This is a genomic window from Paraplanobispora siamensis (genome assembly GCF_016863175.1).
In the GTDB taxonomy this organism is placed as follows: domain Bacteria; phylum Actinomycetota; class Actinomycetes; order Streptosporangiales; family Streptosporangiaceae; genus Planobispora; species Planobispora siamensis.
The window spans coordinates 1-46708 of the sequence record NZ_BOOJ01000004.1 but is presented as its reverse complement, the minus strand read 5'-3'; the positions used below and the strand labels follow the sequence as shown (position 1 = coordinate 46708).

The window sequence follows — 46708 nt, the reverse complement described above, 5'->3', positions numbered from 1 at the left end:
TGCGGCATCGCATGAGCGCGCCATACGGCGGCACCGCGACTGCGGGAGGGACGGCCGCGTCCGGCACGGGTGCCTCCGCCCGGACCCTCGGCGATCACCCGTTACTCTCGCCCTACACGGACCCGCTCGGAGGAAGCCCGCCTTGACCTCTCTCGAACCGGCCTCTCTCGAACCGGCCTCTCTCGAACCGGCCTCTCTCGAAGCGGCCTCTTCCGCGCCGGCCTCGCCCGGGCCACGCCGCCGCGCCGTCGGGGTCGTCCTCGCCGGCGGGGTCGGCCAGCGCGTCGGCCGGGACACGCCCAAGCAGCTCATCGAGATCGGCGGCAGGACGATCATCGAGCACGCGATCGCCGCGTTCGACGGCGCGCCGGAGATCGACGAGGTCCTCGTACTGATGGCCCCCGGCTTCACCGGGGAGGTGGAGCGGCTCGTCGCCCGCAGCGGGTTCACGAAGGTCGGCCGGGTCCTGGAAGGCGGCGCCAGCCGTACCGAGACCACCTGGCGGGCGCTGCGGGCGCTGGACGGGCAGGACTGCGACGTGCTCCTGCACGACGCCGCGCGGCCCCTGCTGGAGCCGCGCATCATCACCGACTGCGTGGCGGCGCTGCGGGTCCACTCAGCGGTGGAGGTGGCGATCCCCAGTTCGGACACGGTCGTGGTGACCGCGCCGGGACCGCACGGGGATGGCGAGATCGTCAGCGAGGTGCCGGACCGCGCGCGGATCTGGCGCGCCCAGACACCGCAGTGCTTCCGGCTGCCGGTGATCCGCGAGGCCTACGAGCGCGCCTTCGCCGACCCCGCCTTCGCGGGCCGGCAGGCCACCGACGACTGCGGCGTCGTACTGCGCTATCTGCCCGACGTGCCGATCCACATCGTGCCGGGCAGCGAGCGCAACATGAAGGTCACCCACCCCGTGGACGTCCTGGTGGCCGAGACGCTCCTGGCGGCCGGCGCGAGCTGGACGGGCAAGTCCTGAAGCAGGGGCGGGTACGGCGGGGCGTGCCGGGTGGCGGGCCCATCCGGGGTGGGGCGGGTGCTGCCCACCCGTGAGGCGCGTCCACAGCAGGCCGGGTGTTGCCCACCCGGGCTGCGCCGCACAACAACCGCGCCCACCTACGACGCCCGATGGCATCGACCACCACACGCCCGCCACCTGACAAGGTCGGCCACCGCGATCTGCCTCCACCCCGCCACCGGCTGGTCCCTCACCCGCTCATCGAGCGCCAACGGCTGCGGACCGGACGCCGAAGGCATCGACCGGGCTGTCACCACGGCTACCTCCAGGCGCACGGCAAGTCCGACACCCACTGCCCGATGCATGCCGCGAGTCAGGTGATGTCCGCCGGGTCAGGTGATGTCCGCCGGGTCAGGCGATGTCCGCCGGGTCAGGCGATGTCCACAGCTCCGACCACGGCTACCTCCGGGGCACCACAGGCCCGGCAGCACCCCGCTGCCCGGGCACAGACTCGACCAGCGTGCGGCGCAGCCCCGGGTGGGCGACACCCGGCCCACCACGGACCCGCTCCACGGGCGGGCGACACCCGGCCCGCCACGCACCGCCGTACCCGCTCAACCTCAGGGCCTACTCGCCCACGACCCCCGAGGGCTGCCGAGAGCCGGTGCCCCACCCGCCGGGCGGACGGGGCATCCCCCTAGGAACCGGGCTTGCCCAGGCTCGCCGGGCTGGTCAGGAAGCCCCAGCCCCACGAGATGTGCATCGTGGCGTAGACGAACGGGAGCCGTACCAGCGCGGCGGGGGGCAGGCCGCTGCCGGTCACCGCCGAACCCGCGAGGATCGCCGCGACGTACCCGCCCGGCACCAGCAGGCCCGGCCAGAAGAACGGCGAGACGGCCAGCCCGGCCAGCATGGCCACCACCGCCGTGGGCGGCGCCAGGTAGCGCATGTTGATCGTGCCCTCGTGGGTGCGGGCGACCACGCGCCGCCAGCGGCCGTAGTGGAAGTACTGCTTGGCCAGGGCCTTGAGGTTGGGTCGCGGCCGGTAGGAGACGCGCATGCGGGGCTGGAACCAGACCAGGCCGCCCGTCCCGCGGATGCGGTGGTTCATCTCCCAGTCCTGGGCCCGCTGGAAGTGCTCGTCGTAGCCGCCGACCCGCTCCAGCGCCTCCCGGCGGAAGACTCCCAGATAGACGGTGTCGGCCGGGCCCGCGGTGCCGCCGGTGTGGAACCGCGCGCCGCCGACGCCTATCTTCGAGGTCATCGCGCGGGCCACGGCCTGCTCGAAGGGCGTGACGCCCTCGGCGGCCATGACGCCGCCCACGTTGTCGGCGCCGGTCTCCTCGAGCGTCTCCACCGCGACCCGGAGATAGTCCTCCGGGAGCATGGCGTGGCCGTCCACCCGCGCGATGATCCCGTTGCGGGAGGCGGCGATGGCGGCGTTGAGCGCGTTGGGCGTGCGGCCGGTGGGGTTGGGGACCACGGTCACCCGGGGGTCCTCGGCCGCGATCGCGTCGGCGACCTCCTGGGTGCGGTCCTTGGAGGGGCCGATCGCGAGGACGACCTCGATCGGTCCCGCGTATTTCTGCGACAGGACCTGGCTGACCGCCTCCCGCAGGTGGCGCTCCTCGTTCAGCACCGGGATGACGACCGAGATGGGGGGCCAGACGCGGGTCTCGGAAGACGGCGCCGGCGAGGGCGAGTCGGGGAACTGCTTCATGGCGTCGCTCACGCTACTGTACGAACGGGTACCTCATCGACCCAGATGGAGCCTAGGGGGGCTGATGCGCGACCGGGAAGACGAGGACTCGGGTGTGCATGTGGGCGGCGACGCCTACGGCAACGTCCGGGTGGCTCCCCGGCGCGCTCGCAGACCCCTGAGGAACCCCCGCGCCCGGCGACGCAACCTGATCATCGCGGGCGCGCTCTCCGCCGTGGTCCTGGCCGGCTCGGGCGCCGCCTGGTCGCTGCCCAACTACGCGGCGAGCAAGATCCGCTCCGTCGACGCGGGCGTGCCCGGGGCGCAGTCCACCGGCGCGATGAACATCCTGCTCGTCGGCGTGGACAAGCGTGACGACCTCACCCGCAAGCAGCAGAACCAGCTCAAGCTCGGCCGCGAGACCGGCGAGCGGACCGACACCATGATGGTGATCCACCTGTCGGAGGACCACCGCAAGGTCACCGTGGTCAGCCTGCCCCGCGACACCTGGACGACGATCCCCGGCAAGGGCGAACACAAGATCAACTCCGCGTACCAGCTCGGCGGCCCCAAACTCGCCACGCGCACGGTGCAGAGCGCCACGGGGCTGACGATCCACCACTACGTCGAGGTCAACGTCCTGGGCTTCATCAACGTGGTCGACGCGCTCGGCGGCGTCTCGGTCTGCACCCCGGTCGCGATCAACGACCCGAAGACCGCCCTGTCGCTGCAGCCGGGCACCTACTCGCTCAACGGCGTCAAGGCCCTGGCCTACGCCCGCACGCGCGCCACCGCCCGCTCCGACCTCGACCGCATCGACCGCCAGCAGCAGGTCATCTCCGCCCTGCTCAGCCAGGCGCTGAGCGGCGACACCCTGACCAATCCCGTCAAGCTCGCCCGGTTCGTCGACACCACCCTCGGCACGCTGCGGGTGGACGACGCGCTCCGCAAGAACCTGCTCGGCCTGGCCGACCAGCTCAAGGCGGTCTCCACCGACGACGTGGCCTTCGCCACCGTCCCGATCGCCGACGTCGACTACCGGACGCCCACCGGCGAGTCCGCCGTCCTGTGGGACAAGGCCGCCGCCCGGGAGCTGTTCCGCAGGATCGCCGCGGACGAGGCCCTGACCGAGCCCGCCAAGCCCAAGGCGACGGCCACTCCGAAGCCGACCCCCTCGGCCACCCCGCTGACCGTGCCGCCCTCGCGGATCGCCGTCAAGGTGCTCAACGGCACCCTGATCACCGGACTCGGCGCGCGCACCAGGAACGACCTGCTGAAGGCCGGCTTCCTCGTCCCCGAGGCCGCCGGGGACACCCAGCGCAGGGACCACAAGCGGACGGTCATCCGGTACGGCCCCGGCCGCGAGGACTCCGCCAGGACCCTGGCCGCCGCCCTGCCCGACGCCGACCTCCGCCTGATCGACGATCTCGGCGACAAGATCGAGGTCATCGCAGGCCAGGAGTACTCCGGGGTCAAGAAGGTCACGGTCGACGAGGCCGCGGGGCAGGCCACCCCGGCGCCCTCCCCGACCGCCTCGCCGACGGCCAGGACCGCCACCCAGAACATCTGCAAAAAATGATTCAGATTGCATAACCTGCGGCCCTCCGGGCAGATGGAAAAGTGCGGAGGTGATGATCGTGGTTCCGGCATTCGACATCCAGACATGGCAGGACGGCCCCTGTACGGTGGTACGAGCCGAGGGGGAGCTGGACATGATGGTCGCCCCCCGGCTCACCGCCGAGATCGACCGGATCCTGGAGGGTTCGGACCACCCCTGCCTTGTGCTGGACCTGACCCACGTGCCGTTCTGCGACTCGGTGGGCCTGGGCGCGCTGGTGGGCGCCCTCTCCGGGACGAGGGACGTCCAGGGTCGTCTCATCCTCGTGGTGAGCTCGGGAATGATCAGCCGCCTGCTGGCGATCACCAGCCTCGACCGCCACTTCGAGACCTGCAGCAGCCTTCACGAGGCCGTCGAGCACGTCGCCGCCTGAGCGGCCCGTCACGTACGGCCGGCGAGGCTGACATCCGTACAGCCCTGACATCCGTACGGCCGGCGGGGCTACAGCCGTACGGCCGGCGGAACTGACGGCCGCAGACCCGGCGGGGCCGGTCCGCTTCCCGCCTCCCTCCGCTTCCCGCAGAGACCGTTTCCTGCAACGCTTCGTGATGGAGCGTTCGCACGGCCGCTCCACGGGACCGACGGGAGCACGATGGAGCCTCTGCAGCCACGAGATCCGGACCGGGTGGGCGGCTACCGGTTACTGGGCCGTCTGGGCGAGGGTGGGCAGGGGACGGTCTACCTCGCCGAGGATCCCGCCGGTCTGCGGGTGGCGGTCAAGACCCTGAACGCCGCGTCGAGCTCCGATCCGGTACGGCGGCGCTACTTCGCCAGCGAGGCCTCGTTGATCCGCCAGGTGTCCTCGTTCTGCGTGGCGGAGGTCCTGGACACCGACCTCGAGAGCGATCGGCCCTACATCGTCAGCGAGTACGTCGAGGGACCCTCCCTGCGGTCCGCCGTCGCCACCGGCGGACCGCGGGCGGGAGGCACGCTGCGACGCCTGGCGATCGGCACCGTCACCGCGCTGGCCGCGATCCACCAGGCGGGGATCGTGCACCGGGACTTCAAGCCGCCCAACGTCCTGCTCGGCCCGGACGGGGCCCGGGTGATCGACTTCGGGATCGCCCGGCTGCTGGACACCGCCACCACCACGACCGGCAACATCATCGGCACGGTCGCGTACATGTCGCCCGAGCAGGTGTCCGGCTCCCGCGTCGGGTTCGCCTCCGACATGTTCAGCTGGGCCGCCACGATGGCCTACGCGGCGGGTGGCCGCCCGCCCTTCGGGCAGGACACCGTTCCGGCGATCATGTACCGGATCCTGCACGCCGAGCCCGATCTCCCGGCGCTGCCCGGCGACCTGGCCGAGGTGGTGGAGGCCTGCCTGGCCAAGGACCCCGACCGGCGCCCGTCCGCCCGGGAGGTGCTGCTGCGCCTGATCGGAGACGACGGCACGGGCGACGGGACCACTCTCGGGACCGGACGGGAGACGTCCCCCTCCGGGGCGGGAGGAACGCCCGGGCCTGGGCGCGAGACGTCCGGGGCGGGCCGGGAGGCGTCCGGGACAGGGCCCGGGACTTCGCCCGCCGTGACGGGGCGCGAGGCGCTGACCAGGCCCTCCGCGGCGTCGGCCCCGGCTCCCGCCGCGGGGGGCGCGCCGTTCCCGGCTCCCCGGGCGGAAGGGGCCCCGGCCGGGGCGGCCGCCGTACCGGCTTCGACTCTCCCGGTGGAAGGGGCGTCGGCCGTACCGGCTCCCACGCTCCCCGTGGAAGGGGCATCGGGCGCACCCGCTTCGACTCTCCCCGTGGAAGGGGCGTCGGCCGTACCGGCTCCCACGCTTCCGGTGGGCGGGCCACCGGCCGGGGCCACCGCCGTACCGCCCGCCACCATCCCGGGGACGGATGCCACCCGCCGGTTCGAGGCCGGGCGCGCAGAGCGGCCGGGCGGGGCGTCCCGGCGGAGGTGGCTCTGGGGAGCGCTCAGCGTTCTGGTGGCGCTGGCCGTCACGGCCGCGGTCATCCTGCTGCGGCCCGGCTCCGCCGATCCGGTCGCCGAGGCGGGAGGCGAGCTGCTGTTCTCCGACGACTTCAGCGAACGCAAGGGCTGGGACGGCTACACCTTCAACCCCGACGGCTCGGAGAGCGAGCGCACCTACCGGGGCCACGAGATCGAACGCGGCGTCTACTCACTGCGCGCCGATCAGTCCTATCCGGTCAGCCCGGCCCTGTCGCCGGTCCCGCCCAAGGATGCGGGCACGGCCTCGGCCGCCGCACCCGACGTGCTGATCGGCGTGACCGCCCAGATGAGGGCGGACTCCGTCGGGCCCGGCGAGTTCGGCCTGCTGTGCCGGTGGGACGAGGACATCGCCCAGGGATACATGTTCCTGCTCGGCCTCGACGGCACCGCCCGCGTCAGCAGGAACATCCAGGGGACCCACCAGGAGTTCGGGTCCGGACGGGCCACCGCCCCCTCCGCCGACCGGCCGGTACGGCTGCAGGCCGCCTGCCGTCCGAGCGGCACCGGCACCCGCCTCACCTTCTGGGTCGACGGCACCCAGGTGATCGACGCCACCGACTCCCAGGGGCTGCAGGCGTCCTCCACCGCCCAGTCCGGGCTGGTCGCGCAGGTGAAGCCGAGCGGAGGAGGGCCGCTCACGGTGTCCTTCGACGACTTCACGGTCCACCGGGCCCGGTGAATGAGAGTCCTCCGAAAGTTCTGAGAAAAAATTCCGTGACCCGTGTCGATCGGACGTCCCTCCGTTCGACGCGTCAGCAGAGGCCGGGAGAGACCCGGCAGGCGACGGAAGGAGACCCCGATGCGGTTCCTCATGATGACCACGGACGACGGCTCTGCGGGCAACCCCCCGGACGAGGCGATGATGGCCCAGATGGCCGAGTTCATCGAGGAGATGAGCAAGGCGGGGGTGCTGCTGGCCACCGGCGGGCTGGACCCGCGGGCCACCCGCATCACGTCCTCGGGCGGGAAGATCACTGTGACCGACGGCCCGTACACCGAGGCCAAGGAGGTCGTCGTCGGATTCGCGCTCATCGAGACGCGTACCAAGGAGGAGGCGATCGAGCTGTCCAAGCGCTTCTGGAAGATCGTCGGTGACGGCGAGGGTGTGATCCAGCAGGTGTTCGGCCCCGGGGACGCGTTCCCCGGCCAGTGACCGGCCATGGCGACCGTGTGCACGGTGAACCGTGACGGACCGCGCGCCCGATGAACGGCGACGGGCTCCCGACCAGGCGGATCATCCCGCCCGGGGGCCCGTCCGGCTTGCGCGGGAGGCGGTGCGGGTGCTCTGATCGTCCGCGTGACGGCCTCTGACACCCATCGGGCGATCGACGCGGTCTGGCGGATCGAGTCGGCCCGGATCATCGCCGGTCTCGCACGGATGGTGCACGACATCGGCCTCGCCGAGGAACTCGCGCAGGACGCGCTGGTCGCGGCGCTCGAACAGTGGCCTGAGTCGGGCGTGCCGGACAACCCGGGCGCCTGGCTCATGGCCATCGCCAAGCGCCGGGCCGTCGACCGGCTACGCCGTCAGCAGCGGCTGGAACAGAAGCTGGAGGAGATCGGGCACGGCCTGGAGACCGAGGACCCGGCGCCGGAGTTCGACGCCGTCCTCGACGCCGTCGACGACGAGCCCATCGAGGACGACATCCTCCGGCTGGTGTTCACCGCCTGCCACCCCATCCTGTCCCCGCAGGCGCGCGCCGCGCTCACCCTGCGGATGCTCGGCGGCCTGACGACCGAGGAGATCGCACGGGCGTTCCTGGTCTCGGAGGCGACCGTCGCGCAGCGGATCGTCCGCGCCAAGCGCACGCTCTCCGAGGCGGGCGTGCCGTTCGAGGTGCCCGAGGGGGCCGAGCGCGCCGGAAGGCTGGCCTCGGTCCTGGAGGTCGTCTATCTGATCTTCAACGAGGGGTACGCCGCGACCGCCGGCACCGAGTGGATGCGCCTGGACCTGTGCCAGGAGGCGCTGCGCCTGGGCCGCATCCTGGCCGAGCTGGCCCCGCAGGAGCCCGAGGTCCACGGGCTCGTCGCGCTCATGGAGGTCCAGGCCTCGCGCTCGCGGGCGCGCACCGGCCCGTCCGGCGAGCCCGTCCAGCTCCTCGACCAGAACCGCGCCCTGTGGGACCGGCTGCTGATCATGCGCGGCGTCGAGGCGCTGCTGCGCGCCGAGAAGCTCGGCGCCCCGCCCGGCCCGTACGTGCTGCAGGCCGCGATCGCCATCTGCCACGCGCAGGCCGCCACCGCCGAGGAGACCGACTGGGCGCGCATCTGCGCCCTGTACGAGGTGCTCGCGCGGGTGGCCCCGTCACCGATCGTGGAGCTCAACCGCGCGGTCGCGCTCGCCATGGCGTACGGCCCCGAACGCGGGCTGGAACTCGTCGACACGCTCGTCTCCGAACCGTCGCTCAAGGACTATCACCTCCTGCCCTCGGTCCGCGGCGACCTGCTGGCCAGACTCGGCCGCCTCGACGAGGCCCGCGACGAGTTCCGGCGCGCCGCCTCCCTCACCCGCAACGCCCCCGAACGCGACCTCCTCCTGGACCGCGCCGCCGCGTGCGGACCTGACTGACCCACAGCCCCGTCATCGACGGAATACGACACCACCACCGGCATCCCACGGAAGATCCGAATGCCGTCTTCGCATATTTCGGGATGATGCAACATTCCGGGGTCCCGATGCGTCTTAGCCGGGATGAGCGAGAGGACTCCGACCCGTGGATGACGCACCGGAATTCGCGGACTTCGCCGCCAATCGGGCTGACGCGTTGTTCTGCTACGCCTACATGCTCGCCGGCAATCCGCACGACGCCGCCGACCTGGTTCAGGAGGCGTTGGTACGGCTGCGCGGCTCGTGGCCGCGAGTGCGGCGCAAGCACGACCCGGAGAGCTACGTGAAGACCACGATCACCCGGCTGCACATCTCCGTCTGGAGGCGGCGCAAACGCGAACACCTGGCTCCGGAGGTGCCCGAACGGCCGCAGCCGGTGGCGGACTCGCCACTGGACCTCTGGGACGAGCTGGCCAGACTCCCCAAGCGTCAGCGTGCCGTACTCGTCCTGCGTTACTACGAGGACCGGTCGGATGCCGAGATCGCCCAGATGCTCGGCATCTCCCCCGGGACCGTGCGGAGTCAGGCGTCCCGCGCCCTGGACAAGCTGCGCGACACCGTCACCCCGCTGAGGAGCCTGCGATGAACGACGTCGAAGAGGTGCTGCGCCGTACGTTCGCCCGCGCGGAGGCCCGCGTCCCGGCCACGCCGCCGGATCTGCTGCACCAGGTGACCGTACGGCAGGCCCGGCGCAGGCGCCGTGGCCTGGTGCTGGCGGCCGCGGTGGCCACCTGTCTCGTGGCCGGGGTGACGTCGGCCGCGGTGTGGCGGGCCTCCGGACCGGAACCCGCCGCCACGCCGCAACCCGCCGTCACGACGGGGCGGACGCCGCCCGTTCACGAACCGCGGACCGTGGAGGAGATCGCGCCGCCGCTGCAACAGGTGATGCCCTCGGTGATGGCGGAGGTTCCCCGGAAGGTCCCGGACGGCAGGGCCTTCACGCCGAAGTCGTTCATCGACTCACGTACCGTGCTCGGATACGTGTCGAAGAAGGGCTACGATCCCGCGCCCGAATGGTGGGCCTACCGGCTGGACCCGCAGGCCTTCCGGCGCCTGGCCACCGTCGGCCGTCCCGTCGCGCCGATGGACTCACCGGCGGTGGGTGAAGGCGTGATCGCCTGGTACGAGCACGCGGACCGGGACATCCGCATCATGACGATCCCGGTGACCGGCGGCGCTCCCCGCGCGGTGACCTCGTTCCCGGCCGAGCGGGATGTGGACGAGGTGAACGGGGACAGCGTCTACGGCGTCAGCCTGGCCGTCGGGGACGGCAAGATCTTCTGGTCGTCGAACAAGTCGGGCGGTGTCGGTCAGGTCCCGCTGCAGGGCGGCGAGCCCTCGTCCGTCCCGGGCACGGAGGGGTCGCATATCTTCCGCTGGCCCTGGGCGGGGCGTCCCGCCGACGGTTCCATGAGGGGCGCGACGAGTCTGCTCAACCTGAGCACCGGGGAGCGGCTCAGCGCCCACCCGTGGGGGCAGTGCGACGTGACCTGGTGCATCGCCGGCAACCAGGCGACCCGCCGCGACGGCGGCCAGACCGTGGACCTGCCGGGCGACAACTCCTACTCACTCGTGGCCGACCGCCTCGTCACCATCACCCAGACCGACAGGCGGGGACGGAAGACCATGGCGGTCTTCGATCTCGCCACCTCCCAGGTCGGCAGGCTGTGGATCCGCGATGACCACAAGGCCTCCTCCACCCTCTACACCAGCACGGAGATGCTCTACTTCCGGCGCGGCGACAAGTGGATCGTCATCCACGGCCCCGACCGTTAGAGGGATCGGGGCCGCGGAGAGACGCCTCCCGGCGAGGACGGAGCCTCCCCTGCCCGGCGGCCTACTTCAGGAGCTGGCGGGCCATCACCATGCGCTGGATCTGGTTGGTGCCCTCGTAGATCTGGGTGATCTTGGCATCGCGCATCATGCGCTCGACCGGGAACTCGCTGGTGTAGCCGTAACCGCCCAGGAGCTGGACCGCGTCGGTGGTGATCTCCATGGCGGCGTCGGAGGCGGCGCACTTGGCGGCGCTGGAGAAGAAGGTCAGGTCCGCCTGGGGCTCGCCGTGGGCGGCCAGCTCGGACTTGGCGGCGGCGGCGTAGGTGAGCTGGCGGGCGGCCTCCAGCTTCATCGCCATGTCGGCGAGCATGAACTGCACGCCCTGGAACTCGGCGATGGCCTTGCCGAACTGCTTGCGCTCCTTGACGTAGCCGACGGCGTAGTCCAGCGCGCCCTGGGCGATGCCGAGCGCCTGGGCGGCGATCGTGATGCGGGTGTGGTCCAGGGTGGCCAGCGCGGTCTTGAAGCCGGTGCCGGGCTCGCCGATCATCCGGGACGCCGGGATGCGGACGTCCTCCATGATGACCTGGCGAGTCGGGGAGCCCTTGATGCCGAGCTTCTTCTCCTTGGGGCCGAAGCTGACGCCCTCGTCGGACTTCTCCACGACGAACGCGGAGATGCCCCGGGCGCCGGCGCCGGGCTCGGTCACGGCCATCACCGTGTAGTACTCCGACACCCCGGCGTTGGTGATCCACATCTTGGCGCCGTTGAGCACGTAGTGGTCGCCGTCGGCCACCGCGCGGGTCTTCATGGACGCGGCGTCGCTGCCCGCCTCGGCCTCGGACAGGGCGTAGGAGAACATCGCCTCACCGCGCGCGACCGGCGCGAGGTACTGCTGCTTGAGCTCCTCCGAGGCCGACAGCAGCAGGGGCACGGTGCCCAGCTTGTTGACCGCCGGGATCAGCGAGGACGACGCGCAGGCCCGTGCCACCTCCTCGATGACGATCACGGTCGCCAGCGCGTCGGCGCCCGCGCCGCCGTACTCCTCGGGGATGTGCACGGCGTGCAGGTCGGCGGCGGCCAGGGCCTTGTAGACGTCCCAGGGGAACTCCCCCGTCTCGTCGGCCTCGGCGGCCCGAGGGGCGATCTTCTCGTCGGCGAGGGCGCGGACGGTCTCCCGGAGCATCTGGTGCTCTTCAGGCAGGGCGTAGAGAGGGAAGCTCATGAGAAAATAGTAGGACGTCCAACAAAGTATGGACCGCTCCACGGGTGTGATATCCGCCGCTGTGTGTTTACGCAGGTGACAGGGTGGCATGGAACCCCTCGAGCCTGATCGGCCAGGCTCCTCATCCGCCCCGCCTGCGACCGCGATCCCTTCCCCGAGGACTCTTGAGTCGCAGTAGACGCTCCCATGACGCATATGCCGGATATCAGACCGGAAACCGGCTGGATGCCCTCCTGTCAAGAGGACATGCCCTGGGTACTAAAAGAAAGAGTCAAGGATGCCGGTACCCTGTCCGCGATGGATTGGGTAGAACCGAAAGGATCCGCAGTGGCCTACCGCCTTACTGTGCTGGGGACCGGATACCTGGGCGCCACGCATGCGGCATGCATGGCCGAGCTGGGCTTCGAAGTGCTCGGCCTGGACGTCGACCCCGCCAAGGTCGCCAGGCTGCAGGCCGGAGATCTGCCCATCCACGAACCCGGGCTGGAAGAGATCCTGCGCCGCAACCTCGCCAACGGCCGGTTGCGCTTCACGACCTCCTACGAGGAGGCCGCGGCCTTCGGTGACGTGCACTTCGTGTGCGTCGGCACCCCCCAGAAGAAGGGCGAGTACGCCGCCGACGTCTCCTACCTCGACGCCGTGATCGACTCGCTGGCCCCCCACCTGACCCGCGAGTGCCTGGTCGTCGGCAAGTCCACCGTGCCCGTCGGCACCGCCCAGCGGCTGGCCGACAAGCTGACGCGGCTGGCGCCCGTCGGCGAGGGGGCCGAGCTGGCCTGGAACCCCGAGTTCCTCCGCGAGGGGTTCGCGGTCGAGGACACCCTGCACCCGGACCGGATCGTGCTGGGCGTGCGCTCGGAGAAACCCGAGAAGATCATGCGCGAGATCTACACCTCCATGCTCGACTCCGGCACCCCGCTGGTCGTCACCGACTACCCGACCGCCGAGCTGGTCAAGGTCGCCGCCAACGCCTTCCTCGCCACCAAGATCTCCTTCATCAACGCGATGGCCGAGGTCTGCGAGGCCTCGCACGCCGACGTCAGGCAGCTGTCGCTGGCGCTGTCCTACGACGACCGGATCGGCGGCCGGTTCCTCAACCCCGGCCTGGGCTTCGGCGGCGGCTGCCTGCCCAAGGACATCCGCGCCTTCATGGCCCGCGCCGGAGAGCTGGGCGCCGACCAGGCGCTGACCTTCCTGCGCGAGGTGGACGCCATCAACATGCGCCGCCGCGCCCGCATGGTCGACCTGGCCCGCGAGCTGACCGGCGGCTCCTTCACCGGCTGCCGGCTCGCGGTGCTGGGCGCCGCGTTCAAGCCCAACTCCGACGACATCCGCGACTCCCCCGCGCTCGACGTCGCCGTCAACATCCGCCGCCAGGGCGGCCGGGTCACGGTCTACGACCCCGTCGCCCAGGAGAACGCCCGCCGCGCCCACCCCGAGCTCAACTACGGCGACTCCGCCCTCGACGCCGCCCGCGACGCCCACGTCGTGCTGCTGCTGACCGAGTGGCAGGAGTTCGTCGATCTCGACCCCGAGGAGCTGGGCGCCGTGGTCGCCTCCCGGAAGATCGTCGACGGCCGCAACGCCCTGGACGCCGAGACCTGGCGCGCCGCCGGCTGGCACTACCGCGCCCTCGGCCGCCCGTAACGGCCTCCCCCGGCTCCGGCCCTCCCAGCTGCCGGAGCCTCGCCCGCCTCCCGGTGGCGGCTTCATCCGGCTCTCGATGTACGGCCCCGCCCGCACGGCGCCACCCGCCGACCGTGGTCCTCTCCCGTCGGCCCGCTCCTGCGGCGCGCGGGGCCGCTCGCCGCGACGCCCCTCACCTGTCCGGGCGCCCACTCGGGTCAGCGGACCGGGTGAGCCCTCAGGTCGCCGGGCCGGTCGACCCCTCAGATCGTCACCTGTCCGGGTGACCCTTCAGGTCGTGGAATCCGGACGACCCCTCAGGTCAGCGGGATGTGTGGGAGCTTCCGGTGTGCGTGGAGGGATGGTGGTCCTCGCCCGCGCCCACGCTTCCGAGCACGGCCAGGACCGCTGTCAGTCCACCGAGGACGGCGCGTATCGCATATCTCATGATCCTCACCTCTGCTGCCAGTGGAGATCACCCTCTTCCCCGGCAGGCGCCGTCCATCCCTCCGTTCTCCCGATCCCGGCCCGTCCTCCGGCTGTCGAACCCGACATATCCCCTGGTCAGACCGTTCTTCGGACCGACCCGTTTTCCCCGGGCGGATGAGCGGTCAGGCTCCGAGGTCGGCGGCTTCGGCGCGCAGGCGGGCGCCCTTGGCGTGGGCCTGCTCCTTCAGGGAGACCTGGAACTCCTCCATCCTGGCGCGCAGGCCGGAGTCCGAGGCGGCGAGGATCCGCACGGCCAGCAGCCCGGCGTTGCGGGCGCCGCCGATGGCGACGGTGGCGACCGGGACGCCGGCGGGCATCTGGACGATGGACAGCAGGGAGTCCATGCCGTCGAGGTACTTCAGCGGGACGGGCACGCCGATCACCGGCAGCGGGGTCACCGAGGCGAGCATCCCGGGCAGGTGGGCGGCTCCTCCGGCGCCGGCGACGATGACCTTCAGGCCGCGCTCGGCCGCCCGCGTGCCGTACTCGATCATCTCCTGGGGCATGCGGTGCGCGGAGACCACGTCGGCCTCGAACTCCACGCCGAACTCGGCGAGCGCCTCGGCGGCCAGCCGCATCACCGGCCAGTCCGAGTCACTACCCATCACGATGCCGACGGTGGCCATTCGATCTCCTTCGCCGGGCGCCCGCCCGATCGTGCGGTGTCCGGGTGTGTCGTGCGCGGTCGCGCGGGTCGGGTGCAGACGGTCAAGGTGCAGACGGTCAGGTGCAGACGGTCAGGTGTAGACGCCGTCGGCCAGGTAGGCGGCGGCGTGGCGGGCTCGGGCGCGGACCTCGTCGAGGTCGGTGCCGAGGGCGGTGACGTGCCCGATCTTGCGGCCGGGCCGTACCTCCTTGCCGTAGAAGTGGACCTTCACGCCCGGGTCGTGGGCCATCACGTGCTCGTAGCGGGAGAAGATGTCCGGGTCGTCGCCGCCGAGCAGGTTGGCCATCACGACCACGGGGGCGGCCAGCGCGGGCGAGCCGAGCGGGAGGTCGAGGACGGCGCGCAGGTGCTGCTCGAACTGGGAGGTCCGGGCGCCGTCGATGGTCCAGTGGCCGCTGTTGTGGGGGCGCATCGCCAGCTCGTTCACCACGAGGCCGGAGGAGGTCTCGAACATCTCCACGGCCAGCAGGCCGGTCACGCCCAGCTCGGTGGCGATCTTCAGGGCGATCCCCTGGGCGACCGCGGCCCGCTCGGGGTCGAGGCCGGGCGCGGGGGCGAGCACCTCGACGCAGATGCCGTCCTGCTGCACGGTCTCCACGACCGGGTAGCTGACGCCCTGGCCGTGCGGGGAGCGGGCGACGAGCACGGCCAGCTCCCGCTCGAAGGACACGAACGCCTCGGCCATCAGCGGCACCCCGCTCGCCAGGACCTCCGCGGCGTCCTGCGCGGACCGGCAGACCCACACGCCGCGGCCGTCATAGCCGCCGCGCACGGCCTTGAGCACGAACGGCCAGCCGTTCTCCTCGCCGAAGGCCTCCACGTCGGCGGCCGTGGCGATCCGCCGCCAGGCGGGGCAGGGGACGCCGATCGCGGTCAGCCGCTCGCGCATCACGGCCTTGTCCTGGGCGTGCACGAGCGCCCCGGCGCCGGGGTGGACGGCGACGCCGTCGGCGGCGAGCGCGGCGACGTGCTCGGTGGGCACGTGCTCGTGGTCGAAGGTGACAGCGTCGCAGCCCTTGGCGAAGTCGCGCAGGTCGGCCAGGTCGCGGTAGTCGCCGACGCGCACGTCGGAGATCACCCGGGCGGCGCTGTCACCGGCGGATTCGGCCAGCACCCGCAACTCCACGCCCAGGGCGATGGCCGCCTGCTGGGTCATCCGGGCCAGCTGGCCTGCTCCGATCATGCCGACGACGGGGCCGAGGGGACCGGCCGGGGAAGCGCTGTTCACGTCCGCTGAGCTTACCGGCCCCGGGTACGGTGCCCGCGCGGTGGTCAGCAGATGGGCGGGGCGGACGGGCCGGGCCACGTCGACCGGTGGGCGGGACGGTCATCTCAGCCGGTGGGCGACCAGGCCGGGCCGGATCAGCCGGTTGTCAGAGTGGTCAGGTCACGGCGGACGGCCACGGTGGAGAGCTTCCCCTGCCCGGTGACCCTGGTGACGAGCAGGACCGTCTCGGTGCCGGTCAGCTCGGCGGCCTTGTCGCCCCCGGTGAATCCGCGCAGGTCGTCCTCGCCGTAGATCGGGCGGGCCAGCGAGGAGCGGCCGGGCCCCGGCCGCTGCCGGTACTCCACCTCCAGGGCGTGGACCACCAGCGCGCCCCCGTCCGGCAGCCGCAGGGCCCGCTGCGGGCCGATGAGCAGCCGGACGTCGGAGGTGAGCCGGTCGGGGCGGACCTTCTGCGGCCGTTCCGTCAGTTCCCTGAGCAGGTCGGCGGCGGCGTCGCCCTTGGGGAAGCTCACCCCGCTCACCCCGGCGGGGTCGGTGAGGTAGGTGAGATAGCGCTGCGGCACCAGGCGGGCCCGCACGCCGATGGAGGGGTCGTCGGTGGGCACGGCCTCCCCGGAGGTCTCCGGCGCGTCGTCGCCCTCCACCGGGATGGGGCCGGCGGCCAGCCGCCAGGTGCCGGCCTCGTCGGTGAACAGGAAGTAGGCCGGTTCGGGCCTGCGGGCCAGGGCGACGAACCAGCGCTCCTGCCCGGAGGCGGCCGGGAGGAAGAACTCCGGTTCGGTGTAGTCCACGCCGACGGGAGCTGGACGGCCGTTCCGGGTCGCCTCGCAGGCACGACCGCCCAGCGTATTCTCCGCCCAGGCGGTCAGGCGGTCGACCGCCGCGCAGTCACGGTCCCGCCAGGCGTCGCTCAGCTCCCCCAGCAACGAGAAGGCCTGAGCGGCCTCGGCGCGCTCGACCGTGCGGGCGGACGCCCCCGACGACGGCCCCGGCTCGGGGACCGCGACCTGGCTGTCGTTCCGCACGCCGCAACCGGCCACGGCGCACAGGCCGATGAGCAGGATGAGCAGTCGGCGGGGCAAAGGTCGGTTCCGAGGGGTCGTGGCCGTCACGTGCGGCGATCCGTCTGGACCGATCGCGGAGAGCGATCTCCCCGAAGGTCTCCCGCGATCTACCCGATCAGGGTAACGTCAGATGCCCCGATTTATCCGCCGTTGTATGACATTTATAGAAATGTTCTTGAACCCCGCAGAGCACCGGCCCGGCCGACCCCTGCGCGGAGCCGGCAGCACCACCGGTAGCCTGGCAGAAGTGCCGGAGATCCCCTGACGGCGGATCCGCAGCCGACCCAGGAAAGGACCGTGCAGCAGACGTGCAGTTCCTTCGACACGCCTACGAACGGTTCGCCGATCTGGCGCGCGAGCTGGCCAAGTTCGGAACCATCGGAGCCATCGCCTTCGTGATCGACTTCGGTTCCACCAACCTGCTGCGCTTCGGCTTCGGCTGGGGCCCGCTGACCTCCAAGGTCGTGGCCACGATCATCGCGGCGACATTCGCCTACGCGGGCAACCGCTTCTGGACGTTCCGGCACCGGGAACAGTCGGGGCTCGCCCGCGAGTACTTCCTGTTCTTCCTGCTCAACGGCATCGGCCTGCTGATCTCGATGCTGGTGATCGGCTTCGTGACCTACACGCTCGGCCTGCAGGACCCGCTGAGCTACAACGCCGCGCTGCTGGTCGGCACGGTGCTGGGCACGCTGTTCCGGTTCTGGTCCTACAAGCGCTGGGTCTTCCTGGCCGCCACGGAGGAGATCCCCCGGGAGCTCCCCGACGAGGCCAGCCGGGTCCGCTGACCTCCACCGGCCGCCCGCTCACGCCGGTCCGCTGACCACCCGGTTCCGGCCGGAGTCGCCCACCGGGCGCAGGAAGATGGCGAAGGCCGCCGGGCGGGGCCGTACGAGCTCCAGACGACCGCCGTCGGCGGCGGCCAGCGCCCGTGCGAGGGTCAGCCCCAGACCGGTGCCCCCGGCGCCGCTCATGTTCCGTTCGAAGACGCGGGGGGCGATCTCCTCGGAGATCCCGTCGCCTTGGTCGGCGACCTCGATCACGATCGACTTGTCGGTGTTGCTGGTGGTCACCGTCACCGGGCCGCCACCGTGCTTCAGGGAGTTCTCCAGCAGGGTGGAGACCACCTGGCTGATCCCGCCGCTGGTGCCCAGGGCCTTGAGCCCCCGCGTGCCGGACAGGACCAGCTTCCTGCCGACCCGGCTGAAGGCCGGGCCCCATTCGATGAACTGCTGGTCCAGGAGGGCGTCGAGCTCGACCACCGAGGTCTGGGCGTGGCGCTGCCTGCGCGCCGCGGCGAGCAGCTCGTCGATCACCGCGGTCAGCCGCTCGGCCTGCACTATCGCGGCCTCGCCCTCCTCCTTGACGACGGTGGGGTCGTCGGCGGCCGCCACGATCTCCTCCAGGCGCATCGTCAGGCCGGTGAGCGGCGTGCGCAGCTGGTGGGAGGCGTCGGTCGCGAACTCCCGCTCCCTGGCCAGCAGGTCGGCGATCCGCGTGGCGCTGCGGTCCAGCACCTCGGCCACCCGGTCGAGCTCCTGGATGCCGTAGCGGTGCCTGCTCGGCCGGGCCTCTCCCGAGCCGAGCCGTTCGGCGATCATGGCCAGGTCGCGGAGCGGAAGCGTCAGGCGGCGTGACTGCACCACGGCGAGCCCCACCGCCACCGCCAGCGCGACCGCGGCGAGCACCACGATGAGCAGGAGCCAGGCGTGGATCTGCTGCTCGATCTGGGTCTTGTCACGGCTGACGGAGACGTAGATCCCGCTCTCCGACTCGGCGGTCGCGTTGAGCCTGCGCTCCTGCGCCGGCTCCGTGCCCACCTGGGTCACCTGTGGGGGGGTTCCCTTGGCGTAGATCAGTATGTGGCGGTCGGGATATTTCCTCTTGAGTTGTTCGGGGTCGATCGGCTGGTCCTGCGTGCGGGCGTAGTCGACCTCGTTGAGGAGGCTCTTGGCCTCCCCGGAAAGCCCCTGGATGGCCTCCTCCTGGATCAGGCGGTTGACCAGCACCCCCAGCGGGATACCGAGCAGCAGTACCGCGATGGCCGCGACGAGCAGCGTGGAGGAGAGCAGGCGGCGGCGCATCGCCTACTCGCGTTCGAACCGGAAGCCGACCCCTCGAACCGTCGTGATGTAGCGCGGCTTGGCGGCGTCGTCGCCGAGCTTGCGGCGCAGCCAGGAGATGTGCATGTCCAGGGTCTTGGTGGAGCCCCACCAGTTGGTGTCCCACACCTCCCGCATGATCTGCTCGCGGGTGACGACCTTGCCGGCGTCGCGCACGAGCACGCGGAGCAGGTCGAACTCCTTGGTGGTCAGGTGCAGCTCCTTGTCGCCCATCCAGGCGCGCCGGGAGTCGGCGTCGATGCGGACGCCCTGGACCACCGGCGTCTCCGACGTGCCGCGCCGCAGCAGGGCGCGGACCCTGGCCAGCAGCTCCGCCAGGCGGAACGGCTTGGTGACGTAGTCGTCGGCCCCGGCGTCGAGGCCGACCACGGTGTCCACCTCGTCGACGCGTGCGGTGAGTATGAGCACCGGAGTGCCGTGGCCCTCGGCGCGGATGCGACGGGCCACTTCAAGGCCGTCCATCTCAGGGAGGCCCAGGTCAAGAACAATCAAGTCGATGCCACCCGACAGAGCCCTCTCCAAGGCCTGTGGGCCGTCGGGGCTCACCTCCACCTGATAGCCCTCACGGCGCAGTGCGCGCGCCAGCGGCTCGGAGATCGAGGTGTCATCCTCGGCGAGAAGTACGCAGGTCATGTTGAGAGCGTAGGACCTTAGGCGATCGTTTCCCGGGCATAGCGCGCGGTTTGACTTGCCGTTGACCTATCTATTGACCTGGGCAAACACTGATAAATCCCGGTTAGTCATCCCGCACCGGTCCCCGAGAAGGGGTACGGCTCCCGCCGCGGGAACCCCGCGAACGGTCAGGGCTTCCTCGATCGCCCTCGGACAAAAAGAACACGCCCAACCGGAAGGGATCCGATGGGCGTGTCTGGGCGATTCTCTCAGGAAGCCGACGGCGGCTCCGCGTAGCGGGCCAGATACAACTGCTCGCCGAGGCTCTCGATGAGCGACAGCTCCGTCTCGAGATAGTCGATGTGGTGCTCCTCGTCGGCGAGGATCTCCTCGAAGAGCCGGGCGGAGGTGATGTCGCCCTTCTCCCTCATCACACCGATCGCCGGGCTGATGCGCCTGACGACCTCCAGCTCGACCTCCAAGTCGGCCCGGAGCTGCTCCTGCACCGTCTGGCCGATGCGCAAAGTGCCCAGTCTCTGGTAGTTCGGCAGGCCCTCCAGGAAGAGGATCCGGTCGGTCAGCTTCTCCGCGTGGCGCATCTCGTCGATGGACTCGTCACGGGTGTGCTTGGCCAACCTGGTATATCCCCAGTTCTCCTGCATCTTGGCGTGCAGGAAGTACTGGTTGATCGCGGTCAGCTCGGCGGTGAGCTGCTCGTTCAGCATTTCGATGATCTGCTTGTCGCCCTGCATCGGCGGGCTCCTTGTTATGCGGCGGTCGTCAACTCCTCAGACCGCTTCAGGATCGCACAGATTCTGCGCACGCAAGAAGCACAGTCGCTCCCGGCGCCGGTGGTGTCGCGGATTTGCCGAGCGCTCTTCGCTCCCGCGGCGATGCAGTCATGCACCTCGTTCTCAGTCACCGCGCGGCAGACACACACATACATGGCGAGGGAAGGACCTCTCGATAAAGACTAACACATAGGTAAGGCACACCTAAGGTAGCCCAGTTTGGTAAGGCTTGCCTACGTGACCTGGGCCACAAAGGTCCATCTCAAGGGAAAGGTCTTTTAGGACGAACGGGACGTTAGAAGTACACCGTCCCTTTCCCGGGGCGTACGGCCGCACTCACGCCCGGCGCAGGACATACGGCTGGACGACTCCCAGTCCCCGGACCGGGCGGCGCCGGATGCGGTGCGTCTCCAGCTCGGGCGCCTCCTGCACGGCCTCCGCCAGCCCTCCGTCGACGACGATCGTCCCGGGCCGGGCCACGGCCGTCAGGCGCGCCGCGAGGTTGACCGTGGTCCCGAAGACGTCGCCCATCATCGGCAGCACCGGTCCGTAGGACAGCCCCACCCGGACCTGGGGACCGTCCCTGCCGATCGCGTCGACGAGGTCCAGCGCGATGGCGGCGGCCGTACGGGGCTCGGCGGCGGTGAACAGCACCTCGTCGCCGAGGGTCTTGACCAGCCGGCCCCCGTGCGCGGCCACCACGTCGGCGGCCTGGGACTCGAACCCCTCGACCAGCTCGGCCAGGCCGAACTCGTCCAGGTCGCGGGAGACCCGGGTGAAGGAGACCAGGTCGGCGAAGCCCACGGCGAGGGTCAGCCGGGTGGGCAGGACCTCCTCGCTCATGTCGGTGATGGTCAGCAGCCGGGTGCCGGCGGCGGCCAGCTGGGACCGCCAGACGTGGACCAGCACCAGCTCGAAGTCGGGCAGCAGCTCCCGCGCGGTCTCCATGATCGCCGCCAGGTCGGCGTCGGTGGGCGGCCGGCTGGGATCGAGCATCGCACCGATCATGATCTCGGCCTGCCACTGGGCGAGCCTGGCCGTGGTCTGGCCGAGCGCCCTGGTCATCCGGATGACGGTCTGCTCGTCGAGCAGGCCGCTCTCCATCATCGCCCGGACCCGCTTCAGCGCGAGCACGTCGGCGTCGGTGAAGGCCACCGCGTCGTCCGGGAGCGTGGGGAACCCCAGCGCCCGCCAGATCCGCTCGGTCAGCTCCTGGGGCACCCCGGAGTTCTCGGCGACCTGGATCCGGGTGTGGCGGGGCGGCGGACCGACGAAGAGGCGTTCGATCTCCTCGGCCGTCGGGCGGCCCGGCGACTCCTCGTGTCCCATCTTCCCCCTCCCGCTCACCGGCGTTCTCTCCCGGCACCAGTACGGTGCACCGCCCCAGTACAGTGCACCGCCTCAGCGCGGTGCACCGCCGCCCCCTCCCGGCTGCCCGTCGGCGGCCTCGTCGAGGACGCGGAACAGCTCGGCCCGGACGTCCTGCAGGTCGGGGATGTCGCGCAGGACGATCCGGCCCTGCTCGCCCGCCGACTCGACGATGAGCGTGCCGCAGCCGAGGATCCGCTCCAGCAGCGTCTGGTCCGCGCTGACCGTGTTGACCTTGCTCATCGGGATGTCGTCGTGGGACTTGTTCAGCACGCCGGTGCTGATCGTGAACCGGTGCGAGGTGAGCACGTACGCGGTGTTCTTCCACTGCAGGTACGGCACGAACGACCAGACGGTCAGCAGCCCGACGGCGAGCACGCCCACCGCCACCCGGGCGTGGAGGTCATAGGTGAAGGCCGGCATGAAGAACATCGCGGCGCCGGAGGCGGCGGCGATGACGAGCAGCGCCAGGAGCGGGATGACCAGGCGCTTCCAGTGAGGATGGAACGACCGGACGCGCCGCTCCCCCTCCGTGAGGTGATGATCGGGGAGACCCATGGGCAAATCGTGGCACGCCCGCGCGTCCCGCGTCAGGGAACGTCGGGGCGGACGTGCACGACGTCGCCCGCGCTGAGGGTGTGCTCGCGCCCGTCCGCGTCCACGATCAGGTGGCCCGCGGCGTCGACCCCGGTGGCCCACCCGGTGAGCACCCGCTCCCCGGGCAGCTCCACCCGGATTCGCCGTCCCACCGTCGCGCTCGTCGCCAGATAGGCGGCCCGCAGCCCGCAGGCGTCCGCGTCGCCGTGCGCCTGCGACCACTCGCGGTAGTGCGTCTCGATCTCCCGCAGCACCGCCCGCAGCAGCGGGTCGCGATCGGTGCAGGCGGCCTTCTCCAGGGCCAGCGAGGTGGCGGTCTCCACGGGCAGTTCCTCGGCGCGCAGGCTCACGTTGAGCCCGATCCCGATGATCACCGCGCTGTCCACCCGCTCGGCGAGCACCCCGGCGAGTTTGCGCTCCCCGATCAGCAGGTCGTTGGGCCACTTCAGGCGCACGTCGACCTCCGCCAGCCGGCGCACGGCCGAGGCGGCGGCCAGGCCGGCGAGCAGCGGCAGCCAGCCCTGCCTGGCCGGCGGCGGGTCGGGGCGCAGGAGCACCGAGAACGTCAGGGCCGAGCGCGGCGGGGCCGACCAGCTCCTGCCGAGCCGGCCGCGCCCGGCGAACTGCGACTCCGCCACGATCACGGCACCCTGGCGGGCGCCGTCGCGCACGGCGTGCGCGAGGTCGGCGTTGGTCGAGCCCGTCCTGTCGACGACGGCGATGTCGGACCACAGGCTCCCCGGACGGACCAGGGCGTGGTTGAGCGCCGCCTGGGAGAGCGGGGGGCGGTCGAGATCGGAGAAGGGGGAGTCCGGCACCCCTCTATCTTCCCCCGGACGGGGACCGTCCGGGGCGCGGACAGAACGGTGACCAGCCGATACCGCGATCACCGGTCCCGGAGGCAGAGGTGTTCCGGCTGTCCGAGCCCTCCCGCCGGGGGTGAAAATGGACACATGAAGAGACGTCTCGACCCGCGCAACTGGGCCGGCTGGAAGCCCTTCGGGATCGGCGAGCGCAAGCCGAACAACTACCTGGAGCTGGTCAAGGCGTTCCGGTCGGTGAAGGGCAACCGCCGCTACGCCTGGCGGATCCTCACTCAGGGCACCTGCGACGGGTGCGCGCTGGGCACCAAGGGCATGCGCGACTGGACCATGGACGAGATCCATCTGTGCAACATCCGGTTGCGGCTGCTCAAGCTGAACACCATGCCCGCGCTGGACGTCTCGGCGCTGCGGGACGTCTCCGGCCTGCAGCGGCGCAGGAGCGCCGAGCTGCGCGACCTCGGGCGGCTGCCGTACCCGATGCTGCGCCGCGCGGGCGAGCCCGGCTTCACCAGGATCGGCTGGGACGAGGCGCTGGACCTGGCCGCCCCGCACCTGCGGGAGGGACGGCTCGGGGTCTATCTGACCAGCCGGGGCGTGCCGAACGAGAACTACTTCGCGGCGCAGAAGGCGGTGCGGGCGCTGGGCTCCAACTCCGTGGACAACGCCGCCCGCATCTGTCACTCGCCCTCAACCGTCGCGCTGAAGGAGACGATCGGCGCGGCGGCGACCACCTGCTCCTACACCGACTGGATCGGCTCGGACCTGATCGTTTTCATCGGGTCCAACCCGTCGAACAACCAGCCGGTCGCGATGAAGTACCTCTACCACGCCAAGAAGGCCGGTACGAAGATCGCGATGGTCAACGCCTACCGCGAGCCCGGCATGGACAAGTACTGGGTGCCCTCCAACGCCGAGTCCGCCGTGTTCGGCACGAAGATCACCGACCACTTCTTCGGCGTGAACGTCGGCGGTGACATCGGCTTCCTCAACGGCGTGCTCAAGCACCTCATCGAGAACGACTGGGTGGACAAGGCCTGGGTGGACGCGCACACCACCGGCTTCGACGCCGTACGGCGGGCGGTCGCCGAGCAGTCGTGGGAGGCGCTGGAGGCGCTGTCGGGGGCGAGCAGGGAGAGCATGTTCGAGCTGGCCAGGCTGCTGGGCGAGGCGCGCTCGGCGGTGCTGGTCTGGTCGATGGGCATCACCCAGCACACCTACGGCGAGGACAACGTCCGCTCGATCGTCAACCTGGCGCTGGCCCGGGGCTTCGTCGGCCGGGACAACTGCGGCCTGATGCCGATCCGCGGGCACAGCGGCGTGCAGGGCGGCGCCGAGATGGGCGCCTACGCCACCGGCCTGCCCGGCGGCCTGCCGGTCACCGGGGACAACGCCCGCAGGTTCGGCGAGCTGTGGGGCTTCGAGGTGCCCGACACGCCCGGCATGACCGCGACCGACATGATCGACGCGGCGCACGCGGGCGAACTGGACGTCCTGATCTCCAGCGGCGGCAACTTCCTGGAGGTCCTGCCGGACCCGGGCTACTGCCGCGAGGCCCTGTCCCGGCTGAAGCTCCGGGTGCACATCGACATCGTCCTGTCCTCGCAGATGCTGGTGCCCTGCGAGGGGGACGTGCTGCTGCTGCCCGCCCAGACCCGCTACGAGATGGCCGGCGGCGTCACCGAGACCTCCACCGAGCGGCGGATCATCTTCTCCCCCGAGGTCCCCGGCCCGCGGGTCGGAGAGGCCCGGCCCGAGTGGCGGATCTTCACCGAGCTGGCCGCCCGCGCCCGCCCCGAGCTGGCCGACCGGCTCAGCTACGCGGGCACCGCCGAGATCCGCGCCGACATCGAGCGGGCCGTGCCGTTCTACGCGGGGATCTCGGGCCTGTCGGAGTTCGGGGACAACGTCCAGTACGGCGGGCGGCACCTGTGCCCGGACGGGCGCTTCCCCACCGCCGACGGGCTCGGCCGCTTCTCCCCGGTCGCCCTGCCCGCCCTGGAGCGCCCGGACGGGGCGTTCATGGTCGCCACCCGGCGCGGCAAGCAGTTCAACAGCATGGTCCACGAGCGGCGTGACGGCTTCAACGGCGCCACCCGAGAGGCCGTGCTGATGAGCGCGCACGACGCCGACCGGCTCGGCCTGCCCGACGGCACTCCCGTGGAGCTGCGCTCGGTCACCGGCGGGCGCACCTTCCGCGGCCGGGTCCTGCGCGCCCCGCTGATGCCCGGCAACCTGCAGATCCACTGGCCGGAGGGCAACGTCCTGCTGGACGCGGCCCGCCGGTCCCCCTCCGCGAGGATCCCCGACTACAACGCGCTCGCCACGATCACGAAGCTCTCCCCGTGACCTCCGGCCCGCTCCCCCAGGACCCCCGGGACGCGGGGGCCCTCAGACGGCCCGGCCCGGTCAGCCGCGTCCGGATCCGGGAGGTCTCCGGCGGGGCCGTACACGACCGCCGCGACGACCTGGCCACCGAAGAACCCCTGGAGATCCGCCTGACCGCCGCCGGCGCCGACCCGCCCGGGGCGCCGCGCCGGACCGTGGCCGTCACCATGCGGACGCCGGGGCACGACTTCGAGCTGGCCGCCGGGTTCCTGCACGGCGAGGGCGTCGTGACGGCGGGCGACATCGCGTCCATCTCCTACTGCACGGACGAGGACGTCACGCCGGAGGCGCGCTACAACACGGTCACCGTACGGCTGCGCGGCGACCGCCTGCCCGAGCTGCCCACACTCGACCGGCACTTCCTGACCTCCAGCGCCTGCGGGGTCTGCGGCGCCGCGAGCCTGGACGCCCTGCGCGACCGCTGCGCCCCGCTGCCGGCCTCCGGCGGCCTGACGGTCTCCCCCGAGGTGCTGTACGGCCTGCCGGACCGGCTCAGGCGCGCCCAGGGCGTCTTCGGCCGGACCGGGGGCCTGCACGCGGCCGGGCTGTTCACACCGGACGGAGAGCTGGTGGTGCTCCGCGAGGACGTGGGACGGCACAACGCGGTGGACAAGCTCACCGGCTGGGCCATGCTGGACGGGCGGCTCCCGCTGACCGGGCGCATCCTCATGGTCAGCGGCAGGACCAGCTACGAGATCATGCAGAAGGCCCTGGCGGCGGGCGTGCCGGTCGTGTGCGCGGTCTCCGCGCCGTCCTCCCTGGCGGTGGACCTGGCCAGGGAGTTCGGCCTGACGCTGGTCGGCTTCCTGCGCGGCGAACGCTTCAACGTCTACGCCGGGGCGCACCGCATCGACGGGTGACACCCGGGGCCGTTCCCGGACCTCCGGGAACGGCCCTCAGGTCTCTAGCGGCCCTGCAGGGCCTTGACGTTGTCGCCGAAGGTCCAGTTCTTCGAACCGTCCCAGTTGATCGACCAGGTCATCAGCCCCTTGAGGTTGCCGTTGAAGGCGTTCCAGCTCTGGGCCACCAGGGAGGGCGACATGTGACCGCCCCCGGCTCCGGGCTGGGCGGGCAGGCCGGGGACCTGCTTGTCGTAGGGGACCCTGATCGTGGTGCCCTGGATGACCAGGCCGTTGTTCAGGCAGGTGGTCTGGGCGGTGAAGCCCTGGACGGTGCCCGCGGAGTAGGAGTCGCCGGAGCAGCCGTACATGCTCCCGTTGTAGTACTGCATGTTCAGCCACCACAGGCGGCCGTTGTCGGCGTACTTCTTGATGATCGGCAGGTACGCGCCCCAGATCGAGCCGTAGGTGACGCTGCCGCCGGTCACGTAGGCCGTCTCGGGGGCCATGGTCAGGCCGAAGTTGGACGGCATCTGGGCGAGCACGCCGTCGATGATGCGGATGAGGTTGCTCTGGGAGGGCGAGAGCTGGTTGATGTTCCCGCTGCCGGTGAGGCCGGTCTCGATGTCGATGTCGATGCCGTCGAAGTTGTACGTCTTCAGGATCGGCACGATGGTCGCCACGAAGCGGTCTGCGACGGCGCTGGAGCTGAGGTCGATGCCCGCGGTCGCCCCGCCGATGGACATCAGGATCGTCAGTCCGGCGGCCTTGGCCTGGCACATCTCGGCCGGGGTGGCGACCTTCACGGTGGCGTCCATGCCGTCCTCCCACAGCACGGTGCCGTCGGAGCGGATGACCGGGAACGCGGCGTTGACGACGTTGTAGCCGTGCTGCCGGATGCGTGCGTCGGTGATCGGCGTCCAGCCGAACGGCGGGTGCACGCCGTTGCTCGCGCCGTCCCAGTTCTCCCAGTAGCCCTGGAGCACCTTGCCCGCGGGCCTGGACTTCACCGGGCAGGTGCTGCCCGTCGGCGTGACCGTGGGGGTCGCGGTGGGAGTCGCCGTGGGGGTCGCCGTGGGGGTCACCGTGGGGGTCGGGGAGACCGTGGGCGTGACGGTGGGCGTCGGGGTACCCCCGGGCCCGTCGAGGCCGACGTCGTCGGCGTGGTAGGTGCCCTGGCCGTACCAGCCGTGCAGATAGACCTCGGCGCCGGTCTGGTTCGCCCCGGTGGTGAAGGCGACGGTCAGCTGCGTGTAGGCCGTCGCCGACGGGGTCCAGGTGGAGCCGCCGCCGGTCACGCCGAGATACACGTAGTTGCCGCGGACCCAGGCGGTCAGGGTGTAGGCGGTGTTCGGCCGGACGGCCACGGTCTGGGAGCAGCGGGCGGTGTCGGAGCCGCTGACCGCGCCGGCCAGCGCCTTCGTGCCGGAACGGACCGGGGAGCCGGTCACCGATCCGAGCCCGCCGGAGCAGGACCAGGGCGAGAGGGCTCCGCTCTCGAAGCCGGGGTTCTGGAGCAGGTTGGCCGCGTGGGCCGATGTCTGGGCGATGAGGATCCCCGCGAGCGCCAGCAAGAGTGAGACTGTGAGCGTCAGGAGGCGGGAGGTCCGTTTCATGGGGCAGCCCTTCTGTCACCCGGGCATGGGAGATCACCGGGAGTTGACGGGGAGCCGCGATGACGGAAGTCGCGATCCGTAGATTCACCGAATTATCTGGACAAGGCGGGCGGATGTCCATGTCCAGCCGTGCCCGTATCGCTAGTGTCCGAGATCGGGCTGCTCTTATTATGGAACAAATCATTCCGTTCTGATAATATCGGAACAGATCGATCCGCTCCAACGATCGCAGAGGAGAAGTCCTTGAGCACCGAGATCCGTCCCTTCCGCGTCGAGATCCCGCAGGCCGACCTCGACGACCTCCGGGATCGCCTGGCCCGTACCCGCTGGGCCGAGGAGCTGCCGCCCGACCCCGCCGGAAGCGGTGGGCAGACCGGTCCGGTCCCGCCCGGCTGGGAGTACGGCGTCCCGCTGTCGTACGTCAGGCGGCTCGTCGAGCGCTGGCGCGACGGGTACGACTGGCGGGCGTGGGAGGCGAAGATCAACCAGTATCCGCAGTTCGTCACCGAGATCGACGGCCAGACCGTGCACTTCCTGCACGTCCGCTCGGCCGAGCCCAACGCCACGCCGCTGATCCTCACCCACGGCTGGCCCAACACGATCGTCGAGTACCTGGACCTGATCGGCCCGCTCACCGACCCCCGGGCCCACGGAGGCGACCCGGCCGACGCCTTCCACGTCGTGATCCCGTCCATCCCCGGCTTCGGCTTCTCCGGGCCGACCCGGGAGAGGGGATGGAACCGCCACCGCGTCGCCCGCGCGTGGGCCGAGCTCATGAGCCGCCTGGGTTACGAGCGGTACGGCGCGCACGGCAACGACGCCGGCTCCCTGATCTCCCCCGAGGTCGGGCGCGTCGATCCGGAGCACGTGATCGGCGTGCACGTGACCCAGATCTTCTCCTTCCCCTCGGGGGACCCGGCCGAGTTCGAGGGCCTGTCGCAGAAGGACATGGAACTGCTGGCGTTCCTGCAGTCCTTCAACGAGGAGATGTCGGCCTACGCGCAGCTCCAGGCGACCAAGCCGCAGAACCTGGCGCACGCCCTGGCCGACTCGCCCGCCGGGCAGCTCGCCTGGGCCGGCCAGCTGCTCGGGGAGGCGGTCGACCCCGACGTGGTCATCACCAACGCCGCGATCTACTGGCTGACCAACACCGCCGCCTCGTCGGCCCGCTTCTACTACGAGGACCACCACACCGAGCACCCGGCCGAGCCCACCACCGTCCCCATCGGCCTGGCCGCCTTCGCCCACGACTTCACACCGCTGCGGCGCTTCGCCGAACGCGACCACTCCGCCATCGTCTCCTGGAACGAGTTCGACCGCGGCAGCCACTGGTCGGCCCACGACGCCCCCGACCTCCTGATCGACGACCTCCGCCAGTTCTTCCACAAGCTCGGCTGATCCCCTTCCCCTCGCCGCATCGGCGCCCCCGCCCGGGGCCCGGTGCGGCGAGGCCGTTCCCGCCCCCGGTCACCGGATAAATCTTGACCCCACTTATGGAATGAAGCATTCCGTTCTGTTAGTATCGGAACAGATGGTTCCGATCCGATGAATGGACCGCCGCTCTCCCAGAAGGGCCCGAGACCATGACCGCCCAGACTCTTCCCGCCCCGGCCGCCCCGGCCGCCCCGGCCGCCCAGACTCTTCCCGCCCCGGCCGAGCCGGTCGCCGCGCAGCACCCGCGCCGGTGGCTGGGACTGTTCGCCATCCTCGCCGCGGATCTGCTCAACCTGCTCGACTCGACCGTGGCCAACGTCGCCGCCCCGGTCATCCGCGCCGACCTGGGCGGATCCCTCGCCGCTCTGCAGTGGGTCGCGGCCGGATACACGCTGGCCATGGCCGTGGGCCTGCTCACCGGCGGGCGGCTCGGGGACATGTACGGCCGCAAGCGGATGATGATGGTCGGGATCACGGGCTTCCTCGTCACCTCGGCCTTCTGCGCCCTGGCGATGTCGCCGGAGATGCTGATCGGCGCCCGGATCCTGCAGGGCGCGTTCGCGGCGGTCATGGTGCCGCAGTCCTTCGGCCTCATCCGCGACCTGTTCGGCAGCGAGGTCGGCCGGGCCTTCGCCGCCCTGGGACCGGTCATCGGGCTGGCCACGATCCTCGGGCCGGTGGTCGCCGGGCTGCTCATCGAGGCCGACGTGCTCGGCACCGGATGGCGCATGATCTTCCTGATCAACCTGCCGCTCGGCGTGTTCGCCCTGCTCGTCGGCTGGAAGGTGCTGCCGGAGGCCGAGCCGGTGGCCCGCGGGCAGCGCCTCGACCTGGTGGGCGCGCTGCTGGCCGCGGCCGGGATGTCGCTGCTGGTATACCCGCTGGTCCAGGGTCACGAGATGGGCTGGCCCGCCTGGTCGCTCGTCCTGCTCGCCGCCTCGATCCCGGTCTTCGCCGCCTTCGTCTGGCACCAGCTGCGCCGTACCCGCTCCGGCCGTACCCCGCTGGTCGAGCTGGGCGTGCTCGCCAGGCGCTCCTACACCTCCGGCGTGGCGTTCGCGGTGATCTTCTTCGGTGCGATCACCGGCTTCTCCCTGGCCGTCGGCCTGTTCCTCCAGCTCGGCCTGGGCTACACGCCGCTGGACGCCAGCCTGACGATGATCTCCTGGGCGGCCGGCGCGTTCATCGGCTCCATCTTCGGCAGCATCATGATGGACAGGCTCGGCCGGCACCTCCTGCACATCGGCCTGGCCGTGATGTCCGCCGCGCTCGTCGGCCTCTATCTGGTCTTCTCCAACGCCGGGACCGCTCTGGGCGGGTGGGACCTGGCGGCCCCGATGGTCGCCTTCGGGATCGGCATGGGCATGATCTTCGTCCCGCTGTTCGACATCATCCTGGCCGACCTCGACGAGCGGGAGATCGGTTCGGCCTCCGGCCTGGTGTCGTCGTTCGAGCAGCTCGGCGCCTCGCTCGGCGTCGCCGTCCTCGGCACCGCCTTCTTCAGCACCATCGGCCACCGCCCGCACATCCACGGCTTCCTGGACGCCGCCGGGCTGGTCACGCTGCTGACCATCGGGCTCACCGGGGCGGCCTTCGTCCTCGCCTTCATGCTCCCCAAGCGGGCCCGCCAGGGCGGATCCGCCGCGCACTGATCCAACTCAGGACGCCGTACGGCCCGCGCTCCCCGTCCGGGGCGCGGGCCGTACGGCGTCCGCGTACAACGGCTCCGGGCCGTCCGGGATCAGACGTCGGCCCGCGGCAGCTCCACGGCGATGCTGAGGCCGCCCTCCTCGCGGGGGCTGGCGCTCACCGTGCCGCCGTGCGCCTCGGCGACGACCCGGACGATCGACAGCCCCAGCCCGCTGCCGCGTTCGGAGCGCAACCGGTCGCCGTGCAGCCGCCGGAACGGCTCGAAGATCGAGTCGATCTCGTAGGCCGGGACGGGCAGCCCGGTGTTGGCCACCACCAGCTCCACCCGGTCGGCCCGCGACCGGGTGGACACCCATGCCTGGCCTCCGGCGTGGTTGTGCCGGATCGCGTTCTCCACGAGGTTCTGCACGAGCCGCTCGATCAGCACCGGCTCCCCCGCGGTCGGCGCGGGGTCCAGCAGCCGGTGGATGGTCACCTCCCGCTCCCGCGCCTCCTGCGCGGCCAGGTCGAGCACGTGCTCGACCACGTCGGTCAGGTCGAAGGGCCGCCGGTCCAGTACGGCCTGCTCGCCCTCGGTCAGTGCCAGCAGGCCGTCGATCAGCCGCTCGTGCCGGGTGTTGACCACCAGCAGGGACTCGCCGAGCCGCTTGACGTCCTCGGTCGCGTCGGGCCGCCGTACCGCCACGTCCACCAGGGTGCGGTTGATGGTGAGCGGGGTGCGCAGCTCGTGGGAGGCATTGGCGATGAAGCGCCGCTGGCCGTCGAAGGAGCGGGCCAGGCGGCCGATGACGGTGTCGACGACGTCGGCGAGCTCCTTGATCTCGTCGTCCGGCCCGTCGTGGGCGATGCGCCCGGACAGGTCGTGGCTCTCGGCGACCCGTCGCACGCTCGTGGTCATCGAGCGGACGGGGCGGAGCGTCCAGCCGGCGACTCTCCAGCCGATCAAAGCCGCGACCCCGCTGACCGCCACGAGCGCGCCGCCGCCCACGACGAGCACGTTCTTGATCGTGTCGGCCTGGTAGATCCGCCGGACCTGGGCGACCCGCTGCTGGGCCACGTAGTACTCCGGTTGCCAGGACGAGATGTGGTTCCCCGCGACCGTGATCCACTCAGGCTCCCGCAGCCCGTCGCGGGGCTCCAGGCTCTGCCGGACGATGACGGAGACGACCGCCAGCAGGAGCGCGCCGGCGATCAGGAAGACTCCCCCGCAGGCCAGGGCGGCGCGGAGGCGGATGTTGCGCTTCACGGGATGCGGTACCCCACTCCCGTGACGGTCTCGATGACCGGCGGATCGCCGATCTTGCGGCGCAGCTTCATCATCGTCGTGCGCACCGTGTTGGTGAACGGGTCGATGTGCTCGTCCCACACCTTCTCCAGCAGGGTCTCGGCGGAGACCACCACCCCGTCTGCGCGCAGCAGCTCGGCCAGCACGCCGAACTCCTTGCGGGACAGCGGCACGTACCGCCCGTCGCGGAAGACCTGCCGGTGCGCCCGGTCCAGGCGGATGCCCGCCCGCTCCAGCATCGGCGGATCGGCCGGGCGCGTGCGGCGGCCCAGCGCGTGGACGCGGGCCACCAGCTCCTCGAAGGCGAACGGCTTGGGCAGGTAGTCGTCGGCCCCCAGCGAGAGGCCCTCCACCCGGGAGCGCACGTCGCCGGCGGCGGTGAGCATCAGGACGCGCACGAGGGCGCCGTCGGCCACCACGGCCCTGCACACCTCGTCCCCGTGCACGCCCGGCAGGTCCCGGTCCAGGACGAGCACGTCGTACTCGTGGACCCGGAGCCGTTCCATAGCCGCCTCCCCGTCGTAGGCGACGTCGACGGCGAGCGCCTCCCCGCGCAACCCCTCCGCGATGGAGTCGGCGAGCATCCGCTCGTCCTCGGCGACCAGAACTCGCAAAGCGCCTCCATGATCTTCGAGTCCGCCAGCATGCCAGGAACCGTATAACGCGGACATAACCGGATTCGGTGACAGCGAGGTTATCGATCAATCGCTGGACTGCGTCCCACCGCGCCGGGAACCACCCGGCCCCGGACCGGGGGACCGTCCATGCCCACCTCATCCGGCGACATCCAGACCGGGCCCGCCGCATCCACCGACGTCCAGACCGCATCCACCGACGTCCAGACCGGACCCGCCGACGTCCAGACCGGACCCGCCGCGCCCGCCGACACGCGAACCGGGTCCGCCGCGCCCGCCGACACGCGAACCGGGCCCGCCGCGCCGGTCGGCCGCGCGCCGTACGACGGGCGCCGGGCCGTACCGCACGCCCTGCTCCGGGCCCTGCGCACGGGCCACACCCCGTTCGCCGTCGTGCTCGCCCTGGCCGCCGCGCTGCGCGGCCTGGTCATGCTCGGCTACGACACGGCCCAGCTCTACTGGTACGACTCCTTCACCTACCTGGACACGGCCGTACACCTCAAGCCCGCCGGCGCGTTCCACCCGGCCGGGTACTCCGCGTTCCTCCGGCTGCTGTGGCCCTTCCACAGCGTCGAGCTCGTCGCGGGCGTGCAGCACGTCATGGGGCTCGGCATGGGCCTGATGATCTATCTGGTGCTGCGCCGCAACGCGCTGCCCGCCTGGGGGGCGACGCTGGCGACCCTGCCCGTCCTGTTCGATCCGGCGTTCGCCAGGCTCGAGCACGCCGTCCTCTCCGACACCCAGGTCACCTTCCTGATCGTGGCCGCCCTGACGGTCCTGCTGTGGCGGGCCAGGCTGTCGGTGCGGGGGGCGGCCGCGGCGGGCCTGCTGCTGGCGCTGGCCGGGCTCACCCGCACGGCCGCGGTCCCGCTGCTCGGTCTGGTCCTGCTCTATCTGGTGCTGCGGCGGGCGGGATGGCGGCAGGTGGCCGCGCTGGCCCTGGCCGGGCTGCTGCCGCTGGCCGCCTACGCGGGCTGGTACCGGCACCACCACGACCGGTTCGCGCTCAGCGGCTCGGACGGCGTGGCGCTGTGGGCGCGCACGATGACGTTCGCCGACTGCTCGGTGATCAAGCCTCCGGCCCAGGAGGCCGAGCTCTGCCCGAACGGCACGGTCGTGGACGCCGCCTCGGAGTACGTGTGGGCCCCGGGAGCGTCACTCAACCGGCTGCCCGGGGACCGGTTCTCCCACAACGACCTGGCCCGTTCCTTCGCTCTGCGGGCCATCGCCGCGCAGCCGCTGGACTACGTCCGCGAGATCGCCCGCGACGCCTCTCTCGCCTTCGCCGCGACCCCGGTGCGCCACCCGCTCCGGGTGTCCCCGGCCCTGTCGTTCCCCCAGGGTTCCTGGGACCTGCCCGAGTTCCCGCTGATCGACAAGGTGCGCGCGGAGTACGACCCCGGCATCCGGGGGTTGTCCTCCGTCGAGCCGTACGGGAGCCTGCTGGCCGCCTACCGTTACCCCGGCGTCCTGCACGGCCCGCTGTTCGGCGTGATCCTCCTGCTGGGCGGCCTCGGCGCGATCGGGCGGCGCCGTACGGCCCTGCTGCCCTGGGCCGCGGGCGTGTTCCTGTTCCTCGGTCCGATCGCGGCGCTGGACTTCGACCACCGCTACGTGCTGCCGGCCGTCCCGGCGGCCTGCATCGCCGCCGCCCTCGGCGCCGCCGGCCTCCTGCGCACACTGCGCACCCGCCGCTCACCCCGTATCCCGTAACCCGGCGGCGAACCCGCTGAGGTTTCAGCTGCTCGTCACCGCTGCCGACAGCGCAGACCGAGAAAATCGTCCGGGGATCTGCCGTCGGAGGTCAGCTCGGAGGGAATCCTCTGCGTGCTCGCGTCGATCTCGACAGTCGACATCCCCGTATTCTCACTTTAAGGCGTCCGATCTCGCAGGCCTTCGTACCGAATTCCGTCGTCTACCGATCACCATGGGTGACCGCATTCGAGACGCGGGAAAGGGATCTCGGCAGAAGGGAGAAGGTCAGGGCGGCGGATCCGAGTGTGGCGGCGCAGGCCGCGTTCAGGGCGACGGGTGGACCGGCGAGTTCGCTCAGGGCCGGGCCGGTGAAGGCGCCGATCACCGTCGCGGCGGCCTCGACGGTGAGGAAGGCAGCGCTGACGCGGCCGAGCAGCGCCGCCGGACTGGTTCGCTGCACCCATGTCTGCACGGCGACCAGCACCGTCACTCCGGGGATGCCGAGCAGGAAGGCCGCGGTCAGCGCCACGGGCATCGACCGGGCGTTGAACATCACGAAGAACGCGCCGGCGACCATGACCTGTCCGCAGGTGATCGCCGTCCGGGCGGGGAACCGCTCGACGATCCTCCGGCTGATCGGCGCGCCCAGCAGGAATCCGGCGCTCAGGGCCGACAGCAGCCAGCCGACGTTCGCGCTGCCGCCGAGATAGGTCACCCCGAACGGCACCAGCAGCGCGGTGAGCGCCGCGTTCGCCGCCAGGTAGACACCACTGGCGGCCAGCAGGGCGCGGGCGGTGGAGGAGCGCCGCAGATGGCTCAGCCCGTCGCGCAGTTCCGCGGGGACCCGCCGGGAAGGGCGCCGGTCACGGGAGTAGGGCCGGGTGAACGCGATCGCCGTCGCGGAGGCCAGGTAGCCCACGGCCGAGGCGGTGACGACGGCGCCGATCCCGAAGAAGGCGAACAGCGTGGCTCCGAGCGGGGCCGCCACCAGGCCGACGGCGCCGGAAGTGACGGCGTTGAGCGCATTAGCACTGGTCAGCGTGGGTCCGGTGCCGACGACGGCGGGGGTGTGAGCCTGGGCCGCGGGGCGGAACAGCACCGCCGCCACGCCTTCCGCGAGCACCGCCAGATAGACGAGCCAGACGGTGTCGGGGGTCCGGGCGAACAGCAGCAGGCAGACCACCGGCACACGGACGAGGTCGGTGCCGGCCATCAGGCGCCGGCGGTCCCACCGATCGGCCACCACCCCGGCGAACGGCCCCAGCACCAGGACCGGCAGGTATTCGACGGCCAGGGTGAGCCCGGTCGCCAGCACCGAGCCGGTCACCGCGTACATGTGGGCGGGGACGGCGACGACCAGGAGACCGGCGGCGAGGGTGGCGTTGAGCCGTGCCACCCACAGCAGCCGGAAGTCCCGCACCCGCAGCGCCCCCAGCACGTCTCCCCCTCGTTTATTCTGTGAGGAGAGAAACACGACCGCATTATTCTGTCAAGATAAGATCATGGATCACGTCGAACTGGGCCGGCGCCTACGCGCCCGGCGCGCCGCCCTCGGCCGGACCGTCGCCTCGATCTCCGCCGACGCCGGACTGTCGGTGCCGTACGTGGCCAATCTGGAGAACGGCCGGGGCAACCCCACCCTGTCCGCCCTCGACCGGCTGGCCACCGCGCTCGGCACCCGCCTGACCCTCACCCTCTCCAGTCCCGACGACGGCCCCGGAGACGGCACGGGAGATGGCGGCGGCGACGGCGACGGCGGGCCGGTCCCGCCGCCCGCGCTCCTCGCCTTCGCCCGCACCCGCCACTTCCGCCGGGAGGCGGGCGACCTGGCCGCGCTCCTCGGGGAGGAACAGCACGCCGTGCAGGCCCGCCTGCTCGGCGCCCTGGCCGCCGTCGCCCACGCCCTCCACCGTCAGGAGATGCCCGAACGCGACTGGCAACGCCTCCTGGACGCCCTGGTGCTCGTCCTCGCCCATCCCGCCGGGTGAGTGACCGCCGGCGGCGGAGACGGGCCGTCCCCTGAACGCGCGGCGCCGTACGGTCCCCCGGGTGAAGGGGACCGTACGGCGCGGGCGATCGGCGGGCGGGTGGTCAGCCGGTGTTCTGCAGGCCGGCGGCGACGCCGTTGACCGACAGGAGCAGCAGCGTGGACAGGCGGTCGCGCTCCTCCTCCGGCAGTCCCTCCTCGGCCCGCAGGGCGGACAGGGCGCGAAGCTGCAGGTGGGACAGGGCGTCGACGTAGGGGTCGCGGAGCTGGACGGCGCGGGACAGGACGCGGCGGTTCTCCAGCAGGCGGGTGTGGCCGGTGACCTCCAGGACCAGGCGGCGGGTCAGGTCGTACTCGGCCAGGACCTGTTCCATGAAGTCGTCCCGGCCGCCCAGCGCCAGATAGCGGGAGGCGATGTCGCGGTCGGTCTTGGCCAGGGACATCTCCACGTTGTCCAGCAGGGAGGCGAACAGCGGCCACTCGCGGTAGGCGGCGCGCAGCTCCTCGATGCCGGTCTCGGAGACCACCGCCTCCAGGCCGCTGCCCAGGCCGTACCAGCCGGGCAGGTTGACCCGGGTCTGCGCCCAGGCGAACACCCACGGGATGGCCCGCAGGTCGTCCAGGGAGCGGGGGGCGCCGAGCCCGCGGCGGGCCGGGCGGGAGCCCAGGCGCAGCGAGCCGATCTCCTCCAGCGGGCTGACCAGGGAGAACCACTCGGGGAAGCCGGGCGCCTCGGTCAGCGAGCGGTAGGCCTTCTCGGAGGCGGAGGCGACCCGCCCGGCCACCGTGCGGAAGCGCGCGGCGGCCTCGGCGGTGCGGGCCTCGACGGCCGGGGTGGAGGCGAGCAGCACCGCGGAGGTGACCTGCTCCAGGTGGCGGCGGGCGATGGCCTCGTGGCCGTACCTGGCGAAGATGACCTCGCCCTGCTCGGTGACCTTGAACCGGCCGCCGACCGAGCCGGGGGCCTGGGCGAGCACGGCCCGGTTGGCCGGTCCGCCGCCGCGGCCCAGGGCGCCGCCCCGGCCGTGGAAGAGGGTCAGCCGCACGTCGTGCTCGGCGGCCCAGGCGGCCAGCGCCTCCTGCGCCTCGTACAGCTTCAGCGTGGCCGCGGCCGGGCCGAGCTCCTTGGCCGAGTCGGAGTAGCCGAGCATGACCTCCAGGCTGCGGCCGTTCACCGCCAGGCGCTCCTGGATGGCGGGGATCTGCAGCATCCCCGAGAGTACGGCGGGCGCGGCGGCCAGGTCGGCGCCGGACTCGAACAGCGGGACCACGTCGAGCGTGGGCGCCCGCTCGCCGAGGGCGTGCCGGGCCAGCTCGTAGACGGCGGCGATGTCGTCGGCCGAGCGGGTGAAGGAGACGACGTAGCGGGAGCAGGCGGTCGTGCCGAAGCGCTCCTGGATCCAGCCGATCGTCCGGATGGTGGCCAGCACCTCGTCGGTGCGCTCGGAGGTCTCCCCCGCGGCGATCTCGGCCAGCGCGGCGGCGTGCACCTGCGAGTGCTGGCGCACCTCCAGCTCCGCCAGGTGGAAGCCGAAGGTCTCGGCCTGCCAGATCAGGTGCTGCAGCTCGCCGTACGCCTGCCGCTTCGCCCCGGCCGCGGCCAGGGAGGCCTGGACCAGGCGCAGGTCGGCCGTGAACTCCTCCGGCGAGCGGTAGGCCAGGTCGAGGCTGCGCTGCCGGGTGGCGGCGATCCGGGCCGCGACGTACAGCAGCCACTGCCGGTGCGGCTCCCGCGGAGAACGGGTGGCCATCTCCGAGACCATCTCGGGGTGGTCGTTCTCGGCGGCGGCCAGGGCGGCGCGCAGCTGCGGCGAGGCCGGGGTGTACTCGGCGGTGACGGTCAGGCTCCGGCCGATCCGCGAGGTGGCGTTCTCCAGGGCGATCAGCACGTGCTCGGACTGGATGAGCACCGCGTCCCTGGTCACCTTGGCGGTGACGTTGGGGTTGCCGTCGCGGTCGCCGCCGATCCAGCTGCCGTAGCGGATGAAGGCGCGGGTCAGCGGCTCGCGGGTGCCGGTGTCCCCGCCGAGGGCGGCGTCCAGGGAGCGGTAGACCTGCGGGACCATCCGGAACAGGGTCTCGTCGAAGGCCGCCATCGCGGTGCGGACCTCGTCCAGCGGGTCGAGCTTGGTGTGCCGGAGCTGGGCGGTCCGCCACAGCAGGTCGATCTCCTCGAGCAGCCGGCGCCGGGTCTCCGCGCGCTCGGCCGCGCCCCGCTCGGGGCTGTTGTAGGCGGCCAGCTGGGCGCTGACCCGCTGGATCGCGGTGACCACCGCGCGCCGGCGCGCCTCGGTGGGGTGGGCGGTCAGGACGGGGTGCAGCCGGAGCCCGTCCACCAGCTCGGTGACGCGCTCGTCGCCGAGCTCGTGGACGGCCTGGGCGAGGGACTCGGGCAGCGGCTCCTCGCCGGTGTCGCGGACCCGGAGGGTGCGGATGCGGAAGTGCTCCTCGGCCAGGTTCGCCAGGTGGAAGTAGCAGGTGAAGGCACGGGCGATCTTGACGGCCCGGCCGATCGGCCACTCGGCGACCATCGTGGTGATCTCGTCGACCGAGATCTCCCTGCGGCGTGCCGCGATGACGGCCTTGCGGAGGCGTTCGACATCGGCGAGCAGGTCGTCGCCGCCGTGCTCGGCGATGACCTGACCCAGGAGCCCGCCGAGCAGCCGCACGTCCGCGCGGAGCTCGTCGGGCATCTCGGTGACGGCGGAAGAACGTTCTACCTGATGGGGCGCGCTGGCGGACATGCATGCCAGCGTAGCGAGAGCGATTTACCCGGCGGAGACCGGTCTCACCTAATGGACTAGACCAATGGTGAGAGGCTCAGGCGGGCCGGGAAATCGACTCCAGGATCTCCGGATACCGTCCGTACGCGATGTTCCCGGCGATCCTGCGACCGGCCCAGGCGATCAGGATCCCGTACGGCAGAGCGAGCAGGACGGCCCAGGTGAGGCCGAACATCACGGGCAGCACCACGGGCAGCGCCAGCAGGCCGGTGCCGATCATCGCGCCGAACGACCCCATGAAGGCGATGCCGCCCTGGCCCGGGGCCGCGCCGGTGAAGGCGTTGAGCCGGTCGGGGACGGTGTACGGCAGGAGCACGCTGGTCAGCGCCCCCACGCCCAGCCCGACGCCCAGGATGCCCCAGGCGAGGGGCACGGCGAGCAGGGCCCAGACCGGGTTCCCGGCCAGGATCGCGGCCAGCAGGGCCAGCAGGACGAGCACCGGGGCCGCGATCGTCACCACGGCCAGGTGCCGCCCGGCCAGGTCGGTGCGCCAGTCGCGGACGGTGGCGTACACCACGGAGTTCATCCACACCGACCGGCCGTCGATGCCGAAGGAGTTGCACGACTGCAGGCTGATCATCAGTGCCCCGAGGCACGCGGGGCCGACGGCGAGCCCGGGGCCCGGCGGGGCCCCCTCCTGACCGCCGAGGGAGAAGGCCAGGATGCCGGTGACCGCGAGGGAGGCGAACCAGCCGACCCGGCCGCGGGGGTCGCGGCGGGCGTACTTGAGCTCCTTGGTGGCGACCGCGGCGAGCCGGCCGTCGGGCAGGACGCGCGCCAATAGGCCTTTGGAGTTGCGGACCGAGGCGGCCTCGGTCGAGGCGTCCGTGGTCACCATGGCCCGGCGCAGCGCGACGATCCACAGCCACCCGAGCAGTACGGTCAGCGCGGCCAGGACGGCCAGTTCCGCCAGGGCGACGGGCCCGCCGTCGGCGATGGCGTGCGCGGCCATGCCGGGCGGGGTCCAGCGCAGCGCGACGGCGGCGCCGTGCAGGAGCGTCAGCGGATCACCGCCCAGGCCCCGGTTGAGGATGAGGTTGGGCAGCTGGGCGGCCAGGATGAAGAAGATCACGGAGATCGCGAGCACGTCGCGGCCGCGGCGGGTGCGCAGCACCCCCGACAACGAGGTGGTGACCAGCCGGGAGACGACGATGCACAGGGCGAACTGGAGCAGCACGGCGACGACGCCGACGGCCACGCCGCCGGCCCCTCTCGGCAGGCCCACGATCGCGCCGGAGAGCATGATCAGCGTGGCGACCGGCCACACGCCGGTGACCGAGGAGGCGAACATGCCGGTCGCCAGCTGCCGGGTCCGCAGCGGCAGCAGCGCGAGCCGGGACGGGTCGAGGGTGTCGTCCAGCCCGAAGGCCAGCAGAGGGACGACCGCCCAGCCGACCAGGAACAGGGTGAACACCACGATCCCGGCGTCCTGCGCGACCTCGGCGGGCGCCATGCGCAGCATCGCCATCGTGAGGAAGCCGGAGGAGGCCACGACGACCGCGGCGATCACCGTGAAGATGAACCCGAGCAGGCGCGTGGTGTCGCCGCGCAGGTTCCCGGCGACCAGCCGCAGCTTGAGCCGGGCGAAGATCATGGGGCCGACCCGCGCGGCGGGGGCGTCGGCGCTCACGACGGTGTCGCTCCCAGCCACGACAGCCCCTCCCCCCCGTTGCCGTGCGCGTGCGCGCCGACCAGGCCGAGGAAGGCCTCGTTGAGGCTCCGGCCGCCCCTGACCGCCTCCAGCGGGCCCTGGGCGACGATCTGGCCGCGGTTCATCACCGAGACCCAGTCGCACAGCCGCTCCACCAGGTCCATGACGTGGCTGGAGAAGACGACGGTCGAGCCCGAGGCGGTGTAGCGCCGCAGCACCTCCTCCAGCGTGTTGGCGCTGACCGGGTCGACGCCCTCGAACGGCTCGTCCAGGAAGAGCACCGCGGGGTTGTGCAGCAGGGCCGCGGCCAGTCCTATCTTCTTGCGCATGCCGGTGGAGTAGTCGACGACCAGCTTGTCGGCCGAGTCGGTGAGGTCCATGACGCGCAGCAGCTCCTCGGCGCGCCGTTCCACCTCGGCCTTGGGGATGCCGCGCAGCTGGCCGTTGTAGGACAGCAGCTCCCGGCCCGACAGCCGCTCGAACAGGCGCAGGCCCTCGGGCAGGACGCCGATGCGGGCCTTGACCGTGACGGGATCGCGCCAGACGTCGGCGCCGCCGATCAGGACGGTCCCGGCGTCCGGGCGGAGCAGGCCCGTGACCATGCTCAACGTGGTGGTCTTGCCCGCGCCGTTGGGCCCGACGAGGCCGGCGAAACCACCCCGGGGGACCACGAGGTCGACGCCGCCCACGGCCACCTGTTCCCCGAACCGTTTGAACAGGCCACGCGTCCGTACGGCTTCTTCGATATCCGACATAGTGCCCCATTCTCCCCTGCGTAGTTGCCCGATTGGTCCTTTCTGCGTTTCACCGATCCGGCGCCCCTCCGCCGTATCGCCAGTGCAACGAACGACGGCCCCCGATGGTTCTGAATGTCAGGAGACGGTTACCCTGCTGGGCATGAGCCGGAGCCGACTCGACGAGGAGTGGGGAACGACCAGTGAGCGCTGAAGCCGTACCGCCGGCGATCGACATCCACACGACGGCGGGGAAACTCGCCGATCTGGAGCGCCGCCTGGACGAGGCCGCCCACGCGGGGTCGGCCCGCGCGGTCGAGAGGCAGCACGCCAAGGGCAAGATGACCGCCCGCGAGCGGGTCCTGGCGTTCCTGGACCCCGGCAGCTTCGTGGAGTTCGACACCCTGGCCAGGCACCGTTCCACCAGCTTCGGCCTGGAGCGCGAGCGGCCGTACGGCGACGGCGTGGTGACCGGGCACGGCACGGTGGACGGCCGCCCGGTGGCGGTGTTCTCCCAGGACTTCACCGTGTTCGGCGGATCGCTGGGCGAGGTCTTCGGCGAGAAGATCGTCAAGGTCATGGACCACGCGCTCAAGACCGGTTGCCCGGTGGTCGGCATCAACGACTCCGGCGGCGCGCGCATCCAGGAGGGCGTCGTCTCCCTCGGCCTCTACGCCGAGATCTTCAAGCGGAACGTGCACGCCTCCGGCGTGATCCCGCAGATCTCCCTGATCATGGGTCCCTGCGCGGGCGGCGCGGTCTACTCCCCCGCCCTCACCGACTTCGTGCTCATGGTGTCGGAGAAGTCGCACATGTTCATCACCGGCCCGGACGTCATCAAGACGGTCACCGGCGAGGAGGTGACGTTCGAGGAGCTCGGCGGGGCGCACACGCACAACTCCCGGTCGGGCGTGGCGCACTACGAGGCGGGCGACGAGGCCGACTGCCTGGAGTTCGCCCGGGCGCTGCTGTCCTACCTGCCCTCCAACAACATGGACGACCCGCCGGCCTTCGAGGCCGACCCGGTCCTGGAGACCACCGACGAGGACCTCGAGCTGGACACGCTGATCCCCGACTCGGCCAACCAGCCCTACGACATGCACGAGGTGGTCGCCCGGGTCCTGGACGACGGCGAGTTCCTGGAGCTGCACGCGCAGTTCGCGCCGAACATCCTGGTCGGCTTCGGCCGGGTCGAGGGGCGCCCGGTGGGGATCGTGGCCAACCAGCCGATGAGCTTCGCCGGCACGCTCGACATCGCCGCCTCGGAGAAGGCCGCCAGGTTCGTGCGGACCTGCGACGCCTTCAACATCCCGGTGCTGACCTTCGTCGACGTCCCGGGCTTCCTGCCGGGCACCGACCAGGAGTGGAACGGCATCATCCGCCGGGGCGCCAAGCTGCTGTACGCCTACGCGGAGGCCACGGTGCCGCTGGTCACGGTGATCACCCGCAAGGCGTACGGCGGCGCCTACGACGTCATGGGCTCCAAGCACCTGGGCGCCGACGTCAACCTGGCCTGGCCGACCGCGCAGATCGCCGTGATGGGCGCGCAGGGCGCGGTCAACATCCTCTACCGGCGCGAGCTGGCCGCCGCCGACGACCCGGACGCCGCGCGGGCCCGGCTGGTGACCGAATACGAGGACACCCTCGCCAACCCGTATCTCGCGGCGGAAAGAGGGTATGTGGACGCGGTGATCCGGCCTTCCGACACCCGCGTGCAGATCGTCAGGGCTCTGCGGGCGCTGCGCAACAAGCGCGCCACGCTGCCCCCGAAGAAGCACGGCAACATACCGCTGTAGGCGCGCGGAGGTGGGAGGCTCGATGGGTGCGAGGGCACGGCTGTCAGAGCGCGCGGAACCGGTGGAGGAGATCCGATGAGCCATTTGAAGATCGTCCATGGGGACGCGACGCCGGAGGAGATCGCCGCACTGGTGATCGCCCTCGCCTCACGGTCCGCCTCACCAGCAAAAGACCCACAAAAGTCGGAAAACTGGCGCAACCCCGCACACCAGATGCGAAAGCAACTTCCAACCGGGCAACACGCATGGCGATCAAGCAGGCTTCCCGGATAGATCCCGAGAACATGGTGTCAAGTTGCGCGAGAGTTGGGACCATCTAAGAAATGGGCGCATATAGTCAGCCGATCAGCTAGTCACGAGGCCTGGAGGACGACATGGCCATCCTTGACCTCACTTCCCACCCCGTCGCCGCGAAGTACGCCGTCCTCGTCGACGTCGGATACCTCTACGCCGCGGCGGGCGAGGTGCTGCTCGGCGCCAAGGAGCGCAAGGAGTACCGCGTCGCCGCCGACGAGCTGATCCAGGCGCTGCAGAAGCACGCCGAGGCTCGCATCCACGGCGAGCTGCTGCGCATCTACTGGTACGACGCCGCCCGTGACCGGGTGCCGACCGTGGACCAGCGCGTCATCGCCCAGCTCCCCTGGGTCAAGGTGCGCCTGGGCAACCTCAACGCGCGCGGCCAGCAGAAGGGCGTGGACGCGCAGATCAGGAGCGACCTGGAGGCCCTGGCGCGGCACCACGCGGTCAGCGACACCATCCTGCTGGCGGGCGACGAGGACATGGTCCCGGCCGTGGAGGCCGCCCAGGCCTACGGCGTGCGCATCCACCTGTGGGGCGTCGAGCCGCCCTACGGCACCAACCAGGCCGAGCGCCTGGTCTGGGAGTCCGACACCGTCGAGATCCTCAGCGCCGACTTCCTGCGCGACTTCTTCAGCCGGGCGCCCCAGCCCGTCCCCGTCCCGCCCGCGACCCCCTCGCCCGCCCAGGTCTTCGCCGGCCGTACCCCCGCCGCGATCAAACCCAAGGTCCCGGCCGGCCAGGTCACCAAGCTGGGCCCCAGCCGTCCCCGCGTCGAGGAGGTCGGCGAGCACGTCGCCCAGAAGTGGATCCTCACCCGCGGCCGCGACAACATCCGCGACCTGCTGCCGGGGCCGATCCTGCCCACGGTCATCGACACCGAGCTCCTGATCGAGGCCGAGAAGGAGCTCGGCCACTCGCTGCGCCCGTTCCCCGAGGCCCGCGTGTGGCTGCGCGACGGCTTCTGGGCGCGCGTCTACCGGGAGTTCGACCTGGGGGTCGGCATCTCCTCCAAGTGACCCCGGCGGTCGCCCGGAGGGCGTGACGGTCGCGTCCGATTTCCGCCAGTCATCCGGCATGGGCTGCGGATAGCGTTGTTCGCATGTTGGCCGGAAAACTCGACTTCGACTCCTGTTACCGTGCGGTGACCGCACGGGACGCCCGGTTCGACGGGCGGTTCTACACGGCGGTCACCTCCACCGGCATCTACTGCCGGCCGATCTGCCCGGCGCGCACGCCCGCCTCGCGCAACGTGCGCTTCTACCGCCACGCCGCCTCCGCCGAGGCGGCCGGCTTCCGCCCGTGCAAGCGCTGCCGTCCCGAGCTCAGTCCCGGCGACCCCGGCTGGGACCACCGGGGCGACCTGGTCGGCCGGGCGCTGCGGCTGATCGAGGAGGGCGTGGCCGACGACACCGGGATCACCGGACTGGCCGGGCGGCTGCACATCACCGAGCGCCACCTGCACCGGCTGTTCACCGCCGAGCTCGGCGCCGGGCCGCTGGCCGTGGCCAGGACCAAGCGCCTGCTGCTGGCCAAGCAGCTGCTGACCGAGACCGGCCTGCCCATCACGGACGTGGCCTTCGCCGCCGGGTTCGGGAGCGTGCGGCAGTTCAACGCGACGATGAAGGAGACGTACGGCTTCACGCCCGGCGAGCTGCGGGCCACGGCGGGCCGGGCCGTCACCGGTGACGCGCTGACCCTGCGGCTGCACCGGCGGGAGCCGTACGACGCCGAGAGCCTGATGCGCTTCCTGGCCGCCCGGGCGATCACCGGCCTGGAACGGGTCGACGGTCCGGGGTCCCCCGCCTCGGGCGCCGTTACCGCGGGCCCGGACAGAACCGGGCCGGGGGACGGCGCCGCGGATCCGGGCAGGGTCGGACCGGACGACGGCGCGGATCCGGACGGGACCGTTTCCGCGGGCGGCGGGCGGGCGGGTCACTGGCGCTACAGCCGGGTCGTCCCGGGCGGCCTGGTCACCCTGACCGCCCTCCCCGGCCACATCCGGCTGGAGGTGAGCCTCGCCGACACCCGCCACCTGGCCCGGGTCGTCTCGCGCTGCCGCCGCCTGTTCGACCTCGACGCCGACCCCGGCGCCATCTCCTCCGCCCTGGGCGAGACCGCGCTGGGCCCGCTCGTCGAGGCCCGTCCCGGCCTGCGCGTCCCCGGCGCCTTCGACGGCTTCGAGCTGGCCGTGCGGGCGGTGGTGGGCCAGCAGGTCTCGGTCGCCGGGGCCCGCACCCTCCTCGGCCGCATCGTCGCCCGCGCCGGCCGCCCGGCCGTACCCGTGACGGACGACCCCGCGCGGGGAGAATCCTTCCCGGGCGGGCTCACCCACCTGTTCCCCACCGCAGGCGACCTCCTGGAGGCCGACCTCGACGGGCTCGGGCTGACCGGGCGGCGGGTGGCCACCCTGAAGGCGCTCGCCGAGGCCGTCACCGGCGGCGAGCTCGACCTGGACGGCGCCCAGGAACCGGCCGAGGCAGTCGCCCGGCTGCTGGAGGTGCCCGGCGTCGGGCCGTGGACGGCGGGCTACATCGCCCTGCGGGCCCTGCGGGACCCGGACGCCTGGCCGGAAGGCGACCTCGGCCTCCGGCGGGCCATGGCCTGCCTGGGCATCCCCGACGACCACATCGACCGCTGGCGCCCCTGGCGCGCCTACGCCGCTCTGCACCTGTGGATGGCGGCTGTGTTTGAC

Annotated in this window: 39 protein-coding genes; 20 read left to right on the top strand and 19 right to left on the bottom strand. The window is 71.6% G+C overall.

The features are described from left to right. Positions 1 to 142 precede the first annotated feature (142 nt). Positions 143 to 976, top strand: coding sequence for an IspD/TarI family cytidylyltransferase (locus Psi01_RS01520; protein WP_204062075.1), 834 nt, complete (start codon positions 143 to 145; stop codon positions 974 to 976). A 676-nt stretch (positions 977 to 1652) separates the two neighbouring features. On the opposite strand, the gene Psi01_RS01515 is transcribed toward Psi01_RS01520, so the two are convergent. Further along, on the bottom strand, positions 1653 to 2675 hold the full coding sequence (locus tag Psi01_RS01515; RefSeq protein WP_204062079.1) for a glycosyltransferase family 2 protein: 1023 nt from the start codon (positions 2673 to 2675) through the stop codon (positions 1653 to 1655). A 64-nt stretch (positions 2676 to 2739) separates the two neighbouring features. Between Psi01_RS01515 and Psi01_RS01510 the strand changes: the two genes are divergently transcribed. From Psi01_RS01510 to Psi01_RS01480, 7 genes are all read left to right on the top strand, one after another. Continuing rightward, positions 2740 to 4233, top strand: a complete 1494-nt coding sequence (locus Psi01_RS01510; RefSeq protein WP_204062074.1) for an LCP family protein — start codon at positions 2740 to 2742, stop codon at positions 4231 to 4233. 58 nt (positions 4234 to 4291) lie between these two features. Next, positions 4292 to 4645 carry an STAS domain-containing protein gene (locus Psi01_RS01505; protein ID WP_204062073.1) on the top strand — a complete coding sequence of 118 codons (354 nt, stop codon included), beginning with the start codon at positions 4292 to 4294 and terminating at the stop codon, positions 4643 to 4645. 219 nt (positions 4646 to 4864) lie between these two features. Beyond that, positions 4865 to 6907, top strand: coding sequence for a serine/threonine protein kinase (locus tag Psi01_RS01500; protein ID WP_373872457.1), 2043 nt, complete (start codon positions 4865 to 4867; stop codon positions 6905 to 6907). A 120-nt stretch (positions 6908 to 7027) separates the two neighbouring features. Next, positions 7028 to 7381 (top strand): YciI family protein, encoded by a 354-nt coding sequence (locus Psi01_RS01495; protein WP_204062072.1) that lies wholly within the window; start codon positions 7028 to 7030, stop codon positions 7379 to 7381. 144 nt (positions 7382 to 7525) lie between these two features. After that, positions 7526 to 8797, top strand: coding sequence for an RNA polymerase sigma factor (locus Psi01_RS01490; protein ID WP_204062071.1), 1272 nt, complete (start codon positions 7526 to 7528; stop codon positions 8795 to 8797). Positions 8798 to 8942: 145 nt separating this feature from the next. After that, positions 8943 to 9422: a SigE family RNA polymerase sigma factor gene (locus tag Psi01_RS01485; protein ID WP_204062070.1), complete on the top strand. Its 480-nt coding sequence runs from the start codon at positions 8943 to 8945 to the stop codon at positions 9420 to 9422. Then, complete coding sequence (locus Psi01_RS01480; protein WP_204062069.1) at positions 9419 to 10612, top strand: hypothetical protein; 1194 nt, start codon at positions 9419 to 9421, stop codon at positions 10610 to 10612. The genes Psi01_RS01485 and Psi01_RS01480 overlap by 4 nt, the downstream gene beginning before the upstream one ends. 61 nt (positions 10613 to 10673) lie before the next feature. Here Psi01_RS01480 and Psi01_RS01475 read toward each other — a convergent pair whose 3' ends face one another. Next, positions 10674 to 11837 carry an acyl-CoA dehydrogenase family protein gene (locus Psi01_RS01475; protein ID WP_204062068.1) on the bottom strand — a complete coding sequence of 388 codons (1164 nt, stop codon included), beginning with the start codon at positions 11835 to 11837 and terminating at the stop codon, positions 10674 to 10676. A gap of 327 nt (positions 11838 to 12164) precedes the next feature. Between Psi01_RS01475 and Psi01_RS01470 the strand changes: the two genes are divergently transcribed. Then, positions 12165 to 13484 carry a UDP-glucose dehydrogenase family protein gene (locus tag Psi01_RS01470; protein WP_204062067.1) on the top strand — a complete coding sequence of 440 codons (1320 nt, stop codon included), beginning with the start codon at positions 12165 to 12167 and terminating at the stop codon, positions 13482 to 13484. Between the two features lie 590 nt (positions 13485 to 14074). Here the strand turns inward: Psi01_RS01470 and purE are convergent. The 3 genes from purE to Psi01_RS01455 form a co-directional block, all read right to left on the bottom strand. Beyond that, entirely contained in the window at positions 14075 to 14578 is a 504-nt protein-coding gene (gene purE / locus Psi01_RS01465) for a 5-(carboxyamino)imidazole ribonucleotide mutase (RefSeq protein ID WP_204062066.1), read from the bottom strand. Between the two features lie 111 nt (positions 14579 to 14689). Continuing rightward, the gene (locus Psi01_RS01460; RefSeq protein ID WP_275424480.1) at positions 14690 to 15847 is read right to left on the bottom strand and encodes a 5-(carboxyamino)imidazole ribonucleotide synthase; all 1158 of its coding nucleotides are present in this window, start codon (positions 15845 to 15847) and stop codon (positions 14690 to 14692) included. Between the two features lie 134 nt (positions 15848 to 15981). Continuing rightward, a complete protein-coding gene (locus Psi01_RS01455) occupies positions 15982 to 16929 on the bottom strand; it encodes a DUF8094 domain-containing protein (protein WP_204062065.1) in 948 nt (315 codons plus the stop codon). 290 nt (positions 16930 to 17219) lie between these two features. Here Psi01_RS01455 and Psi01_RS01450 point away from each other — a divergent pair, with 290 nt between their 5' ends. Continuing rightward, a complete protein-coding gene (locus tag Psi01_RS01450) occupies positions 17220 to 17699 on the top strand; it encodes a GtrA family protein (protein ID WP_204062064.1) in 480 nt (159 codons plus the stop codon). An 18-nt stretch (positions 17700 to 17717) separates the two neighbouring features. Here Psi01_RS01450 and Psi01_RS01445 read toward each other — a convergent pair whose 3' ends face one another. The 7 genes from Psi01_RS01445 to Psi01_RS01415 form a co-directional block, all read right to left on the bottom strand. Then, a complete protein-coding gene (locus Psi01_RS01445; RefSeq protein WP_204062063.1) occupies positions 17718 to 18995 on the bottom strand; it encodes an ATP-binding protein in 1278 nt (425 codons plus the stop codon). A 3-nt stretch (positions 18996 to 18998) separates the two neighbouring features. Then, positions 18999 to 19667, bottom strand: a complete 669-nt coding sequence (locus Psi01_RS01440) for a response regulator transcription factor (protein ID WP_012888073.1) — start codon at positions 19665 to 19667, stop codon at positions 18999 to 19001. A 248-nt stretch (positions 19668 to 19915) separates the two neighbouring features. Continuing rightward, positions 19916 to 20398 (bottom strand): bacterioferritin, encoded by a 483-nt coding sequence (bfr, locus tag Psi01_RS01435; RefSeq protein WP_204062062.1) that lies wholly within the window; start codon positions 20396 to 20398, stop codon positions 19916 to 19918. 14 nt (positions 20399 to 20412) lie between these two features. Continuing rightward, positions 20413 to 20592: a (2Fe-2S)-binding protein gene (locus Psi01_RS01430; protein ID WP_204062061.1), complete on the bottom strand. Its 180-nt coding sequence runs from the start codon at positions 20590 to 20592 to the stop codon at positions 20413 to 20415. Positions 20593 to 20773: 181 nt separating this feature from the next. Further along, positions 20774 to 21766: an adenylate/guanylate cyclase domain-containing protein gene (locus Psi01_RS01425; RefSeq protein WP_204062060.1), complete on the bottom strand. Its 993-nt coding sequence runs from the start codon at positions 21764 to 21766 to the stop codon at positions 20774 to 20776. A 72-nt stretch (positions 21767 to 21838) separates the two neighbouring features. Continuing rightward, positions 21839 to 22363: a PH domain-containing protein gene (locus Psi01_RS01420; protein ID WP_204062059.1), complete on the bottom strand. Its 525-nt coding sequence runs from the start codon at positions 22361 to 22363 to the stop codon at positions 21839 to 21841. Between the two features lie 32 nt (positions 22364 to 22395). Continuing rightward, positions 22396 to 23220, bottom strand: coding sequence for a biotin--[acetyl-CoA-carboxylase] ligase (locus tag Psi01_RS01415; protein ID WP_204062058.1), 825 nt, complete (start codon positions 23218 to 23220; stop codon positions 22396 to 22398). 135 nt (positions 23221 to 23355) lie between these two features. Between Psi01_RS01415 and Psi01_RS01410 the strand changes: the two genes are divergently transcribed. Next, the gene (locus Psi01_RS01410) at positions 23356 to 25572 is read left to right on the top strand and encodes an FdhF/YdeP family oxidoreductase (protein ID WP_204062057.1); all 2217 of its coding nucleotides are present in this window, start codon (positions 23356 to 23358) and stop codon (positions 25570 to 25572) included. Continuing rightward, positions 25569 to 26471 carry a formate dehydrogenase accessory sulfurtransferase FdhD gene (fdhD, locus tag Psi01_RS01405; RefSeq protein WP_275424479.1) on the top strand — a complete coding sequence of 301 codons (903 nt, stop codon included), beginning with the start codon at positions 25569 to 25571 and terminating at the stop codon, positions 26469 to 26471. Before Psi01_RS01410 ends, fdhD begins: the two co-directional genes overlap by 4 nt. Positions 26472 to 26515: 44 nt before the next feature. Here fdhD and Psi01_RS01400 read toward each other — a convergent pair whose 3' ends face one another. Then, positions 26516 to 28024, bottom strand: a complete 1509-nt coding sequence (locus Psi01_RS01400) for a glycosyl hydrolase family 18 protein (protein ID WP_239126929.1) — start codon at positions 28022 to 28024, stop codon at positions 26516 to 26518. 285 nt (positions 28025 to 28309) lie between these two features. Here Psi01_RS01400 and Psi01_RS01395 point away from each other — a divergent pair, with 285 nt between their 5' ends. Next, positions 28310 to 29464 carry an epoxide hydrolase family protein gene (locus Psi01_RS01395; protein WP_204062055.1) on the top strand — a complete coding sequence of 385 codons (1155 nt, stop codon included), beginning with the start codon at positions 28310 to 28312 and terminating at the stop codon, positions 29462 to 29464. A 185-nt stretch (positions 29465 to 29649) separates the two neighbouring features. Next, positions 29650 to 31152: an MFS transporter gene (locus Psi01_RS01390; protein ID WP_204062054.1), complete on the top strand. Its 1503-nt coding sequence runs from the start codon at positions 29650 to 29652 to the stop codon at positions 31150 to 31152. 89 nt (positions 31153 to 31241) lie between these two features. Here Psi01_RS01390 and Psi01_RS01385 read toward each other — a convergent pair whose 3' ends face one another. Both Psi01_RS01385 and Psi01_RS01380 read right to left on the bottom strand, forming a co-directional pair. Next, entirely contained in the window at positions 31242 to 32396 is a 1155-nt protein-coding gene (locus Psi01_RS01385; RefSeq protein ID WP_204062053.1) for a sensor histidine kinase, read from the bottom strand. Then, positions 32393 to 33049, bottom strand: a complete 657-nt coding sequence (locus tag Psi01_RS01380; RefSeq protein WP_204062052.1) for a response regulator transcription factor — start codon at positions 33047 to 33049, stop codon at positions 32393 to 32395. The genes Psi01_RS01385 and Psi01_RS01380 overlap by 4 nt, the downstream gene beginning before the upstream one ends. A gap of 150 nt (positions 33050 to 33199) precedes the next feature. Here Psi01_RS01380 and Psi01_RS01375 point away from each other — a divergent pair, with 150 nt between their 5' ends. Beyond that, on the top strand, positions 33200 to 34783 hold the full coding sequence (locus tag Psi01_RS01375; RefSeq protein WP_239126928.1) for a hypothetical protein: 1584 nt from the start codon (positions 33200 to 33202) through the stop codon (positions 34781 to 34783). 202 nt (positions 34784 to 34985) lie between these two features. Here the strand turns inward: Psi01_RS01375 and Psi01_RS01370 are convergent, their stop codons facing one another. After that, positions 34986 to 36203, bottom strand: a complete 1218-nt coding sequence (locus tag Psi01_RS01370) for an MFS transporter (RefSeq protein WP_204062051.1) — start codon at positions 36201 to 36203, stop codon at positions 34986 to 34988. Positions 36204 to 36267: 64 nt separating this feature from the next. Here Psi01_RS01370 and Psi01_RS01365 point away from each other — a divergent pair, with 64 nt between their 5' ends. Beyond that, positions 36268 to 36753, top strand: a complete 486-nt coding sequence (locus Psi01_RS01365; protein WP_204062050.1) for a helix-turn-helix domain-containing protein — start codon at positions 36268 to 36270, stop codon at positions 36751 to 36753. 103 nt (positions 36754 to 36856) lie between these two features. Here Psi01_RS01365 and Psi01_RS01360 read toward each other — a convergent pair whose 3' ends face one another. The 3 genes from Psi01_RS01360 to Psi01_RS01350 form a co-directional block, all read right to left on the bottom strand. Further along, positions 36857 to 39496 (bottom strand): phosphoenolpyruvate carboxylase, encoded by a 2640-nt coding sequence (locus tag Psi01_RS01360; RefSeq protein ID WP_204062049.1) that lies wholly within the window; start codon positions 39494 to 39496, stop codon positions 36857 to 36859. 76 nt (positions 39497 to 39572) lie between these two features. Continuing rightward, positions 39573 to 41186, bottom strand: coding sequence for a hypothetical protein (locus tag Psi01_RS01355; RefSeq protein WP_204062048.1), 1614 nt, complete (start codon positions 41184 to 41186; stop codon positions 39573 to 39575). Beyond that, a complete protein-coding gene (locus Psi01_RS01350; RefSeq protein WP_204062047.1) occupies positions 41162 to 41941 on the bottom strand; it encodes an ABC transporter ATP-binding protein in 780 nt (259 codons plus the stop codon). The genes Psi01_RS01355 and Psi01_RS01350 overlap by 25 nt, the downstream gene beginning before the upstream one ends. Before the next feature lie 182 nt (positions 41942 to 42123). Between Psi01_RS01350 and Psi01_RS01345 the strand changes: the two genes are divergently transcribed. The 4 genes from Psi01_RS01345 to Psi01_RS01330 all read left to right on the top strand — a co-directional run. Next, on the top strand, positions 42124 to 43716 hold the full coding sequence (locus Psi01_RS01345) for an acyl-CoA carboxylase subunit beta (RefSeq protein ID WP_204062046.1): 1593 nt from the start codon (positions 42124 to 42126) through the stop codon (positions 43714 to 43716). 75 nt (positions 43717 to 43791) lie between these two features. After that, complete coding sequence (locus tag Psi01_RS44470; RefSeq protein WP_204062045.1) at positions 43792 to 43989, top strand: acyl-CoA carboxylase subunit epsilon; 198 nt, start codon at positions 43792 to 43794, stop codon at positions 43987 to 43989. Positions 43990 to 44090: 101 nt separating this feature from the next. Continuing rightward, positions 44091 to 45032: an NYN domain-containing protein gene (locus Psi01_RS01335; RefSeq protein ID WP_204062044.1), complete on the top strand. Its 942-nt coding sequence runs from the start codon at positions 44091 to 44093 to the stop codon at positions 45030 to 45032. Between the two features lie 83 nt (positions 45033 to 45115). Then, positions 45116 to 46708: DNA-3-methyladenine glycosylase 2 family protein (locus tag Psi01_RS01330; protein WP_204062043.1), on the top strand; the 1593-nt coding region annotated here is incomplete at its 3' end.

Coding starts and splice junctions, on each gene's coding strand:
- Psi01_RS01515 (WP_204062079.1), bottom strand. CDS start 2,675: ATGAAGCAGTTCCCCGACTCGCCCTCGCCGGCGCCGTCTTCCGAGACC.
- Psi01_RS01510 (WP_204062074.1), top strand. CDS start 2,740: ATGCGCGACCGGGAAGACGAGGACTCGGGTGTGCATGTGGGCGGCGAC.
- Psi01_RS01500 (WP_373872457.1), top strand. CDS start 4,865: ATGGAGCCTCTGCAGCCACGAGATCCGGACCGGGTGGGCGGCTACCGG.
- Psi01_RS01495 (WP_204062072.1), top strand. CDS start 7,028: ATGCGGTTCCTCATGATGACCACGGACGACGGCTCTGCGGGCAACCCC.
- Psi01_RS01480 (WP_204062069.1), top strand. CDS start 9,419: ATGAACGACGTCGAAGAGGTGCTGCGCCGTACGTTCGCCCGCGCGGAG.
- Psi01_RS01475 (WP_204062068.1), bottom strand. CDS start 11,837: ATGAGCTTCCCTCTCTACGCCCTGCCTGAAGAGCACCAGATGCTCCGG.
- purE (WP_204062066.1), bottom strand. CDS start 14,578: ATGGCCACCGTCGGCATCGTGATGGGTAGTGACTCGGACTGGCCGGTG.
- Psi01_RS01445 (WP_204062063.1), bottom strand. CDS start 18,995: ATGCGCCGCCGCCTGCTCTCCTCCACGCTGCTCGTCGCGGCCATCGCG.
- Psi01_RS01440 (WP_012888073.1), bottom strand. CDS start 19,667: ATGACCTGCGTACTTCTCGCCGAGGATGACACCTCGATCTCCGAGCCG.
- bfr (WP_204062062.1), bottom strand. CDS start 20,398: ATGCAGGGCGACAAGCAGATCATCGAAATGCTGAACGAGCAGCTCACC.
- Psi01_RS01430 (WP_204062061.1), bottom strand. CDS start 20,592: ATGTATGTGTGTGTCTGCCGCGCGGTGACTGAGAACGAGGTGCATGAC.
- Psi01_RS01425 (WP_204062060.1), bottom strand. CDS start 21,766: ATGGGACACGAGGAGTCGCCGGGCCGCCCGACGGCCGAGGAGATCGAA.
- Psi01_RS01420 (WP_204062059.1), bottom strand. CDS start 22,363: ATGGGTCTCCCCGATCATCACCTCACGGAGGGGGAGCGGCGCGTCCGG.
- Psi01_RS01410 (WP_204062057.1), top strand. CDS start 23,356: ATGAAGAGACGTCTCGACCCGCGCAACTGGGCCGGCTGGAAGCCCTTC.
- Psi01_RS01390 (WP_204062054.1), top strand. CDS start 29,650: ATGACCGCCCAGACTCTTCCCGCCCCGGCCGCCCCGGCCGCCCCGGCC.
- Psi01_RS01375 (WP_239126928.1), top strand. CDS start 33,200: ATGCCCACCTCATCCGGCGACATCCAGACCGGGCCCGCCGCATCCACC.
- Psi01_RS01365 (WP_204062050.1), top strand. CDS start 36,268: ATGGATCACGTCGAACTGGGCCGGCGCCTACGCGCCCGGCGCGCCGCC.
- Psi01_RS01360 (WP_204062049.1), bottom strand. CDS start 39,496: ATGTCCGCCAGCGCGCCCCATCAGGTAGAACGTTCTTCCGCCGTCACC.
- Psi01_RS01350 (WP_204062047.1), bottom strand. CDS start 41,941: ATGTCGGATATCGAAGAAGCCGTACGGACGCGTGGCCTGTTCAAACGG.
- Psi01_RS44470 (WP_204062045.1), top strand. CDS start 43,792: ATGAGCCATTTGAAGATCGTCCATGGGGACGCGACGCCGGAGGAGATC.
- Psi01_RS01335 (WP_204062044.1), top strand. CDS start 44,091: ATGGCCATCCTTGACCTCACTTCCCACCCCGTCGCCGCGAAGTACGCC.